The sequence below is a fragment of the Muricauda sp. MAR_2010_75 genome, assembly GCF_000745185.1.
Taxonomy (GTDB): Bacteria; Bacteroidota; Bacteroidia; order Flavobacteriales; family Flavobacteriaceae; genus Flagellimonas.
In genome coordinates this window covers 3,060,858-3,118,528 of sequence record NZ_JQNJ01000001.1, presented here as the reverse complement: position 1 = coordinate 3,118,528, position 57,671 = coordinate 3,060,858, and the positions used below count along the sequence as shown (strand labels likewise).

Sequence of the window (57,671 nt, the reverse complement as noted above, 5' to 3'; positions counted from 1 at the left end):
ATTTGAGCACAGCAATGGACTTGAGTTTCATTCTGATGTAGATACTCATACCGCTTGCGATACCCACACAGCCCAATAGGAGGGAAATGAAACCAACCAAATTCAAGAATTTTCCGAAGTTTTCGTACCGTCTGCCCATTCGCCGTGCCTCGGATACATGGGTATCAATATCTGCATCTTCATTATCAAGGATTGGATCAAGCGCATCATTGAGTACTTCCATATCCTGACCTTCCTGGGCCTTGAAATAATATTTATAGTCAATACGGCTTCCGGTTTGCACGAGGCCCGTAGCATCGATATAATTGAAGGGAATGAGTACCGGGGGTGCAATGGCCCCAAAAACCGAATTACTACCGGGCACGGTTTTTAAACCGCCTGCAATGGGAAGCGTAACCGCCCCCAACTTAATGCTATCCCCCACTTTAAGATTGAATTGGAGCATCGTAGTGGCATCGACCAATGCGCCATCCTTCCGAAAATCATCAATGGCCGTTTTGGGGTCTGTCTCTAGGCCTCCATAAAAAGGAAAATTGCCTTCAACGCCGCGCACTTCCACAAGCTTTGTGCCCTCATTTCCCGGAAAAGCACCCATGGAAAGAAAATTAATCTCCCTTGCATCAGCTCCGCCCAGGGAGTCCATGATGCCCATTACCCGATCATTGACCGGTTTGTCACTTTCAATTACAAAATCGGCGCCCAAAAGTTCTTTGGACTGCAGTGCAATGTTCTCTTTGAGGAGTCCACTGAACGAGTGAACACTAACAACCGCCGCTACTCCAAGGGTAATCGAGAAAATAAATAACAGTAATTTGCCATAGCTCGCTTTTCCATCACGCCATGCCATTTTGAACAACCACCCTATACCTGTTCTCTTTTTCAGCTCTCCGTCCATCAACTATAGCTTTCCTCTATTTTACCCGACCTCAACCGGATACTTTTATTCGTCTTTTGGGCCAATTCCAAATCGTGGGTAACTATCACCAAAGCGGTACCCTGTTCTTTATTGAGTTCAAAGAGCAATTTTTCAATTTTTGCTCCGGTTTCATCATCTAAATTTCCTGTAGGCTCATCGGCAAATAATACAGAGGGTTTATTGGCAAAGGCCCGGGCCAATGCCACACGTTGTTGTTCTCCACCGGATAGTTGGGAAGGGTAATGTCCGGCCCTGTCCTCCAATCCAACTTTTGCCAACAGCTCTTTTCCTTGTTCGGCGGCTTTTTTGATTCCCCGGAGTTCCAAGGGAACAATTACATTTTCCAAAGCCGTGAGCGTTGGCAATAACTGAAAGTCCTGAAACACAAATCCTACTTTTTCATTTCTTAACCTAGCCCTTCCATCCTCATCCAGACTTGCCAAATTTTGACCGCACAACCAAATATCGCCTTCATTGGTAATGTCTAAACCAGCACATAATCCCAACAATGTTGTCTTTCCACTTCCCGATGGCCCAACAATGGCAAAGGTTTCTCCACGGTCCACTTCAAAAGAAACATCATTTAATACGGTGAGGTCATGTTCTCCGCTTCGATAGGTTTTATGAAGATGTTGAACTTTTAATATCTTTGACATAAATGCTTTTGGTTAAAACTCTCAAAATACTAAAATTGACCCTCACCAAAAAAAATCCTCGCCTTTCCAAGCAGTTAATGTTTTGTTATTTTTTAACCTTCCTACTATTAGGGTGTGGTGGCAAGACCTCAGAAAAAAAAGCAACGGAAGAATCGGTAACGGAGGAGGAAACCGCTACAGTCACCAGTGACTCCAAAAAGAAGATTCTTTTTTTTGGCGATAGCCTAACGGCAGGGTATGGGCTTGAGTTGGGAGAGGCCTACCCATCTATCATTCAGCAAAAGATAGATTCATTGGGATTGGATTACCAAGTCATCAATGCTGGTCTGAGCGGTGAAACCACTGCGAGTGGTAAAAACAGGTTGGAATGGGTGTTGGAGGATAATATTTCCATTGTCATTATTGAATTGGGTGCGAATGATGGACTTAGGGGTGTTCCGCTCAAAGAAACCGAGTCCAACTTAAAATCCATGGTGGATATGGTTCAGGAAAAGTTACCCAATTCCGAAATTATTTTGGCCGGTATGAAGATTCCGCCGAATATGGGTCCAGAATACACGGCTACCTTTGAGGGTATTTTTCCCGAACTGGCAGAAGAGGAAAATGTATACCTTATTCCATTTCTTCTTGAAAATGTGGGAGGTATACCGGAGCTGAACCAAAGTGATGGCATACACCCAACCGTTGAAGGGCAAAAAATAGTTGCTCAAAATGTATGGGATATTTTGGGGCCAATTCTTTAATCTTTTCAAGTTTAATTCATGGGTTGCACTGTGGGCCAATCATTGACCCAAGTGATTTCCTTTACCACCAATTTGGGGGCACCATTATCATTTGCATCATAAGCATGACTGAAATAGTAATCTTTCCCATCAAAAGTATAGACACTGTTATGTCCTACGCCGGACCAGTTCTTATTGCCTTCAATCAATAAAGTTCCACCACCCTGGTTTAGGGCTTTTCCTTCGGAATCGACAAAAGGGCCTGTTGCAGATTTTGAACGGCCAACCACTGCTTTATAGGTACTATTCTCTCCACGGCAACAAAAATCCCAAGATAAGAACAGGTAGTAATAGTCTCCCTTTTTGAAAATAAAAGGGGCCTCCAGTGCGGCATCCCCTGGGTTATTATCCTCCAAATTAAAACTCCGCGGTCTTTTTGCGATGGTTCTCCATTCTTCAGGGTGAGATACAGACTTTAAATCCGTACTCAACTTTACCATTTTTAAACCATTCCAAAAAGAGCCAAATGACATCCAAGGGATACCGTTTTCATCAAAAACAATGTTGGGGTCAATGGCATTCCACATGTCTCTATTGGGTACGGATTGAACAATAATACCTTGATCTTCCCATTTATAGTCTTCGCTTTTGGGGTCCAAAGTTGTATTGATGACCAGCCCAATGGCTGAGGTGTTTTTTCCAAAAGCAGAAACCGAATAGTAGAGATAGTACATCCCATTCTTATGGATGATATCCGGAGCCCAGATATGATTCTTAAAATCTGGAACAACTTCATCGGTCCAAACAGGTTTCTCTTGGAAAACGGGCACTAGCTTCTCCCAATTTTTCAAATCTTGGGAAACCAAATGAGAAATCCCCCTTCCCGTACAGAAGAGATGGTAGGTATTATCTTCTTTGATGACCACAGGATCATGAACAACGGGCATTTGCTGTGCCCAAGAGAGGGTCATTAAACCAAACGCCAGTATGAGAACCAGTTTCTTTACCTTCATTATAATTTACTTTTGAATTCCTTCGGAGGTCATTACCACCCTTTTTAATGTCCCATCTTCATTATAATGTAGTTCATCAATGCAAACCGAACGTCTAAAACTGCCTCCATTGGGCTGAATGCCTCCGGTATGATAGATAAAATAATCCTTTCCTTTATATTCCAGGATGGCCTGATGATTGGTATTGGTGTTTCCTGCCAATTCGTTCAATATACCTTTGTATTCCCAAGGGCCTTCCAAAGATTTGCTCATGGCATAGGCTGTTTTTTCGGGAAATTGATATGCATAGGACAAATAGTACCAATCTCCTTTTTTGTGTATGTAGGGTGCCTCCGTGAAATTGGGTAAATCAATGGTCTTGATATCCCCATCCTATTCCACCATATTGTCCTTTAATTTTGCGTAATAACAAGCCGTGTTTCCCCAAAATAGATAGGCCTGGCCATCATCGTCCACAAAAACAGTGGGGTCAATATCATCCCAAGAAATATCAGTTTCCTTAGTCATATCATTGGTTATCAATGCTTTACCTAAAACATCTTTAAAAGGACTAACCGGGCTATCAGATACCGCAACACCGATTGACTTTCCGGGTATTGTTCCATGCTCTACGGTGACATACCAGTAAAATTTACCGTCTTTTTCTAACACTTGTGCAGCCCATGCATCGGCTTTGGCCCATTCAAAATCGGATACTTTTAAAGGCACAGGGTGTGATTCCCAGTCAACCATGTTGGTGGAGGAAAAGACCAGCCATTCGTTCATTCTATAAAAGTGGAAATTATTGGGAGCTTCATCATGCCCAGCATAGAGGTATACCGTGTCATTATGAACAATGGCAGCAGGATCGGCCGTAAAAACATCAGTTATGATTGGATTATTTATTTCCATTGGCTCATTTGTGACGCTTTGCGCCTGTTCCTCTTGCTTCAATGATTTTTTCTTTTGATTGCAAGCTATTAACAAAACCACTGCCCCAATTAAAATACCGTATCTCATTATTTTAAACGTGTTGTTTTTACATTTATAAAAATAGGGAAAGATTTTCTAAAAACCAGAACTATTGGTTTTAATCTTATTTGAAATTGATAAAACTATGGGGTTACTGCGTACAACTGAAGCTTTCCATTGCTGATCGCCACCAATAATCCTGTCTTGGAACCCAAACCAATGTGTCTAGCGGCATTGGCATCACCTATACTGTGCAAGCCTGATTGCTTTGTAGTGCTTGAGATAAATGCTCCGTTCCCATCACCCAACAACAATCCTCCCAAAGAGGCATTGATTCGACCTATGGATGGGGCAAAACCGGAAATGTTTCCTACATAAACGATGTCTTCCGTACCATTCTGGTCATAATCATACAATGAAAAATCATTAATTGGCGCAATTTGAGCAAAACTGGGCAGGGGCTTCATGGTAAACCCGCCTTTCTGGTTGCTGTATGCAATTTGTGACTTAAGTGTTTCGGCCTTTTTGATCACCGCATTTTCAAACACTTCTTCAGGAAAGATTTCATACGCACTTTTGTTGGCAAAGTTGGAGTATCTCCGAAAAATCCGAGACATGAAGGGCATTTGCTTTTTTAATTCATCCAAACTGGCGAATACTCTATCTTTTCCATCTTTATACTGTACCAAAATTGGGTCTATTTGTCCATTATCATCCCAATCCTTAACCCAAAGTTTCAAGGGATTTTCCGGTGAAGCGTCCAAGCCTAAATTTTCACCGACATTACCCAGTAACAAATCATTTTTTCCATCCGCATTAATATCCGCCAAGGTTATCGTGTTCCACCAACCACTGGACTCAGGAAGCTCACTTTTTTTCACCTTTCCTTTGGAAAATTGGATTTTTACAACGGGCATCCACTCCCCGACTACCCACAAGATTTGTTCTTGCTCGTCCCATGCCGCATCTGTGACCATTCCCAATTCTAAAAGTTCCTCCCCTTCTTCCAATTGGAATCCCCTTGCTCCCAGATTCCATACAACATTACTTTTGGGTGACAGGCCATAACTTCTGGGAACAGAGCGAGAACCCACAAAAAGGTCCACAAATCCGTTTTCATCAAAGTCTTTGGCAATTACCACCGAACCATTATCCGAAATTTTCGGAAAGGTTGCATCTCTTTGAAAGGTGCCGTCAGAATAACGGTATAATCTGTCCTGATTTTTTTCCTCAACTCCAGCTTCGCCACTTCCAGCCACAACATATAGGTCCAAATCTCCATCATTGTCCACATCAAAAAAGTGGGCATCAACATCTTCTGCCATTTTATCTTGCTCGAAAACCGGAACCTCCATCTTTTCAAAATGGATTTGGTCTCCCTCCGTTTGCTGCAAGTAGAGTTGCGAAGCTTGTCCACTGGCCCCACCCACAAAAATATCGTCCAAACCATCTTGATTCACATCACCAACGCACAAGGCTGGCCCCACAGTAGAAAGTTTATGGGGAATCAAAGTTTCGACATTAAAGTCGATGAACATGTTTTCCTGATGCTGAAAATCAAGTCCAATACTATCCAAGGAAGTAAAAAATGTTGGTTTCTCTGTATCAATGGGACTTGTACGAACGGCATCTTTATGGTTCAGCTGAAGTGTTTCATTACCCTTAACGTCATGTAACTCTTGAACTTTTCCATCCGGCCAATGCACTTGCACCGATTCTACTTGGGTATTATTTCCCAAACCAAAGTTCAGGTTGTAGTCCGAGGACGATAACCATCCCCGTACCGGGAATAATTCCTGAACCAATATTTTATCACCTAGTTCAACCTTCACTTTTGCACCTATCCCAAACGGATTGGAAACATCACCGTTCAGTCTTATCTTTAGATAATTCTGTCCTGTAATCTCCGCATTATTTCTGTATAAGGTGGCTGGCGCATTGAGATTGTTGACGGCCAAATCCAAATCACCATCGTTATCAAAATCTGCATACACCGCCCCCATAGAACATCCCTCCAAGTCCAATCCCCATGCTTTCGAAACATTGCTAAACTGAAGGTCTCCCGCATTCTTATACGCATAGTTGTGCACTTTGCCTTCCGGCATTTTTTGGGTGAGTTGCATGCTGGGCACCCTTCCAATTCCTATGGGGTAATCGTAATTGATATAGTCCAAATCATTGGGTCTTCGCAATATGCCATTAGTAACAAAAATATCCTTGTTGCCGTCGTTGTCATAATCTGCCAACAATACGGACCAACTCCAATCTGTTGCCTCTATGCCTGAATAGCGAGCCAATTCACTGAATGTGACCCCTTCAGAAAATTTCCCTCCTTGATTTAGCTGCAGCATGTTTCTTGGTCCTTGTTCTTCAAAGCCAAAACTTTTCTTGTACTCATAGATGTAGTAAGGGTCTTCCCCTGCACTACTCTTGCGTACGATTTCATCCTCCGGCTTCATGTCCAAAGTTATAATATCTATGAGACCATCATTGTTAATATCCGCCGCATCACTTCCCATTGAAAAATTACTACTCAAGTCCATACTGGCCTCAATCCCTTCCCTGAATGTTCCATTGCATTGGTTATAGTATAGGTAATCGTTATCATGAAAATCGTTTGATACATAGATGTCCGGGCATCCATTGTTATCCACATCGGTCACCATCACAGATAAACCGTATCCGGTAGCTCCGCCGTAGATTCCGGCTACCTCGCTAACATCTACAAAAGAACCTTGGTCATTCCTTAACATCCTGTCACCGGACAAGCTGTCCCGGACCGCTCGTTTCTCTGCTTTGACATACACATCCTGTTCGTGAACAGAATGATTTAACTGAAATAAATCCAGATCGCCATCCCCATCGTAATCAAAAAAGACACCTTGCTGACAGTACCCTTTTAAATCTAATCCGAATTCAGATGCTTTTTCGGAAAAGGTGCCATTTTTATTGTTGACAAAGAGCAAGTTATGTCCTTCAAAACGTTTTCCATCCGAAACCTGTGACACATAAATATCGTGCCAACCATCATTATTGATATCCACAACGGTAACCCCCGTTGTCCAATTTTTTGCACCCATCAATCCAGCAACCCCCGCTTTTTCGGTCTCATCCGCAAAAACAAAATTCCCTTGATTGATGTAGAGTTTGTTACTTACTTGGTTCCCGGTAAAATAGAGGTCAGGCAGTCCATCATTATTGAAATCCCCAACACCTATTCCACCACCATTGTAGGCGTACAAATATTCGTTGATGTTGATGGAGTCGGTTTCTTTTATTTGATTTGCAAACGTAATGGTTGATGTGGCGCTTGGAATTTCACTGAACAAGGTGCTGTTCTTCTTACCACAGCCTATAATCAGTAGTAAAAGAAAAAAACAAGTCCGAACACCCATTGTACGCATGCTGAAGAAATTACTTTTGATTCACGGACAATGCCTCTACCTTTTCATTGTTCTTGGCGATTAGAAGTACATTTTGTCCGTTTAGGTTGATTTGCTCTATATCCCTGACCTGTCCTTCCAACTTTAAACTGATTTCCCGATTGGGCACTGTTTTGAAGCCTTTGCCCTCTTGGTTAAGAAGACAAACCCCATAGCTTGCATCATAACGTCCTACCTCAGGTTTTACTTCAAATAGGTTTCCTCCCATAAGTATATCTATAAAGCCATCATTGTTGAAATCCATGAGATGTATAGCATACATGGGAGCTACTTGTGCCTCCACAGGAAGTGCCTCCAATTCAAATCCGTCTTCGGTATTCCAAAGAACAGCACTTTCCAAATAGGTTACTTGTTGATGCAGGGCATCCTTTAGTTGCTCTGGAGTGAAAATATCTTCTACGGTCTTGAGTTGGTAATCTTCATACTTCAAAAAGCGTTTGTTCAGAGAAGGCATTTGCTTGGTCAAATCATGGCGAAGGGCCAACGGATAGGATGTATCACCATTATAGGTGCAAATAATCTGGTCCTGGAGTCCATTATTATCGAAATCCTTGATATAACAACTTATGGGTTGTTCTGCACTTGCTTTAAAGCGACTATTCAATCCATGATTGCCCAAAACATAATCCATATCGCCGTCATTATCCAAATCTGCAGCCGCTATGGAGTTCCACCAACCTGATTGGTTTTCCAAATCATAATCTTCCGTAACGTTGCTAAATCTTCCATCATCATTCTTAAACATTTGAATGGGCATCCATTCCCCAACTACGATCAAATCCATCGCCCCATCTGAATTAAAATCGGTCCAAATGGCATCTTTTATCATTCCTATTTTTTCCAATCCTTTTGCCAAAGAGGGTGTTTGATTGGTAAATCGGCCTTTTCCATTGTTCACCAAAATGTATCCATTCTGTGGAATCCCGTAAGAGCGGTCTTTAAGTCTAACCCCCACAAAAAGATCTAAATCGCCATCAGCATCAAAGTCAGAGGCAGTTACACAAGAGGTACTTTCACCAATTTTAGTGGGAAGAGGGTCGAATGATTTGCTAAAATATCCTTTGCCATTATTAAAATACAATCGATCTCTTAGCATAGGCGAGTTATACTGATGTTCATTGCCCCCACTCACCACGTAAAGATCTTGGTCGCCATCCATATCGGCATCAAAGAACAAGGCGTCCACATCTTCAGAACCTTGGTCCAGACCAAAATCGGGCATGCCCACCATTGTCAACTCTCCATTGGTTTGTTGTACGAATAATTTTCCTGGGCTGCCAGCCGCACCACAGAGGTAAATGTCGTCCAATCCATCTCCATTGGTATCCCCAACAGCAATTTTAGGGCCTTCGGTGGAATTCATGTGAAACAGAAGGGCATCCTTATTAAAATCACTGAATGCGTTTTCCTTGTGGGCCATATATTGGGGCAGTAACTCTTCTTTTGTCTCAAAATCAAAGTCATACTCATTATTTTTGAACCATCTTATGCCAGACAATGTAACCGTGTCAGCCTCTTGTTCCCTAATTGTTAATTTTTGGTTGGGAACTACATTCTTCAAAATTGATTTTTTACCTGACGGCCACTGTACCAACAATGTGTCCAGTGGATTACTGCTGCGCAATCCAAAATTTAGGACATAGTCCATAGAAGATTGAAATCCCCGAGTTGGGATTTGTTCATGAACTTGCAAAAGGCCATCTTGCACCAGACTGACTTTTGCCCCAATGCCATGGGTGTTCTTTCCTTCGCCTTCCAAATTTATTTTGAGATAATTGCGGTTGGGATTCACAGTTTCAGATTTATTCTGATACACAAAGGCATCCATATTTACATTGCTGACCACCAAATCCAAATCCCCATCATTGTCCAAATCCCCATAAGCAACCCCATTTGAAAAACCGGGCTCAAAAAGTCCCCATTCCTTGGTTTTATCTTTAAAAGTAGTTTGGGCTCCTCCTTTGTAGGCAACATTGGAAATGGGGACAGAGGGAATAATGTCTATAAGTTTTTTGAAATTGACCCCATCTTCCGTGATTACGCTCCGCATCACCACCTCGTTGGAAATGTAGTTAAGATAATCCTGGTTTAAAATATCTTGATAGACGCCATTGGTAATATAAATGTCCTTATAGCCATCCAAGTCAAAGTCTGACATTAATACCGCCCAGCTCCAATCCGTGGCCTCCACCCCCTTTAGGCGCCCGTTTTCGGTAAAGCTGATTTCACCTTCCTTTATTTGCCCGTTGTTCATTTGTAGCATGTTACGGGTAAATTGGTTAAAGTAGCCATACCTACGATTGTGCTGGTACTTGTCCCAATTTTCAAAGGACATGGAGGTTTTGAGCCGTGATTCTTCCTTTGGAAGCATTTCGGTAACGAACATATCGGGATAGCCATCGTTGTTGAGATCGGTAGCATCCACACCCATGGACGCCATTCCAATGGAATTCATCTGTTGGGTAAGGGTCTCCCGAAAAGTCCCATCCCCATTGTTCATATAGATATAATCCCGTTCAAAAAAATCATTGCAGATATAGAGGTCTTCCCAACCATCCAAGTCCAAATCTGAAACCATGACTCCAAGGCCAAATCCAATAACACTGCCAAAAATCCCCGTTTCTTCGCTTGCATCTCGGAATACACCATTGTCATTCACGTAAAAGCGGTCACCATTTATTGAATCCCTTTGATCACGTTCATTCACCTGTAAATTAAAAGAACCTATGGCCCTGAAGGAATTGTTCAACACATAAGCGTCTAAATCACCATCGTGGTCATAGTCAAAAAAAGCGGCGTGAGTGGACAAGCCCTGATCCGCCAAACCCATAGATTCGGCTTTCTCCAAAAAAGTACCATCCTTTTGATTGATAAAGAGTTCGTTTTGTTTGTTATCGCCCTCTATGTCCCCGGAATTGCATACGTAAATGTCCAACCAACCATCACCATCCACATCAACCATGGTGACTCCGGTTGACCATGATTTTTCACCTCCAACTCCAGCTTTTTCTGTTATATCCTCAAAGGTAAAATTACCTGTATTCCTATATAATTTGTTCTGCCCTAGATTGGAGGTCATGTATACGTCGGGAAGTCCATCCTTATCAATGTCCCCAATGGCAACACCACCACCATTGTAATAGTTCCTATAGGTAAATACATTGAATTCTCGGTCATACGAAAGGGTGTTGGCAAAATCGATTCCCGTTTGCTCTGGCGTCATCTTTTCAAACAATGGGGGAGCTACTTCTTTTGGTTTCTGGCAAGAAACCCCAAAAAGTAAAAGAGTCAATATGTATAGGATATTCTTTTCCATGCTAACTTTTATGCTTTTCCGCTCTTTTTAGGTCATAATACCAAAGGTTTACCAATTGTCCGCCCAAGTCGGGAGAAATTGTTATTCTACAGTTGCCTTTGAGGTGAACGTGAACATCGTTTTTATAAAAAACGGGGCTTTTTACCTTAAAGGTTTCTCCCCCGTACCAATGGTCCATAAGTTGCAATACGTCCAAAAGAAGACTGTCGCTTTCAAAAATACCATCTTTGTACCTAGCTCCATCGTAATAGATTGATGCGTTCATTTCCGTGATGGTGTCATTGGTGAAAGACGGATAAAAATTTATGGCGGCCGGATATTCCATGCCTTTGATTTTAGACTCTACCCAACCCGTGTTTTTGCGTCCGCCCTGCCAAAATTTCTTTTCGATATTTTTCTCGAAACAATAGTCCCTGAATTCTTTTTTTGACATTCCAAAATACAGTCCCAAGAAAAGGGAATCCTGCACCACACCCTTTTGGAGCTGCTCCTTTTCATAGGCCACATAACGTTCGGCATCACTTTTCTTGCAGGAAGCCAAACAGACCATACCAATCAAAATCACCAATGCAAGTATCTTCCTAAATCTCATTCTACAGTATTCTTTTTTAACACTACCAAACTATCATTGAGGCGAGAAAGCACCAAAAACTCCCCAGTGCCCACTTGTAGTGGACGAATTTCCCGGATTTCGCCTTCAATCTGTAATCCCGATTGTGCCATTGACATTACTTTAAAATTGCCTTTACCCAAACCTTTCAACAATACGCCACGGGAGCCATCATTGATGCCCACTTCTGGCTTGGACCAATAGAAATTTCCTCCGGCCAATATATCGGGTATTCCATCATGGTCAAAATCTTCTATCCGTAATCCAAAAATCCTGGATAACTGCGCTTCTGGAGGAAGGTCTATTTTTTTGAAGGATTCCTTTTTATTCAAAAAAACAGAAGAGGCCGTGGTAAACACTTCCAGCTTTTGGGATTCATCGATGATGGCTTTTCCAAAAATATCCTCAACAGTCTGTTCTTTATAGGCATGATATTTTAAGTATTTTTTCTTTAGATAGGGCAATTGCTCCACCAGTTCTGAACGCCCCACCAAAGGATAGTCTTCTTCGCCATTATACACTGTAATGATATGTTCTGGTTTTCCATTTTTGTCAAAATCCTGAACGTACATTTTTACAGGCTTGTCCACTGTAGCACCCAAACGGGTGTTTTCCCCTAAATTTCCTGCAATAAGATCGGGCAACCCATCCTGATTTAAGTCCGAAACTTCCAAGGTGTTCCAAAACCCATTGGTCTTGGCCAATCCCAAGTCTGTTGTTCTGTTCACCAATTTTCCGCCTGTGTTTTCAAATAAGGTGAGGGGCATCCAATCGCCTACCAGAGCTAAATCTTGATCACCATCTTGATCGTAATCGAGCCATTTTGCATCAGTAATCATCCCCAAATTGCGTAATCCTGGTGCAACATCCTCACCAATTTCATTGAAGTTACCCGTACCATCATTTTGCAATAGATATCCGTTACAGGCTTCCCCATAATTGAACGGTTGGGATCTAATACCCACAAAAAGGTCAATATCCCCATCACCGTCATAGTCCGCTGGACTCACACAGGAACTGTTTTCGTAACGATTGATGGGCAGCCATTGTATGGACATTGAAAATTGCCCTTTTCCGTTGTTGATGTACAGACGGTCCTTGAGTGAAGATGAGCTATTGGGAAATTCATTTCCACCACTGCAGACATAAAGGTCTAAATCCCCATCATTATCGGCATCAAAAAAAGCAGAATTGGTATCCAGACTGGATTTATCATCCTCAAAAGCAAGCTGATCCATTTTGTTGAACTGTCCGTTTCTATCTTGCAGATAGCAAACCGCAGCTTCACCTTTGTTACCCCCTAAATATAAATCTACCCTGCCATCCCCATTAATATCCGCTGTATTGATGTGGGCAGAACCTGCTGAAATCATATCAAAAAGTAACAAATCCCTATCAAAATCATTGAAGGAGGATTTTTTATGGAGATAGGGTATACCCATGGAATTGGATACATCTTTAAACCAAGTTTGGCTCTTGGCTTCCACCCAATGCCTATTTTTTTCAACCATACCCTTATTTTGGGAATACGAAACCGTAAGAAATTGATCTACTTCAACATTATTCAAGGTATTGATACTCCCGTCAGACCATTGCACTCGAATGGAATCTATTTGGTCTGTATTGCCCAGACCAAAATGAAGTCGGTCATCCACAGTAGATTGATACCCTCGCATGGGGGCCAACTCCTGATAATACGTTTTTTCGTTGGAATAGACCGTGGCCTGTGTTCCCAAACCAGCAGTATTGATTTTGTTGGTAAGACCAACAAATTTGAGATTGATAAAGTGGTTATCCGACTTTTTTGATTCTGCATTGTTCCGATAAATAAAGGCGGGCATGTTCACATTGCTCAGCACCAAATCCAAATCTCCGTCATTGTCCAAATCCCCATAGGCCGAACCGTTGGAAAAGCTAGGGCAATTTAATCCCCATTCTGCGGAGGTGTTTGAAAACGTTAGATCCCCGTTGTTCATAAAGGCAAAATTGGGCATGGGGTTTGAGGGAATGCTGTCTATGAGTTGTTTTAAATAGCTTCCCTTTTCCCGAAACAGCCTTGCTGTGGTAATGGGATCTGCATAAAAATTTAGGTAATCCAAATCAATAAGATCCTTAAAAATCCCATTCGCTACAAACATATCCTTGTTCCCATCATTGTCGTAATCCGCAATTAGAGCTCCCCAACTCCAATCTGTAGCTTCCACACCTGCAAATCGTGAAATCTCAGACATGCTAATATGCCCCTCACTGCTGGGAGCGCCTTGGTTGAGCTGTAGCACATTTCTTGGAAATTGCCGGTGATAACCTGCATTCACATTGGCCTTATACTTGTTCCAATCCTCAAAAATAGCCTTGGTTTTTAATCGGGATTCTTCCTTGGGAAGCATTTCAGTAACAAATATCTCGGGCCATCCATCATTATTGATGTCTGCCATATCAGCCCCCATGGATCCCAAACTGATCTCTCCTATGACCTTTTCCAAAGATTCGGTAAAAGTACCATCACCATTATTGACATAGAGGTAGTCTTTTTCAAAAAAATCATTGGAGACAAAAATATCTTGCCAACCGTCACGATTGATATCCCCAATGGTAACCCCTAGACCAAATCCGATGGCGCTTCCGTAGATTCCGGCTGGTTCACTTACGTCAGTGAACGACTTACCATCATTTCTATACAATTTATTCCCTCCATTGGGATCCCGAATCAATCGTTGTCCTTTTTTAAGGGTATAGCCTCCTACGGAACGGATTGAATTGTTGAGCAAGTACATGTCCAGGTCACCATCTTTATCGTAATCAAAAAATGCGGCATGGGTGGAAAGGCCGTAATCTGCAATACCATATTCCTTGGCTTTTTCTTCAAACCTTAGATTACCGTCTTTATCTATTCCTTTATTGATGAAGAGTTCATTATGCCTGTTTTCACCTTCGGGTTTACCAGATTTACAGATATAAATATCCAACCAACCATCTCCATTTACATCAGCAAGACTTACTCCAGTGGACCATATTCCTTCTGAATTTAACCCGGCATCGTCCGTGACATCCTTGAAGGTAAGACTGCCTTGATTCAAATACAACCTATTACTGACCATGTTCCCCGTGAAAAAAATATCGGGAAGTCCATCTTTGTTCAGGTCGCCAATAGCCACACCTCCACCGTTGTAAAAATTGCGATAGGTATAGGTATTGAATTCTTCGGTGTATTTTAGGTCATTTCTAAAATCAATTCCGGTTTCTTCAGCAGATAATAAGGAAAAAAGGGTGTCATCTGCCGAGCCACAATCCAAAGGCTCTGAATGTTCTTGACATCCAGTCAATAGAATTGCCAAACAAATGAGCCCCCTTTTTATCATACTATCCATCTTCAATTTTAAAAAAACAAGAAAAGACACAAAAACTACTTGTGTCCTTTCTATAAAACTAACTAAAACAAACTAATTCTATGTTGAAAACATAAACCTCTAATAACCTGGATTCTGGGTCAGGTTGGGGTTACCATTCAACTGAGCGGTTGGAATAGGAAATACATTCTTGTTGGGATCTGTAATTGTTTTTTCCCACCATGTGTTGTTGAATCGATCAAAACGGATCATAATGGTACGAGCCTGTGCTTCAAAAGCCAATTCTCTTTGGATTTCATCATAGAGGGCATCTTCGGTCAATGGCGAAATTGCCTCTAAACCTGCTCTTTCCCTTACCTGACGAACCAATTCCTCAGCCTCGGTCATGTTTCCGCCAGAACGCCAAAGTGCTTCGGCACGCATCAACAATATTTCTGAGAAACGAATGATCGGGAAATCATTGTCCATGGCTAAAGCGATACCATTTTCAAATTCATATTTTCCTATCCGAGCTCCGGATTGGCTAAATGCGAAAGGAAACAGTTCGTTGATATAAGGTGTAAAAATCAGAGGTGTACCGTCTGGGTCTGGATTTCCTTGGGAATCAATCTCAATGGCTCCATTAGGGTCATTAATAGGTTCACCTGATGATGTGTACTGTTGCCCTGTTATAAACATTTCCTTTCTGGTATCCGCATCATCAAAAGAATTATAGAATTCTTCCAAGGCAGTATATCCGTTCCAGGGACCATCCGTGAAATTATAGGTAGCACGGTTCAATGGATGCAAGGTCCTCATGTGCATGTTAAATGCACCTCCACTGGTTTTGGATTGAACAACCACCATAATGTTTTCACTACTACCGGTATTATCAATGGTGAAATTATCCAAATAATTGGGCACCAATGAATACTGTCCGCCATCAATGATCTGTTGGGTCAAGTCCAGCACCTTTTGGTATTGGGGGGTTCCTGTGTACACCTCCGCATTAAGATATATCCTAGCCAAAATACCCATGGCAGCCCATCGATTCCATCTACCATAATATTGTCCTCCAACATCAGCAGGCAACTGGGTAATCAAGTCTTCCAATTCGCTAGTTATAAAATTATACACCTCTACTTTGGGTGTTCTTGAAGGGCTTGTCTCGGCTCCTAAAAATTGGGTAACCAATGGCACATCCCCCCAAAGATCCATGGCCGTAAAATAGTAAAACGCTCGTAGAGCTCTTAATTCATTTATAGCCTCAGTTGGATCATCCAATGTAGCCTCAAATTCCTCCATCAACCGGTTACAGGTTGCTATACCACTGAAACACATATTCCAGGCATTATTGATGAACCATGCGTTGTTTTCCCACTCATGTCTGTGGAGACGCGCCCAGATACCACCATCGTCCCATGGACCAAATTTGGCAGGAGCGGCACTGGTTTCGGTTGACAATTCCTGAACCTCAAAATATCCATTGTTTCCATAAAATTCGGCCATAGGAGCATAAGCTGTAAGAATAGCGGCTATCTGCGTATTTTCTGTGGTGAACTCCGTATCCGGAGAAAGTTCACTATATAAGGTGGTCTCCAAATCTGTGCAGGAATTGATACATCCCAGCAAGATGACCATCAAAGTCGATTTAATTATTATTTCTGTCCTTTTCATTACAATTGTTTTTTAGAATGTTACGTTAAGACCTAAACTCACGGTACGCGACCTGAAGTAAGAGGTTCGATCATCAATACCAGGAGCGAGTGGGTCACCAAACCAATCATAGTGTACCTCTGGATCCACTCCAGTATATCCCGTAATCACAAAGAGGTTCTGCCCTGAGGCATACACCCTAAAGTTTTTAATGACATCGCTCTTTAAATCAATATTGTAGCCTACGGTCACGTTATCCAATTTAAAGAAATCTGCTTTTTCTACATAATAGCTGTTCCAACTTTCTCCCTGGGTCAACTCTGGCAAATAGTATTTTGTACGTACCGGGTTGTAGTTCTGGGAAGCTAAGGGAGATTCGTAATAGGCTCTATTGATGTTTACCAAACTATGTCCAAAAGCTCCTCGGAATGTTGCACTCAAATCAAACTTTCCAACCGTTAAACTATTGTTCCAAGACAACTCAAAATCGGGAAGACCATTACCCACAACCACGGCATCATCCTCTTGGGAAATAGTACCATCGCCATTTTGATCGGTAATGATTCTGGAACCATCCTCGGCAAGCCCTTCAAAAATAGGAGCCACAATATCACCGATAACTCTTCCTTCCTCCAATAATATGGGCTGGATACCATTTAATCCGGGAGGGCCTAAATTTCCTCTAAATGTCCTTTGTGTTTCTCCATTGAACCTTACCAATTTGGTGTTAAAGGTTGAAAAAGTAATCCCTGTGGTATAGTTTACCTTACGGGATTGAACCAAAGCTCCATTTAGGGTCACCTCTACCCCTGTAGATTCCAATTCACCCACATTGACCAATGTTTCATCATAGAAATTGGGCGGTTGTGGAACTGATAAAACACTAAGAATGTCGGTAGAATTTCTACTATAGACATCTATAGATCCATACAATCTTGAATTGAGCATTCCAAAATCCAAACCAATGTTGGTCTCGGCTTTTTCTTCCCATTTTAGATCGGGATTTGGATTGGAAGCAAAATTCACACCTTGTATCCATTGATTGTTAAATTGAGATCTGCTTCCCCTGGACAACCGAACTCGATACTCATAGTTCTCTTCAGGTAGGTTACCTGTAACCCCATATCCTGCCCTCAATTTTAAGGAACTGAAAGGAATATCAAACAACTGGGCAAAATCCAAACCTCCACTCACAGCGTAAAAATTACCCCATTTCTCATTTTCACCAAATTTAGACGAACCTTCACGTCGGTAAGAGGCGCTCATAAAGAATTTGTCCTTCCAGTTGAGCATGGCCCTTCCAAAGTAAGAAATCAATCGTGACTCCTCTTTTTGGCTGTTGAGTCCTACCAAGGCATCATTACCCGTAGCAGATCCCAATCCAAGTTCTAGGGCGTTATACAATAAATCATCCGTAATGAAATTGGTATTGAACGCATCAAAGTTGGTGAAGGTAAATTCTTGCCAAGAATACCCTCCCAGCAATGAGAATTTTACATCGCCAAAATATTTTTCATAGTTGGCGGTCAACTCAAAAAGTTCATTTTCCCGATCTTCTGCCTCTTTTTCAGCTCTACCCCCTTGTCCAGCTGCTGAAGAAAATCGCATTTTGGAGCTATAATATTGTGACCGTTGGTCGCTTTCATGCTGCAATGAATAAAATCCGGCTACACTCAGATTATCCGTCAACTTATAGTCAGCCTTAATGGTACCCAAAAGCGTGGAAAATATCCCGTCATCGGTAGTTTCTTGTGAAATTGCATACGGGTTGTGATATTCTGGAGTGGTTGGCTCCCAATATCCATTGGCAGGATCTCCATCGATATAAATAGGCGCGGTAGGATCTGCAATGATAGCAAAACGTTGTGCCTCGTATGGAATAAAAGAAGCTTTACGCTTGGTAATGGCCCCATTGATAGTAAGGGTTAGTTTATCGTTGATGGCACGTTGCACTAAATTAAAACGTGCATTGAATTGATCAAAACCACTACCAACGGCCACCCCTTCCACATCTCTGTAGTTGACCGAAGCTCGGTAATGTCCACTTTTTATGCTATTGGACAACGCTAAGTTGTGTACATTGGTCACCCCTGTTCGGGTTACCAAATCCAGCCAATTGGTCTCATAACCTTGATCCTGACCTCCTGCTTCAATGAATTCTTGTGGAGTGGAGTTTTCTACAAACTGGGCCACACTTTCCATGGCAAAGTACGTATTGTACTCTACCCTGGCATTGTCAACCCCTGTAGCTCTTTTGGTCGTTACCAATATTACCCCTGAGGAACCCCGAGTACCATAAATGGCGGCTGCAGAAGCATCCTTTAAAACCTCAATGGATTTAATGTCATTGGGGTCTATACTTTGAAGCGATCCCCCTAATACTCCATCAATAACCACCAAAGGTTGGGCATTGGCTCCAAATGTTGATAGCCCCCTCAACCGGATATTATACCCTCCGTTTGGGTCTCCACCAGGTCTTGCTATGGAAAGACCGGCTACTTTACCTTGTAATAGTTGTGCGGGATCGTTGATGTTCCCTGTGTTGAACTCATCGGAGTCCACACTGGCTACGGCACTGGTTACCTCCCTTCGTTCTACAGTTCCATAACCAATTCCTGTAATGGTAACTTCATCCAATTGCGTGAAATCTTCTGTAAGAGAGACGTCAATTGTGGTCTGTGCCCCAACCTGAACTTCCTGTGTTCTGAAACCTACATAGGAGAAAACAAGAACATCTTGGTCACTGACCTCAATTTGATAAAGACCATCAAAATCTGTAACTGTTCCCGAAGTAGTTCCCCGAACAATGACATTGGCCCCTGGAATGGGTGTCCCCGTGGCCGCATCTGTTACGGTGCCGGAAACTGTTTTTTCATCTTGGGCTTGCACCTGCATCCCAAGAAAAAATGAGAAAATTGCCAGCACCCAAAGACTTTTAGGAACCCGCAACTTCACAAATGATAGTTGTGTGTTTTTCAGCATTTTGTTTAGTTTATGTTAAATAAGTGTGCGTTTTACACATGCAAGGAAGCGAAATAAATTGTGATTTGCAAACATTTCGTTAAAAAAATGTACTTTTAACACTTATGATATTTAACAATTGTTGCTTTGGAAAATTTTTAAGCTAAATTTTTCTATTCTGGTTTTGCCTCCATGAAGACAACATAGAGTGTTGAAATTGTAGAAAAAACAACATTCGCTTAACTAGTACCACCAAAAATTTGGACTATAAGGCAATGGATTATGGAATCTTTGGGTTTTATATAAAGTGTTTGAAGTTGTTGCTCATCAAAAGAGATTTTGAGATTGAAGAGGGCAAGTTGAATTCAACCCTAAACCATGGCAATTTCAACTTTCTGGAATTTTGATTTTTCCGCTCCGCAAACCAAACAGGTGTACTCTTTCGGTAAATCTTCAAACTTGGTGCTTGGATCGATATTGGACTGGGGCTCCCCAATTGCCTCATCATATACTGTTAAACAATTTTGGCATTGGTGAACAAGGTGCATGGTCTGCTCATTCTTCTCTGTCTTTTTCCCCTTTGCCGATCCTTCGTTTCCGAGTTGTAAAAAATACTGCTTGCTCAACTCGATCAATAAATTGGGCAGTTCCTTTTGATCCACATCTTGGGCATAGACCAAATACTGTCTGGTATTGGGGTCGAAATTCTTAAAATGGCACACATTATAGGTTGGCTTCACGTTGAACTTTTCCACCAATTGGGACAATGGGTTTATTTCAATCACAATAGAGGAAAAATGGGATTGTTTGCCCACATCTTTACTGATGCCAAAGGTAAGGCCATAGGTACTAATGTCGTTTTGGTCAAAGCTGTTCACCAAATATTTTTTAAGCTCCAACGCCTCTTGGTCATCAACGGGCAAGTGCCAATTCATTTCCAATTGCGAATGCCGTACATTGATTCCCCTTTGCCCTAAAAAACGTTCCAATTCGGGGCGACTTTCCTTGGGAATCCCTTTGATAATGAATGATTTCCAAGGGGTAATGCATATTTTCCCAATACTGTTGTCCAGACAAAACCCACAAAACTCCTTCAAGAATTTCAGGTCATACCGATTGTTTCTCCAATACAGTCCCAACCAAAATTGATCCAGTCCCATACGGTTCATCCCCTCATAATAAGGAAAGGTCAAAAAGGGGATGTGAAGTTCCTTGTTGATTGCCTTATTGTTGTGGGTCTGCATCCGTTGGTTCAATACAGTGAACAGTTGATCTACATTATCCATGGTATGGTACACCTCTTCAATGGCCCGGCATAAAGAAACCATATCCCAACTATAGATCAAAACTGGATAGTAGGCACTTTTCTTCCAATGGGGCAATTGTATGTTCAGGTACCAATAATCTTCCTGTTCCGATGCCACAAAGTTCAGGTTACCGCTAAAAATGGGCACCAGTCGTTGCTTGGGGTCGGTGATGTTTATTTTTAGTTTGGGAAGAAAATCAAACTGTTCCAATAAATACAAATAGGTTGATCCCTTCAACCAATATGTTGTGTCAAAAATATCCACCGAAACATAGGAACACACAATGTTTTGATAGGATCGATTGGCTATGATATCCGTATTGTACTTGGATATTTTTTCCAGATGATCCTTTTTTACATCATTTAAAGGGAAAAGTAGATCTTGGCGCGATCCAAAATAAACTTCGGACAATCCAGCGGCTTCCAGCATGGCTATACTGTCCTTGAGTTCCCCGGGTGACGTAATCCCTCCTTTGATCAATATTCTGTGCAAATCGTCGTTCATAAGCTACACTGGAACGGTTTTTAATTGTCTATTTAGGATGGCTTTGACCTCGGGTTTGCAGCTTCCGCATCCCAGTCCTGCCCCGGTTTGGGAGCACAATTGGGCGAAATCGGCGCAGCCTCCTGCTATGGCATCTTTAATGTTCCCATCCCCTACTTGGCTACAGGAACAAATCAGACTTCCTTTAAGAGGTTCTGAATTGGATGCACCCCGCAACAGTTCATTCCGTTTTTCGGAAAGTTCTATCTCATCTTCAATAAGTCGTTTAAATTCTGCGAATTCATTTTTGTCCCCCATCAAAATGGCTCCTTTTAAGGTATCATCCTTTACGATGCATTTCTTGTAGAACCTTTTGCTGACATCCATCAAGAGAATCTCCTCGTAGCTTGAATCGTTCTTAGGAGCATTCACCATTCCAATACTGCAAAGATCCAGATTTTCAAATTTTAGGATGTTCATCAACACAGAACCCCGGTAAATGCTTCCCAAATCGCCAAGGATATAATTTGCCGCTACATCTGCTTGTTGCTCTGCGGCAGATGTTATGCCATACAACGCGTTTTCAAACTCAGCAATTTCACCCAAAGCAAAAATGGAGGGGTCACTGGTTTTTAAATAGGGATCTACCAAAACACCCCTTCTTGTCTCCAGACCTGCATTTCTGGCCAAATCAATATTGGGTCGAGTTCCAATGGCATACACCACGGCATTGCTACGCAAAGTACGTCCGGTTTTAAGGTTGACCATAAGGGTATATTGGGATTCCTTTTCTTCAAAGATGGTGCTCACCTCATTATCAAAAAACAATTGGATCCCCCTTTCGGAAACATCTTCGGCCAATAACCTACTGGAGATGGGGTCCAATTGCCGCTCCATCAATCTTGGGGCCCGTTGAATAATGCTGATGTTGGTATCAATCTTTTTTAATGCAGCCGCCAACTCCAGACCCAAGAGACCACCTCCCACAATAACCACATGCTGTTCAACGGGCGGGAGTCCGGTCTCTGCCAAATATCTTTTGAGTCGGTCCGCATCGCCGCGTTCCCGCATAGTAAATCTGCCCGGAAGATCTATCCGAACATCCCCGGGCACAAATGCACTACTTCCTGTGGCCATGACCAATAGATCATAGGAATGCTCATTTCCTAAATCATCGGTGACCGTCTTTTTCTGAGGGTTGATGTTTTGGATGCCATTTTTGGGATATAGATCGACCTTGAGCTTTTCCAATTCCCCTTGCTTTAGTTTTTGAAGGGATTCCCACGGTAACTCTTCATTCACGTATTCTGGCAACAACACACGATTGTAGAACGGATGTTCTTCCTTTGAAAACACATGGAGTTCATCCACCCTGTTCTTTTCCCGATAGGTTTGGATAAAACGGTAAGCCGCGGCTCCAGCCCCAACGATAATTATTTTTTGCTTCGGTTTCTTGTATTTTTCTACCTGAACCGCGCAATATTTAAAATCAGGTTCTTTTGAAATGGGATCAACAATATCGTTGGTAAGGTTATTGGCCCTACTAAAATCATCATTTAAAATTTTTCCCCAGTGCATGGGCAAAAAAACCACCCGCTCCCGAATGTCATAATTTATCTTGACCTTGACCCTAACACTGCCCCGTCTACTTTTCACCAAAGCGATGTCACCTTCTTTGAGATTACGCAAATAGGCATCCACCCTGTTCATTTCAAGGTAAGGTGATGGGATATGGGTCAGAAGGCGCTTTACTTTCCCCGTCTTTGTACGGGTATGCCATTGATCCCGAACTCTTCCCGTATTCAGCACCAAAGGAAATTCCGGGGTGGTTTCCTCTGATTTGTTGTACAGATTTCTCGGGGCATTAAAATGGGCCTTCCCGTTTGCTGTAAAATAGCTGTGATCTTGAAAGAGACGGGGCGTACCCTTGTGGTCAGGGGATGGTACCGGCCATTGAAAACTCCCCTCTTTTTTGAGTCGATTATGGGACAATCCCGAAATATCGATATTGGTGCCCTTGGTCATCAAGCAATATTCGTCATAGACCTCGGCAGTGTTCTCGTAATCAAATCCACCATACCCCATTTCCTGTGCAAACCGCCATAGGATTTCCGCATCGGGCAAAGCCTCTCCTGGAGCATTGATAACCTTGGGCAAATAGCTGATTCGCCGTTCAGAATTGGTCATGGTGCCCTCCTTCTCCAACCATCCAGCAGCCGGCAACAACAAATCGGCATATTTAGTGGTCTCGGAATGATGGGAAATATCCTGGACAATAACAAAGTTGGCATTTTGGAGTGCTTTCTCAATTTTATTGGCATTGGGCATGCTTACTATGGGATTGGTGCAAATAATCCAAATGGCCTTCATTTTTCCGGATTCCAACGCATCAAACATTTCGGTTGCCGTGTAACCAGGGTCTCCATGTATTTCTTTTCCACCCCAAAATTCCTGCACTTCCTTTCTATGCACTGGGTTTCCCAAATCCCTGTGTGCAGCCAGTAGGCTGGCCATTCCACCAACTTCCCGTCCACCCATGGCGTTGGGCTGACCGGTCAATGAAAAAGGGCCTGAACCGGGCTTTCCAATATGTCCCGTTAAAAGCGAAAGGTTCAACAGGGAAACATTCTTGTCCACTCCAATCACACTTTGGTTCAATCCCATGGTCCACATGCTGATAAACCCTTTTGCATCTGCTATCATTTTGGCCGCCTTTCGGATTTCATCGGCTGTTATGCCACATTTTTCCGCTGCTTGGCGAATGCTGAGTTCAAAGGCCACCTGCTTACAGGCTTCAAAATTGGAGGTATGTTTTTGTATGAATGATTTGTCGATTTTCTTCTTTTCAATGAGCCATCTCGCCATGGCATTGAACAGAATGACATCGGTTCCCGGCAATATTTGTAAATGGAGGTCTGCCAAGGCACAGGTTTGAGTCTTCCTCGGGTCCACTACGATGATTTTTACCTTGGGATTCGCTTCTTTATGCTTTTCTATTCTTCTAAACAAAATGGGATGGCACCAAGCGGGATTGGCCCCGGCTATCAAAAAGCAGTCTGCCAACTCGATGTCTTCATAGGAAATGGGAACAGCATCATTTCCCACCGTCTTTTTATACCCGACCACAGCGGAGCTCATACAGAGTCGGGAGTTGGTATCAATGTTATTGGTCCCCAAAAAACCTTTGGTAAGCTTGTTCGCCAGATAGTATTCCTCGGTAAGGCACTGTCCAGAAACATAAAGGCCAACACTATCGGGACCATGCCTATCCATAATGCTCTTAAAAACCGCTGCGGCACGTTTTAGCGCAGTATCCCAACTGACCCGCTGCATGGGGTGGTTTCGGCTCCATCTCATTTCTGGGTGTAAAATCCGGTCTGTTGTATCTTGGGCAACATAGTTCAAGGTCTTTCCTTTTGTACACAACATGCCCTTGTTGACAGGGTAGTCCTCATCTCCTTTTACGGACAGTACACCTTTGGCATCTTTGGTTACCGTAATTCCACAACCCACTCCACAATACGAACAAATGGTATTATGTTTTTCTTTTTCCTGCATCGTATTCACACCGTGTTTTTTCGATGTCGAAAATTATAAATTTACGTACAAATACGTAGTAAGAATATGCTAAAAGTGATGCTCTAAATCGAGAGAATGATAAAAATTCCAGTAAAAGGTTGAAAAAATGAAACCTACACTAAATTATACTCGCTCGCTTTTTTGGAAAGATCGATCAGGTTCTTGACTTTCATCTTCTTCATCAAGTTGAAACGATGCGTCTCAATGGTGCGCTTACTGTTCTTTAATTTCTCGGAAATTTCTTTGTTGGTGTACCCGGCCAGAACAAGCTCCAATACCTTCAGTTCCTTATTGGTGAGGTCAAAAGGATTGCTTTTACGCTCTTTTGAAGTAGATTTGTCATTGATATTCTTTCCCGAGCTGAACAGATTGTTCACCAAAACATTGGATATATCCCCACTGAAATATTTTCCGCCTTCCTGCACCATGTGTATGGCCTTTACAAATTCAGTTTTGCCCGTATCCTTTAGAAGATACCCACTGGCCCCGGCCTGCACGGATTTTAGGATGTATTCCTCTGAATCATGCATGGAAAGTATGATGCACTTGGTCTTTAAATTGGGATTCTCATTCAACCGTTCCACGGTTTCAATACCTCCCAATTCAGGCATTCTGATATCGATGATCAAAATATCAGGTGCCAAGTCTTCAACCATTTGAATGGCTTCCAATCCGTTGGAAACTTCGCCAATAACATCCAAATCTGGCTCTTCCTCTAACAGGGCACCAATGCCATCCCTTACAAGCGAATGGTCATCGGCCAACACAATGGTAATGATCTGTTGAAGTACCGAATCTTGCATTACACAAAAATAATCGAATTATTGAAATACCCTAAGAACAAATGAAGGGCCGCTCCAATATAAAAAGGAACAGCCCCATCAAAGCAAAGCTAATCACTTAAACTATTCCGCCTTGGCCGTGGTAAAAAGTTTGGGTTTAATGATCAACATGGCCCATGCCCAGTTTTGAGAGCTGGCGGCATCTGCCTCGGCTACACCCTTAAGCTCATACATACCATCTGCGGGGAATAGGTGCGAGTAACCCACCTTTAAGGCGTAGCCTTTGAACTTTTGGGTGAATACCAAATCAACCTCGGTACCTAAAGCATTTTCTCCGCTGGGCAGGTCTTCCTCGCCCTTAAAGTTCCAGACCTTCGCCAATAAATCTGAGTTTTCGCCCAATTTGAAATTGGCACTGGCATGAATATCAAATATCCCAACAGAGTTGGCATGATTGCCAACATAGAAATAATCCATAAGGCCGTTGAACTTGTGATTGGTACCGTATAGTGGGAAGAAGGCACCGGTCTCCCCAGCAGTTTGTCCATCATTTCCACTTATAATTTCAATTCCAGCACCAAGACCTACTGTACTGGATGCCTTATAGCTTAGATCGAGACTCAACAAATAAGCTCCCTTTACGTCCAGTTCGCCTTGCCGTTCCCCAGTCTGAAGAAATGCATTGGCCGCAAGTCCAAAACTTCCTTTTTTAAAGGTTAGATGTGTGCCCAAGGTCTGTAAGCTACTCAACCCATCGGCATTGTCATTGTCATCAAAGTTTTGAAAGCCATTGTTGAGCAATACCAAGCTGGCCGCAAAACTTTCCCATTTTTGTTTTAGATAAAGCATTTGCATGGTCTTGTAGCTGAAAAAACCAGTGGTATTATATGCATTGCCAACGGATTGAAAACCACTTGGATTATCAAAATCCTGATTAAAGGCAAAGGCAAAATCGAGCAAAAAATTACCTTTGGAATATTTGATCATGGCAGCATCATGGTTACGGGCTTGCTGCGTCCAGTCCACTCCGCCCAAGATTCTCTGGTCGTCATAAGAAAGTACTTGTCTTCCCAGTTTTGTGGACCAGCCAGAGCCTAGATCGAGTTGGGCCCATGCTTCAAACACGGCAAAGGTGTCGTTCTCGTCATCAGGTCGTAACTGTCGATTTTCGCCCCAGACCATTACATCCTGAAGGCTAAGGTAAAATTTGTATTTTTCTGTTTGGTATGCGGCATTTAATCGTGCCCTGGTGGAGGTAGCCAAACCTGGATCGTCGTCCTCTGGGATTAAGCTGCCGAATCCGTTTCTGTATTCGGTTCTTGGCCTAAACTCCCCATCCAACGTAAATTGGGAAAAAGTGAATTGGGCCATCAAGATAGCCAAGGTGAGTAATACATATTGTTTTTTCATGATTGTTTTGAGTTTATTGGTTTAAATTCTTATTAGTTGTTCGTCAATGTTCCAAAAAGTCGATAAGGTGTTTGCGATACTTGTAGTAATGGCTGTGCTCCAACACTGCCTTTCTTGTTCTGGGACGTTCAAAATCTATATCTAGAACATCACCAATTTTGGCACGGGGACCACTGGTCATCATCACTACACGATCTGCCAAGAAAATGGCCTCATCCACATCGTGCGTGATCATAACCGCTGTGATTTTTTCTTTGTTCCAGATTTCTATTAGAATGTCCTGTAATTCACCCCGTGTTAGGGAATCCAACATCCCAAAGGGTTCATCCAAGAGCAAGACCTTGGGCTTGATGGCAAAGGCCCTTGCTATACCCACGCGTTGTTGCATGCCTTGGGACAGCTCGTTGGCTTTTTTGTTGAATGCCCCGTCAAGGCCCACTTTATGCAGGTAATATTTGGCGATGTCCTTTTGTTGGGATTTACTGGCATGTGGAAACACACGGTTCACCCCCAACAACACATTTTGCAAGGCCGTCATCCAAGGCATTAAACTTGGAGATTGAAATATGACCCCGCGATCGGGTCCTGGTCCTTTTATGGCGTTGCCCAATATTGCAATGTTCCCTCCTGAGATGGAGTTGAGACCCGCGATCATGGAGAGCATTGTGGTCTTGCCACAGCCTGAATGTCCGATGATGGTGACAAATTCTTCCTTTAGAATCTGTAGGTTCAAATGTTCAAGGACCACATAATCGCCCTTTGGAGTGGGATAGACCTTTTTAAGGTCTCTCAAATCCAACATAATCCTGTCCGATGGATAAATGATTCCATTCTCATGGGATATAGCACCGGTCTTGTTTTCTAGTTGTATTTCCATAATGGCTATTCTTTTAAATTATACTATGCCACAAAGCTTTTGGGGCTCAAATCGGGCAGCTCGTACGTTTTTTGCGATACCGCCCTGCGCTCTTCACCAATACCCATCAGGTACTCAATGATGGCATTTCTGGTCTTTTTGTACTCCGGGTCATCGTTCAATGCTGTTTTGTCCCTTGGGCGTTCAATATCTATTTTGAACTCAGGCCCTAAAGTGGCCTTGGGGCCTGGTCGTAACGGTATGATTCTGTCCGCCATATAGATACCCTCATCCACATCGTTGGTGATAAGCAATGCCGTACGTTTATCTTTACTCCAAATGTTTAGTATTTCGTCTTGAAGGTTTCCCCGCGTGAGGGCATCAAGAGCTCCCAAAGGTTCGTCCATAATGATCATTTCCGGATTCATGGCCAGAGCTCTTGCCACGGCAACACGCTGTCGCATTCCACCTGACAGTTCCTTCGGCCTTTTGTTACTGGCGGGTGTAAGGTTGACCATTTCTATATATTCCGCCACACGCTTTTTTATGGCTTTTTTATTCTTTTTTGGAAAGGCTTCCTTTACCGCCATGGCCACATTTTGCCATACGCTCAACCAAGGGAGCAGGGAGTAATTCTGAAAGATGACTCCTCTCTCATGGCTGGTATCCACAACGGGGTTTCCTTTAAAAAGTACTTCGCCACTGGTGGGTTGCAACAGTCCATTTATGAGGTTCACCAAGGTTGTTTTTCCGCTTCCGGTGAAACCGACAATGGCTACAAACTCACCTTCTTCAATTTTAAGGTTGATATTGCTCAACACCTCGGTACTGTTGCTGCCTTCGCCATAGGTCTTACAAACGTTGTTCAATTCTAAATATGCCATGATGTCTATGTTAAGCGGTTGCATTTTTATTGAATGATACCATGTTCTGAATCACCAACATGATTCTATCCAATAAGAATCCTATGATTCCTATAATGAACATGGCCACGATAATCTTTGAGTTTGAATCATTGGCCCCGTTTTGAAATTCTTCCCATACAAAGGAGCCCAAACCAGGACTTTGTGCCAAGAGTTCAATGGCGATTAATACCATCCATGCCACGGAAAGTGTAATCCGAAGTCCCGTAAAAATCAGGGGGAGGGATGATGGCAAAATCACTTTAAAGACCTTTTGAAATGGTCCAAGCTTTAACACCTTGGCAACATTGAGATAGTCCTTGTCCACGGAAGAAACCCCCATGGCCGTATTTACCAAGGTTGCCCACATGGAGCAAAGCCCTACACTGATGAACGAAATGATAAAGGCACTGTCTTGGTTGGAATCCTTGGTCATGGTCTTTACGATCATAAAGACCAACAACAACCAAACCACCGGAGACACCGGCTTAAAGACCTGAATCAACCAATTGAATGAATTCCGTAATGTTTCACTCAGACCAATGATGATACCAATGGGAACCGCAATGACCAAGGCCAACAGAAACCCGGCAAATACCGTCTCCAAACTGGTGAAAATTTGGTCCACAAAGGAAGGTCTTCCAGTATAGGTAATCGGGTCTTTGCCTTCAGCCTCACGCTTTTTGTTAATGGTCGCCGTTTTTGCCTTGAACGCCAACTTATCGGCGCTGATTTTCTTATGGTCCGCAATCAACGTATTGAAAGAATCCCACACTTGACCGGGAGATGGCAGCGTATTGGGCTGGCAACTAATATCGCCAGACAGAATGCAAGCCTCCATTTGATCGGCTGCGGCCTGACCTTGATCAGTCAAGGCTTTCTGGATTTTATAATCCGCCTCAATGTTATACAGTGCCTTGGCGCCCATGTGCCATAATCCAATAAAAAGTAGAATGGAAATTATAGGGATAATGAACTTTTTAAATACTGTCTTGAATTCCAGTTTTGGGGTCTTGACCTTTACTTTGGACAGGAGTGATTTTGCCACTCCCATCCATTTGATGTCATTCACTTTAGTTGCAGTTATGCTTTGCTTCATGATTTTTACTGTTTTTTAAAGTGCAGAATTGTCTTTGTTCCCAATTTCAAAGCTGTTGATATAGCCGATGGGATCTTTGGCGTCGTATGCGTTTCCATCGATAAAATCTGTGGTAGTTGGTTTATAACCATCAGTTTCAGGAATATCCGCAGCGGGAATATGTCCTTCAGCTACCAAAAGCTTGGCCGCTTTTTTCCAGATATCAGGGCGGTAGATGTCCTTAATGGTTTCTTCATACCACGTTGCCGGTTTTGGTTCGGGAATTTGTCCCCATCTTCTCATTTGGGTCAAGAACCAAATACCATCAGAATAAAAAGGATAGGTGGCATTGTACTTATAGAACACATTAAAGTCGGGCATAGACCGTTTGTCACCTTTTTCAAATTCAAAGGTTCCGGTCATGGAGTTGGCCAAAACAACCTCGTCTGCACCCACATATTGGGGCATGGACAAAATTTTAACGGCCTCTGCCCTATTGCCTGGCTCATCCAACCATTTTCCAGCACGAATTAGTGCCTTGGTCACAGCAACGGCTGTGTTGGGGTTTTCCTCAACAAACTTTTTGGTCATCACAAAGACCTTTTCAGGATTGTTTTTCCAGATGTCGTAATTGGTGGTTACGGGAACTCCTATTCCTTTGAATACAGCCTGTTGGTTCCAAGGTTCTCCAACACAATAGCCATAAATGGTCCCGGCCTCCAAAGTGGCTGGCATTTGTGGCGGAGGTGTGACCGATAGCAAAACTTCGGCATCAATTTGTCCCTGAACATTATCGGCTGTGTACATCCCTGGATGGATTCCGGCTGCGGCCAACCAGTATCTAATTTCGTAGTTGTGGGTGGACACTGGGAACACCATCCCCATTTTAAAAGGTTTTCCGCTATTTTTATAGGAAGAGATGACAGGTTTTAGGGCATCTGCTTTTATCGGATGAACAGGTTTGCCTTCCTCATCTTTCGGAACATTTGGTTTCATTTTGGACCATACATCATTAGACACGGTGATTCCATTCCCATTTAAATCCATTGAGAATGGGGTGACCAATTGTGCCTGTCGGCCAAATCCAGCTCCGGCAGCAATAGGTTGCCCAGCCAGCATGTGTGAACCGTCCAATTGTCCATCTATGACACGGTCCAATACATTTTTCCAATTGGATTGTGCTTCAACTGACACAAAAAGTCCTTCGTCTTCAAAAAAGCCTTTTTCCTTAGCAATGGCCAGAGGGGCCATATCGGTAAGTTTGATAAAGCCGAAAGTCAACTGGGGCTTCTCGATTTCCAGGGTAGTTTCAGGTATGCTGGCCTGAGCGGTTTCTGATGCTTTCTTCTCGGTTTTTCCTCCACATGCCATAAGAAATGCAGAGAGTAAACATGCGATTGATTTTAAAGTGATGTTTTTCATAATAGTAAGTTTTCTACGTATTAGTACTTATTTTTAACAAATGTATGCTGAATTATGGAACCATTTTATGAGAAAGAACATGGCCACACATCTTTTTAATACATGAGCCGTCATGTTTAAAGCCATGTCAAAACCTGTCAAAAAACATATTGTTACTTTAACTATCTGGTTTGTAGTTACATATATATTATTGCAGTAAGCTGAATCAGGGGTACGTAGTACTGAGAAGCTCTTCTAACATCACCCCCATTTAGTTAAGAGCACCATCATTTGAGCTTACTAAGAATAGTGGGGTGTAGAATGATTATGGTCTGAACCGTCCAGAAAGGCTCGGAATATCCAAATTGATAATGTAGTTGTTGGATAAAAATTGCTGTGAAAATGGGATAATTCGATATGCTATCCGGCCAGGTAGAAATTGTGCTCCAGGATTTCCCTTTTTAAGTAATCTACATCAACAATACCTATTCGCTTGCCTTTTGCGTTGATGAGGTTCTCCCTTTTGAGTGCAGAAAAAATTCTAATAACCTGCTCCTCAGTCGTTCCGGCATAATCGGCATAATCCCTTCGACTCAAGGGCAAATCAAGAAAACCATTGGATTGGCCAAATTTTCGGTTGATGTACAAAAGAGTATCAATGATTCGCTCCCTAACTGTCATTTGGGAAAGAGATTTTACTTTTGCCTCACTCTTGTTCAGTTCGTTGGCATAGAAGAGCATTAAATCGTATGCAAATGATGCATCGCTTTTCAGTACTTCTTGAAGCAAGTCCTTTGAGAAATAACATAGGGTTGATTCTTCCAAGGCGATTGCCCCAATGGGATAGAACTCTTCAGTACCGAACCCACGATGGCCAATGATTTCACCTGCTTTTGCAAAGCGAACAATTTGCTCCCTTCCATTTATACCGGTTCTAAAAACCTTCACCTTACCCTTTAGGATAAAGAAAAGTCCGTTTACCGGGGCCCCTTCAATAATAAACTGCTGCCCTTTTTTACATCGGATATCATTTTTCCGTTCAGTAAACTTGGCAACAACGGGAGAATCGATGTTTTTTTTCAGCAAGCAATTTTCATTGTTGCAGCGAACGCACGAGGTATCTGAAACTACTGGGTTTCTACGTCTTTCTTTAATTTGATGCTCGTATGTTCGGTACAATTGCATTTGTTGTGGTTTATTTATTTTGACTCAACATAAACAGGTTTGGGTTGACCAGCTTTTTGAATTTTTCCTTCTTTTTCATCTGCCGTTGAGAATTTAATGGCCAATGACAAAAACGCTGTCGCCACAACAAATACTCCTATAATAAAGTATCCACTGGAAACAGCTGAGGAAGCCGCTGTAGCTTGGGCCATTTTCACAGCTTCCTCTCCTAAAGAAGCAGAGGTTTTTATGGCAGCTGTTTCAGCCATGGCTGATTTTGATTTTAACAATAGGGCGGCCAGGAAAGCCCCAACATTGCCTCCGGCCCCCACAATGCCCGATATAGATCCGATAGCCTTTTTATTGATAAACGGAACTACTGAAAAAGTAGCTCCTTCCGCCATTTGCACGGTTAAACTGAAGGCAACCAAAAATACTATTCCCAATACTATACTGGTGGTTGTGGAAAAAATGGACAGCATAATACCTTCCAGACCTAAAATTAGGGCCAAAAAAAGTACACGGCCTCTCAGTCCTTTAAGTTTTCCAAAACGATCACCAAAAAAACCGCCCAAGGTTCTGGCAAAAATGTTCATCAAGGCAAATGACAGAACCAAGTTACCAGCGGTTGTTCTATTTAAGTGAAATGTGTTTTGAAGATAATCATCCATGGTTCCATAAACAGTAAGTTCCATACCAAATGAAGCCGCGTAGACTATGAACAAAATCCATACCCTGTAATCGGTAAGGGTTTTTAAAAATGGGATTTCATCTTTCTTTTTTATGTTCAACTCTCCCTTTTCCTTTAATTCGGAAAAGTTTCCTTCTGGTGTATCTTGAGTGAAGAAATAGTAAACTAGCCCCATTCCAAAACAAATAATACCTGCTATGATCATGGAATAACGCCAAGCTATTTCATCGGCCACACCAAAGCTCACCACTGCCGCTGCAATCAAAGGCATTCCCAAGCGGTTGGCACCACCACCAAGGTTTCCCCAGCCCGCTGAAGTAGCATTGGCCGTACCCACGATATTTGGGGCGAACATAATTGAGGTATGAAATTGGGTGATCACAAAGGAAGCCCCAATAAATCCAATAAAAAGGCGACATACCAAAAATTGCAGGGGAGTTTGCACAAATCCAATTAGAATAACCGGCAGCGCCCCGATGGTCAACAAAAAAGTATAGCACAATCTTGGACCATATTTATCACATAGTTTCCCTATAAGAAGCCTGGCAAAAACGGTACCCGTTACCGCTAAAATGACCGAATTCCATTTTTGGTTAGGTGTCAACCCCAAATCCTTTACTACATCCGGCATAAACGGAACAATCCCGAACCATGCAAAGAAGCAGGTAAAGAATGCAATTGAGGTAATCCAAAAGGTTCTTGTTGGAATACTTTTAAAGTTCAATAAGTTTAAAGCAGTGGCTTTTTGTGAAGTAATTGACATGATACTTAGCTTTCTTTGACGTAAAAATAAGTATTACTAAGTATTTATACGTATTTTTAATAGTCAAAATTTAGATAAAAGCTAATTTTTGAGAAGTTTCCAATCTTGGCTGAAAAAACAATGAAAATGAAAATAAATCTCCACTTATATTCAGAATATAGAAATATGAATGAGTGGGGTATATAACTAATAGGAAGAGTGCAAAACTCTCATGACCTCATCTTCAAAAAAGGAAGGATGGTCTGCAACCACATCTCCAACCACAATAATTCCGGGTTGCGTTGCATCTATTGATTCAAGTATAGTTTCTGCATTATTTAATGTGCCAGTACTACATGATTCGGTGGTCATAGTTCCATTTTGAATCACTGCTATTGGAGTCATTCCGTTTCGGTACTTCCGTATTTCTCCAGCAATTTCAGCAAGTTTACGTATGCCCATCAGTATAATGAGCGTTGCTGAAGATTGTGAGGCCAAGCTTAGGTCTTCTGAAAATCCACCGTCTTTTCTGGTGGCTGTTACCACCCAAAAACTATGGCTCACCCCTCTTTTGGTTACGGGAATGCCCTGGCTTGCGGGTACCGAAATAGCACTGCTCACCCCAGGAATCACATCAATGGGTATTCCAAAAGATTCAACATAATGTATTTCCTCGGATGCTCTTCCAAATACAAAAGGGTCCCCTCCTTTTAACCTAACGGCATGGCCATACCTAAATGCATTTTCCACAATCAACCGATTAATTTCATCCTGGGTATAACTATGCTTTGAACATCTTTTACCTACGTATATTTTCGGCACCCCGTCATTTACCTCGTTAAGAAGGTCTTTATTTGTCAAGGCATCATACAAAACAACATCTGCTGACTTCAACACCCTCAAACCCCTTACAGTTATAAGGTCCGCACTACCTGGCCCAGCACCTACCAAACTTACTTTAGTTTCCATCCTATCGTGTTTTATTGTTTTTCAATAAAAATTTTTATGAATCTGACAACAAGAATACGTAATTATTTTTAAATAATCAGTATTTAATTACGTAATTATACTTAGTTTTGGAATGTATTTTAAATTTCCTGTGTATGAAAACTGTAATTGTAATAGGTAATGGTATGGTAGGGTACAAGTTCTGTGAGAAATTCAGGGCTCATCCTGCAAATTCTTCATATAAGCTTCTTGTCTTTGGTGAAGAACCCAGACCTGCATACGACCGCGTGCATCTAAGCGAGTTTTTTGGAAATCAAGATGCGAAGGCATTGGAATTGGCTCCCGCTTCTTGGTATAAGGAAAATAACATTGAGCTCATTACAAATCAAAGGGTTACGGACATTAAAAGTGACTCCAAAGAAATACACACCATATCCGGTGGTTCCTATTCATATGACCATTTGGTGCTGGCTACGGGTTCCGTTCCTTTTGTACCTCCCATAAAAGGGGTGGAAAAGGAAGGGGTTTTTGTTTACAGAACCATTGAAGACCTTGAAGGCATGCTGGCCTATGCGGCCCAGATAAAAGCCATCAAACCAGACGGCAAGGCTGCCATATTGGGAGGTGGGCTCTTAGGGCTCGAAGCAGGAAAAGCCGTTTTGGATATGGGACTTGAACCACACGTAGTGGAATTTGCCCCAAAACTCATGCCGAGACAATTGGATACGCGCAGTAGTAATGTATTGCGCTTAAAACTGGAATCCATGGGTATACAGGTTCACTTGGGCAAAGCCACAAACCAAATTCTGGGAGATAAGGTCATTGAAGGGATGGATTTTGGCGAGGACGACCAATTGGATGTGGATATGCTCATTATTTCCGCAGGAATCCGCCCAAGGGATGAACTTGGTAAAACCTGCGGATTGGAAATGGGAACTCGCGGCGGAATTGTAGTGGACAACAAAATGGAAACCTCTGTAAAAGATATATATGCCATTGGAGAGGTAGCACTTTACAATCACATGATATATGGCTTGGTGGCCCCAGGTTACGAAATGGCCGATGTGGCCGTAAACCAGATTCTGGGAAACTCTGAAACCATTATGCCGGACGAAATAGACATGTCCACCAAACTAAAATTAATGGGTGTGGATGTGGCCAGTTTTGGAACGCCCTATATGCCAGCAGACAAAGGATTGTCCATCATTTTTGAAAACAAGACAAAATATCTTTACAAACGAATCAACGTAAGCCATGACGGGAAAACGCTCTTGGGTGGCATTCTCGTTGGAGACGCTTCAGACTATAATATTCTGCACCAAATGTATTTGAATGGGATGGCCTTGCCCGATAATGCAGAAGAATTGATCGTAGGTGCCCGAGGCGAGGGAGGTTCTGCCTTTGGCAGTGCAATGGACCTGCCCGATACAGCCCAAATATGTTCCTGCGAAAGTGTTTCCAAAGGAAACATTTGCTCATCCCTCCTAAACGGGGAGTCTGATTCACTTAAAGATATTATAAGCTGCACCAAAGCCACTACGGGTTGTGGCGGATGCAAACCCATGGTGGTGGAACTCGTCAACGAGACCCTTAAATCCATGGGGAAAGAGGTAAAAGATATTATTTGCGAGCATTTCGAATATACCCGACAAGAATTGTATGGCATTGTTAAGGTCAAAAAGATAACGACTTACGACGAAGCGCTTGATAAATGTGGAAAAGGAGATGGTTGTGAGGTCTGCAAACCAGCATTGGCGTCCATATTTGCCACCATATACAACGATACCGCCAACAAGGAAGATGTAATTCAGGATTCCAACGATAGGTTTTTGGCCAACATCCAAAGAAATGGGTCTTATTCGGTGGTTCCGCGAATACCTGGCGGAGAAATCACACCCGAAAAATTGATTGTCATTGGAGAAGTGGCCAAAGAATACAATCTGTATACCAAGATTACAGGTGGTCAGCGCATAGACCTTTTTGGAGCCGAACTGAACGACCTTCCGGCCATCTGGAAAAAATTGATCGATGCCGGTTTTGAAAGTGGCCACGCTTATGGGAAATCACTACGCACCGTAAAAAGCTGCGTGGGTTCCACTTGGTGCCGCTATGGAATGGATGAAAGTGTAAGCTTTGCCATTGAGCTTGAAGATCGCTACAAAGGACTACGATCACCCCATAAACTAAAAGGGGGCGTCTCCGGATGTATCCGCGAATGTGCTGAAGCCCGTGGTAAGGACTTTGGTGTGATTGCAGTGGAAGGCGGTTGGAACCTTTATGTCTGCGGAAATGGAGGTGCCACCCCCAAGCACGCACTCTTACTGGCCGAGCAAATAGATAACGAAACCGTCATAAAATATCTAGATCGTTTCTTGATGTACTATATCCGTACCGCAGCACCCCTGATGCGTACCGCCGCCTGGTTGGAGAAACTGGAGGGGGGAATTGAGCAGCTCAAAAAAATTGTGGTGGATGACAGCTTGAACATTGCCGAAGAGTTGGAAGTGGAAATGCAATCCTTGGTAGATAAGTACGAATGTGAATGGAAACAAGCCGTGGAAAATGAAGAAATCAAAAAACGCTTCTCTCACTTTGTAAATACTGATGAAAGGGACGACAATATAGTTTTTGTACCCATGCGAGAACAAAAAATGCCGGAACCATGGACCAACTAAACACAAATAAAATGGAAACACTGTTTCAACAGTACGCTCCCGTTGCTTTGGAAAAGGTAACCGTTTGGTTCAAAGCCTGCCATGAACGGGACATACCAGAAAATGGCGGAGCCTGCGTCAAATACAAGGACAAACAAATTGCCGTGTATCATTTTAAACGAAAGCAAAAATGGTATGCTTGTCAAAACTTATGTCCGCACAAAATGGAAATGGTCTTGAGCCGTGGCATGATCGGTGACGCGGACGGGATAGCAAAAGTAGCCTGCCCCATGCACAAAAAAACGTTCTCTTTGGAAACAGGCGAAAATCTCAACGGGAACCTGCCCTCAATTGCCACTTTTCCCGTAAAAGTTGAAAATGGCTTTGTTTATCTTGGTTTTTCTGAATAGCTTTAAAAAACCAATATATATGGGCATGTCCAAAAAACTTTCAGAAGCGTTCAAGTTGTTTGATGGGGCCAATGCACAAGACCCCAACAAGGAAGTTTTTGAAGGGAAAGAGTATCCCAAAGAGCTTTTGTACGCTGTGCGAATGACGGATATTCTGAACGAGTTTGAGCCCAATGCCTCTGAAGCACTGCGGCTTACCGCCCGTTGCCAGCACATATGCAGATGGGAAATACCGAGGGAATCCTATGAAATGAACCGGGTGGGGTACCTCAAATGGCGACAAGACCTGAAAAAGTTCCATGCCGAAAAGGCCACTGCCCTATTACAAAAAGTAGGCTACGACCAAGAAATTATAGATCGGGTCAGTTTTTTGCTCCTAAAAAAGCAATTGAAGAAAGATGAAGAAACCCAAACCTTGGAAGATGTGATATGCTTGGTTTTTTTAAAATATTACTACGAGCCCTTTCTCGCAAAACACGATGATGATAAAATAATCTCCATCATACAGAAAACATGGAAAAAAATGTCGCCAAAGGGCCATGCAGCTGCCTTGGCACTGTCTTTTTCCGATAGAGGCTCCGCCTTGGTCTCAAAAGCGCTGTCAGATTAGTGCACTACCTAATTTGGATATAAAACAATGAAAAGGAGCAATCAGCAGCAAGCATTGGATGTCTCAACATTTTTGAGAATCCGAAAATGGTACGTATTGGCCCTTTCCGCCATTGCCTTTACTGTTATCATTGCCCAAATCCTGATACAACAACACCTTAATTCCCAATTAAGTGATTCACGTGTGATCAATGTGGCAGGTCGCCAACGGGCCTATAGTCAAAAATTGGTCAAGGAAGCCTTGCTGCTCAATCAGGGGAATCTTGGAAAAGACGAGCAACAGGAGCTTCTGGATAAGCTAAAAAACACCCTTTATGTATGGAAGACATCCCATGAAGGGCTTCAAATGGGAAATGACAGTATTGGACTTCCCAAAGAGAAAAATGAAGCCATACTTCAGCATTTTAAGGAGCTCTCCATACACCACAGTGCCATGGTCACTGCCGTGGAGCTTATGCTATCGGAGCAGGACTCATTAGAAAATCAGGCTCAGTTGAGCATTTTATTGGCCAACGAGGCGCCCTTTCTTGAAAAAATGGATGCCATTGTGAACGAATATGACGCCATCAGCAAGGAACAGCTACAGAATTTGAAGGTGAAGGAGTATTTGTTGTTGGCCTTTTCACTACTGATTTTGGTCTTGGAAGTGCTCTTTATCTTTAGGCCGCTTTCCATCCAAATTAGGGAAACTATCCGGGATTTGGTAAAAAGTAAATTACGATCAGATCAAGATGCCAAGGAAATCAAGAAAATATTCGAAGAAAAGGAAAAATCCCTTCAAGAGTTAAAGGAACTCAACTTTGTGATTGACAATGCCGCTCTTTTTGCCAGTGCCCGTAGCGATGGTTCCGTTGTTTTCATCAGCAAAAAGTTCCTGACGCTTCTGGAAGAAACCAACATTCAGCCAAATGCACACTTATCCGAGATTTTAACGGTGGATGAGGGGCAACGACAGTACCTAAATGAAATTTTGACCAAGCCTCGTAAAAGTATTCGGACCGAGGAAATTGAGATAAATACCAAAGCTGGGAAAAAACTTTGGTTGGACATGTCCATAATTCCCATGCACCCATCCAGTTTAAAACAAAGCGTATTGTTGTTGTGCTCGGACATCACCGAGCGTATGAACAACCAGAAAAAAGTGGAACAACTCACGCTTCAGAATTATGAGGACCGAATGCGACAAAAGCAATTGCAGGCCAGTCTTATCGTTGAAGGCCAAGAAGAAGAGCGTAAGCGAATTGCCAAGGACATTCACGATGGCATTGGACAGATGCTTACGGCCTTGCGGTTCAACATAGAATCCATAAACCTAAAGAACAAGGAAAAGACCAAGGAGAAAATTGATTACCTAAAAAGTCTCACATCAGACCTCATCAAAGGGGTACGAACCGCTACTTTTAACCTTACACCACCTGAACTGGGCGATCACGGAATCTTTCCCGCTTTGCAAAAAATGACCTCAGAACTGAGTAAATTAACGGGAAAAAACATTTTATTTGAAAACAAGGCAGAGGAGAATATCCGTTTTGATTCATTGGCCGAGACCAATATTTATAGAGTTACCCAAGAGGCGGTGAACAATGCCATAAAATATGCGGATGCCAATTACATTTTGGTGACCATTAACCTTACGGGCAACTTGTTGAGCGTGGTGATTGATGATGATGGAAAGGGGTTTGATCCAACCATTCTGGACAAACCACCAAAAAACAGTAGTGAGGGTGGTATGGGCGTGTTTTTTATGAGGGAACGAATCAGTTATATTAACGGAAGGCTTTTCATCAATTCAACACCAGGAGAGGGAACCCGAGTTACCATAAATTACCATCTCGGTGAAACACTACAAGAAGTGGAACAGTAAATAAAAAGGGTATGAAAATTAGGATAAAAGGAAATTCAATCCGATATAGATTGACCAAGACCGAAGTAGAAACCTTTTGCAAAACAGGGTCTTACAAGGAAACCACGGATTTTGGCAATTCCGTGTTCACCTACATGCTAAAAGCAAAAAAAGGTATTGATGCTTTGGAGGCTTCTTTTGAGGAAAATACCATAACCTTATTCCTTTCTGATGTGGAACGGTCTGATTGGGCTACATCGGATAGGGTTGGTTTTAGTGGCACCATGGACCTACCCAATGGAAAGCAACTGTCACTGCTGCTGGAAAAAGATTTTGTATGCCTCGATGAGACCATTGAGGACCAATCGGACAATTATCCAAACCCCAGAACTGGCACCAACGCATGCTAATCCTTTAAGTCTAAAACAACCATCAAGTTTTTTTAAGGGAAATGAATATTGAGGAAAGGCACTACAATGGGAAAAACTCCTCGATATCCTGTTTTCCCTCGATCAAATCCAAAATGGTCGTGCTTTCAAGCACGGTAATAAACTTGGATTTGTTGGAGCCCACAAGTTTGTGAAGCACGCATGGATTGCTCATATCACAATCCTTGATACCCATGACACATGAATTCACGCGCTTTTCCCCATCAATGACCTTTACAATATCCATTAAGGTCCGTTTTCGATCATCCTCACTCAAATAAAACCCTCCCCGAGGTCCCCTAGTGGAGGAAATAATACCATGCCGGGAAAGTTCTTGTAGCAATTTGGCCAGATAGGCTTCCGGGACATGCACTACCTCAAAAATATCCCTGACCATGATCTTATGGTCGCTATCGGAGTTCAATGCTAAATAGAGGACTCCTTTTATGGCATATTTGGATGAATTGGAAAGCATGACAGTTTTATCATAACAAAGATTAAAAGACATTTTTATCCTTTTTATGACTTATATCATGTTATAGGTTTAGACCACTGCATACTTTTGAGGCATAATTTTTAACCAATTATGTCATGAAAACAATAATAAAAGGAATAGCCCTTCTCTTTGCCCTCATTATTATGGGTTGCGGAGGAAAGAAAGAGGAAAAAAAAGAGGAAGGCTTTAGTGTACAACGGAAAAAAGCCGAAACCGAACAGCCTGTGGAGACAAACACCTCCAATGAAGTAAAGGCTTCCGAACGTGTTGATATGACCACTAAGGGAGTCGGCCCCATCAAGTCCGTTGAATTGGCCCCTGAAATTGACCAAACTTTGGCGGCAAGCGGAAAAGGGGTTTATGACCAAATGTGCTTGGCCTGCCATAGAATTGGTAAAAAATTCATCGGCCCACCTCCCAATGGAATTTTAGAAAGAAGAACCCCGGAATGGGTCATGAACATGATCTTGAACCCACAGGAAATGGTACAACAGGATCCATTGGCCAAAGACCTGCTCCAAGAGTTCAACGGGTCGCCCATGTCCAATCAAGGGTTGACCGAAGATCAAGCACGAGCTATTCTCGAATATTTCAGAACCTTAAAATAACCGTTATGAGATCAACCATTAAACTCAGTATGACAGGGCTGTTTGCACTGCTTATGATTCTAAGCAGCTGTAAAAAAGGGCCTCAAAATGAAACAAATGACACAAGTCCGAGCGAATCTTCAATTTCCTCGGAGTATAGCAAGGGACAAGCCTTTATAGAGGACGATGAATCCACGCCCAATGTATTGCAGATAGCCATTGGATCGCCCGACCACAGTACGTTGGTCACTGCCGTACAAGCCGCAAAATTGGAAAATGTGTTGGTCAACGCTGGTCCATTAATGGTATTCGCTCCTACCAATGAAGCTTTTGATGCCTTACCTGAAGGTACCGTGGAAGATTTGTTGAAACCCGAAAATAAGGATGCCTTGGCAAACATCCTTAAATACCACGTAACCCCTGGAAAGTATACCAAGGAGTTTTTGAAAAACTTCAAAAAGCTGGGACAGGCCAATGATCAAAGCGTACCCGTGGAAGTGAAGGGTGATGATGTCTTCGTGGGCGGCGCTAAAATAATTGCCAGTGTACCAGCTGGGAACGGCATTGTCCATGTGGTGGATAAAGTCATCCTACCCCCTACGCAATAACTAATACTAAAAACGAATAAATCCTAAAACAATGAAAATCTATAACCATTTTATGATGTCCGTAGGAGCAGCGCTGATGCTGGTTTCCTGTGGCCAGCAAAACCAAAGTTCGAACGGGGCGCTGTCGTCCAGTGCCGCCGAAAAAGTGTATGTTGCCCCAGGGGAACAAGACGAATACTATGCCTTCTTATCCGGAGGTTATAGCGGAAACCTTACCGTTTACGGATTACCATCAGGAAGAATGTTCAAGGAAATACCTGTATTTTCCCAATTCCCTACCTCTGGGTATGGCTATTCCGAAGAAACCAAGCCCATGTTGAACACCTCCCACGGATTTGTGCCCTGGGACGATGCCCACCACCCCGATATTTCACAGACCAATGGAGAATTGGATGGACGGTGGATATTTATAAATGGTAACAACACGCCAAGGATTGCCCGTATCAATCTAAGCACTTTTGAAACCGAAGAAATCATCGAAGTGCCCAACAGTGCCGGTAACCACAGTTCCTCTTTCATTACGGAAAATACTGAGTATGTGGTGGCGGGTACCCGATTCTCCGTTCCCATCCCGCAAAGGGACATGCCCATAAATGAATACAAGAGCAACTTTAAGGGATCATTGTCATTCATTAGTGTAGATCCTGAACACGGGCACATGGATTTGAAATTCCAACTGTTGATGCCCGGATTTAACTATGATCTTTCACACCCGGGAAGGGGTAAATCCCATGGTTGGTTCTTCTTTACCACCTATAACACAGAGGAAGCGCACACCTTACAAGAAGTGAACGCATCACAAAACGACAAGGATTTTATTGCTGCGGTAAATTGGAAGAAAATTGAGGAGTATGTAAATAATGGTGGAGGCACCAAAATGCCCGCCAATTATGCACACAATGTGTATGATGAAGGGACACATACTGCAACCACCACTATGAAAAAAGAAGTATTGACCGTAGATCCTTTAAAGGTTCCCGGTGCTGTATATTTTTTACCAACGCCAAAATCACCACACGGTTGTGATGTGGACCCCACTGGGCAGTATATTATTGGAAATGGTAAACTTTCCGCTGACTTGACCGTACATTCCTTTGATAAAATGATTGCGGCCATCGAAGGTGAAAAATTTGACGGCGAAGCCTACGGCATTCCCATTCTTAAATTTGAAGATGTTCTGGCCGGACAGGTTAAAAGTGGAGGCCTAGGCCCCCTTCATACCGAGTTTGACGGTAAAGGAAATGCCTACACTACTTTCTTTATCTCTTCGGAGGTTGTAAAATGGGAGTTGGGCACATGGGAAGTTATCGATAGAAAGCCCACCTACTATTCCGTAGGACACTTGATGATTCCTGGAGGAAACTCCAGAAAACCATTCGGTAAGTATGTGGTGGCCATGAACAAGATCACCAAGGACCGTTATTTGCCCACCGGACCCGAAATGGAGCACTCCGCACAGATCTATGACATCTCTGGGGACAAAATGGAACTGATCTATGATTTCCCAACCCATGGTGAACCACACTATGCCGCAGGTTGCCCTGCCGAACTGTTGGCACCAAAATCACAGAAAATCTATCGGTTGGACGAGAACAAGCACCCCTATGCCGTAACCTCACCTACTGGCTCCAAAGTGGTACGCGAAGGAAACGAGGTGCATGTGTATATGTCCACCATCCGAAGCCACTTTACCCCAGATAACATTGAGGGTATTAAAGTCGGCGACAAGGTGTATTTCCATATCACCAACCATGAACAGGATTTTGATGTACCACACGGTTTTGCAATGATAGGACAGAATACCTCCGAGCTTTTAATCATGCCTGGACAGACCAAGACCTCGGTTTGGGAACCCAAGCAAGTGGGTGTATGGCCATTCTATTGTACTGATTTCTGTTCTGCACTGCACCAAGAAATGCAGGGATATGTGAGGGTCTCCCCTGCCAATTCCAATATAGAGCTTAGTTGGTCACTTGGTGAGTAATTCGGATTGAACCACCATTACCAAAGCGGGCCGTCTTCATGACCTGCCCGCTTTTCTTTTACAAATTGAAGTATATCAACCCTTCTAAAAAACCGCTTTCAGTTTGTAACCTTTAAATCTAAAAAAATGAAAAAGGCTAGTATTTTAATGATCGTTGGCCCCCTCTTCTTAATGGGATTGTACATCTTTCCGCTTTGGAAGATCATGTTGGGAGCACCACAATATCCTGATCCTTTGGGTTTGAACATCCATATCAGTGGTCTTAAAGGTGTCAGCGAGTTTGACATTCAAAACATTGACGGCCTAAACCACTACATTGGGATGCAAACGCTTCCAAAAGTTGAAGACATGTGGGAGTTTGGCACATTCCCCATGATCATTGGAATTATGGTGACCATTGGCGTATGCATTGGAGTATTGGGGTACTTTAACAAAGTAAGCTATAAGTGGTTTATAGGTTGGTTTGCACTTATGTCCTTTATGGGCATATTGGGTATGTACGATTTCAATCAATGGTTGATGGACTATGGTACCAATCTAGATCCAAATGCCATTATGAAATTGACCAACGCCGATGGAACACCAATGACCTATAAACCTCCATTATTGGGCCATGTAAAAATGCTGAACTTTGATGTTACCTCTTTACCGGCATCTGGAGCTTGGCTCATGTTTGTGGGGATGATGCTCACCTTGACCGCTGGCTTTTTGGGTTGGAAAAATGCTAAAAAACAAAAAAACATCGCCTTATGAAACTTCCTTTTCTCCTACTGTTTGCCAGCTTATGTTTAACCATCGGATGCACCGTAGGTCCCAAACCCATTGATTATGGCCATGTGGGCTGTCACTTTTGCAGCATGACCATTGTGGACAAACAACATGCCGCACAATTGGTCACCCAAAAGGGCAAGGTCTTTAATTTTGACGCCATTGAGTGCATGATGAACCATTTGAAAGATGAGGACGAATCCACTATAGCCCTGTTCTTGGTCAATGATTTTAACCAACCCGGTGCCTTGGCGGATGCCACAAAGGTCACCTACTTGATAAGCGAAAACATCCCAAGTCCCATGGGTGAATATCTAAGTGCTTTTGCAACTAAAGATGCTGCTGAAAAAACGATGAGCAAGCATGGTGGCGAACTTTTTACATGGGCAGAAATTAATAACCGATTTAAACCTTAAACATGAGCATGATCGCAGATTTGGAACCGGTGAAATGCACCGGACTTTTAGTAGACAATTATGTGGGGCACTTAGCCTACATTGCGGACAATGAACCGCATGTGGTACCGTCGACCTATTTTTTTGATGAAGACCGGAAGTGTATTCTGTGTTTCGCATCCAATGGACATCGGATAAACGCTCTCAGAAAAAGCAATAAAGTTTCTTTTCAAGTCGATAGTATCGAGTCGTTTCGCCATTGGCAATCAGTTCAGGTACATGGTACTTTTGAAGAACTTACTGGAGATTTCGCTAAACAATGTTTAAAACGCTTTGCAGACGGCGTACAGCGAACCATAGACCATAAAAATGCTGAACGCCCCCATTTTTTAAGTCATTTTTCCGGTAAGTTGCAAGAAGCGGAAATGCCAGTGGTATATCGTATTGCAGTGACCAAAATAATAGGAAAGTCCGTAGAGGATTTCACATAAATTAAAAAGAAATTTTGGCTCTTGGCATAGGATTCTGTGCTTGAAGTAGAGGTAGATTATGAAATTGGATGTACAACATATAAAACGTATTCTGGGATTTGCTCTTTTGATGGGCTTTCAAATAGGTTTGGCAAACACTTGGACCGTTTGTAGCACCTGCGAGAACAGTTCCATCAAGGAAACCATTTTACGTGCCGCTCCCCACGACACCCTTTTGATCGAAAAAGGCACCTACAAAGAATTTGAAATTTTGGTGGACAAACCTTTGGTCATCAAGGGAATCGGTTACCCCATTGTGGATGGTGAAAAGAAAGGGGAAATTTTCAGGGTAACCGCGGACAATGTTACCTTGGACGGGCTGTTCGTCATCAATGTAGGGGTAAGCTATACCAAGGACAATGCGGCAATCAGAATTGTACAGAGTAAAAACTTTCGCATTCAAAATATGGTGTTGGAACAATTGTTCTTTGGTATCTACTTGGAAAAATCATCCCATGGCAAAGTATATCACAATCGCATTATTGGAGAGGCCGTGGACGAATACAATTCTGGAAATGGCATCCAACTTTGGTATTCTTCTGATGTGGAAGTGGCCAAAAACCATGTGCAAGGTACCCGTGATGGAATCTATTTGGAATTTTCAGACCAAATCACCATTACCGATAATGTGAGCATGGACAATCTTCGTTATGGACTCCACTTTATGTTTTCGAATAATGATGTCTATTCCAACAATACCTTTGAAAATAATGGGGCCGGGGTTGCGGTCATGTTTTCTAAGTTCATCACCATGAAAAATAATACGTTTCGAAAGAATTGGGGAACTGCTGCCTATGGTATGTTGTTAAAGGAAATCAACGATGCGGAAATCAGTGGGAACACCTTTGAGGAAAATACCATCGGCATCAACATTGAGGGCTCCAACCGGATTGAATATATAAATAATGACTTTATTGGCAACGGCTGGGCCATTCGAGTAATCGGAGCCTGTTATACGAACAGTTTTAAAGGCAATAATTTCTTGTACAATTCCTTTGACATTTCCTATAACAGCAAATTGAACGACAATGTATTTGAAGGTAATTTTTGGAGCAGCTATACAGGTTACGATCTGGATAAGGATGGCATCGGCGATGTACCCTATCGACCTGTGAAATTATTTTCCTACGTGGTGAATCGTACGCCAGAAACTATTGTGCTGTTGCGAAGCCTGTTCATGGATATCATCGATTTCTCGGAACGGGTTTCCCCCGTGTTCACACCCGATAATTTAAAAGATGCCCAACCTTTAATGAAAATACGATCATGATTATTGAAATCAACAATCTTTATAAACAATTTGGAAAAAATCAAGTGCTGAAAGGGGTAGACCTTACCATTGATGAAGGCCATATTTATGCCATACTTGGTCCCAACGGTTCAGGAAAGACCACCTTGATCAAGAGCATTCTGGGCATGGTGATTCCAAATAAGGGTCAGATTTCGGTGTTGGGGGAACCCATAAAAAAAGGGTGGAAATACCGCAAAAAAATCGATTATCTTCCCCAAATCGCCAACTTTCCGCCCAACATTAAAGTCAAGGAATTGATCCACATGATCAAAGACCTCAGGAACAGTCCCAGCGAAGAGGAAGAACTGATCAAGCTATTCGGGTTGGAACCTTTTCTGAACAAGAAATTATCCACGCTATCCGGAGGTACCAAACAAAAAGTGAACATTGTATTGACCTTTATGTTCGACAGTCCCTTAATCATTCTTGATGAGCCCACAACAGGTTTGGACCCAAAGGCACTTATCCGATTAAAAGAGCTGATCCAAAAAGAAAAAGCACAAGGCAAGACTATTTTGATCACCTCGCACATTATGCAGTTTGTGGAAGAAACGGCCGATGAAATTGTATATCTTTTGGAAGGGGAAATTTATTTCAAGGGCAGTATCGCCAAATTATTGGAACAGACCGAACAGACCAATTTTGAACACGCCATTGCGGCCATAACAACGGGTAGCCATGCTTAAAATATTGAAATACAGTTTTTACGATCTGATACGCAGCCGTTGGAGCTACGTTTATTTTTTCTTTTATCTGGCTCTTGGGTTTGTTTTGTTGTTCCTGAACAATGATGTTTCCAAAGCTGTGATTACTTTAATGAATGTGATCATTGTGTTGATTCCGTTGATTGGAACTATATTTGGCGTGATGTACTACTACAATTCCCGGGAATTTACCGAGCTATTATTGGCTCAGCCCATTAAACGCAGTTCCATATTTATGGGCCAGTATTTTGGCGTAGCAGGTTCTCTTACGTTAAGTTTGGTATTGGGATTAGGAATTCCATTTGTGTTATACGGGCTGTTACGGAGCAATGCCATTTTTGATTTTTCCCTATTGCTGGTTACTGGGGCTTTCCTGACTTTCATCTTTGTGGGACTGTCCTTCGTCATTGCCATATCCAACGAAAACAAGATCAAAGGATTTGGTTACGCGGTGCTGTTATGGCTCTTTTTGGCCGTAGTCTATGATGGCCTGTTCCTAATGTCCCTGATTGTGTTTGAGGAGTATCCGTTGGACACCTTTTCCTTGGTGGCCACTGCGCTAAACCCTATAGATCTTTCCCGTATATTGATTCTACTCAAACTGGACATCTCTGCCCTATTGGGGTATACCGGTGCCATATTCAAAAAATTCTTTGGTACGGATTTAGGCTTCGTTATTTCTATGGCCATTCTATTACTTTGGACTATTTTGCCCATTCTAGGATTGCAATACAAAGCAAAAAGAAAAGATTTCTAATCGAGACGTAGCGTAATTTGCCAAAGCAACCATATGACGGCCAACCTGCACCGACAACATCTTAGAATTGCGGTAATCTATTTTAGTATTGCTGCCCTCCTGGGCCTATTGCTTCGCTTCTATCCCATTTTCACTTTCGATTTCAACTATAGGTATATAGTCCACGCCCATTCGCATATCGCCCTTTTGGGTTGGGTGTATGTGGCGTTAACCACGCTGCTCCATTATTGCTTTCTGGATAAGAAGACATCCAGCAAAAGATACAGGCACATCTTTTGGGGTACCCAAGGCACTTTGGTTGGAATGTTGCTCACCTTTCCATTTCAAGGATATGCGCTGTTTTCCATTATCTTTTCCACCTTGTTTTTGATTGCATCCTATATCTACACTTATCATTTCTGGAAAAACATTGAGTCTGAACATAGAGAAAGTAAAGGTCTGAAATGTGTGAAAACAGCTCTTGTTTATATGGTACTCTCCAGTTTGGGGCCTTGGGCGTTGGGAGTTATTATGAGTACTTTGGGAGCCCAATCTATTTGGTACCGTTTGTCCATCTACTTTTATTTGCACTTTCAGTATAACGGTTGGATGCTATTGGCCTTGCTTGGTCTGTTTCTGTATGTTTTGGAACAACGGAACCTTATCATTCCCCAAAAAAGCTTTGTTCGCTTTTTCCAAACGATCAACATCGGCATTATTCTTACTTTTTTCCTATCCACACTGTGGACAGAACCGCCATTGGGGTTGTACATTCTAGGGGGGATTGGAGTAACCATACAGTTTTATTCCTTGGTATATTTGTGGACACTCACCAAGAAGAAGGTTATCACATTAAATCTTTCAAATTTACAAAACCGGTTACTACGGATAGTTGTTATCCTTATCAGCATAAAAATGCTGTTGCAACTGATGACCACCCTCCCTTATTTTGCCCAAATGGCTGCCGTGTATCTTGATTTTACCATTGGTTATCTGCATTTAACTTTCTTGGGCGTCATCAGTTTTGGGCTATTCTTTTTTACGGACTATTTTGGTTTGCTTTTGATGTCAAAGAAATCCTGCCTATTGTATTTTTTGGGTTTCATACTTACCGAATGCCTTATTTTTTATAAAGGCTTTGCGGCTTGGCAGGAATGGGGCATTTTTAGTGGGTATACGTCATTTTTGGCCACTTTTTCCTTTTTGATTTTGTTTGGTTTACTCCTCTTTTTGATTCAAAATTTAGGCAAAAACTAAAATTCAAGAATCAATCAATATAACGCCACTGTACAATTAATTAAAAAAATAATAAAGGACATTTTTATCTTATTTATTTTAACCTTATCTTTGTCCTGATATTAATCATTTATGATGTTTTCAAAAGCCTGTGAGTATGGCATACGTTCAGCGGTATATGTTGCGTTGCAATCTTTGGACGGAAGACGGGTGAGCGTAACAGAAATTGCTGAGGAAATAGACTCCCCCATTGCCTTCACGGCAAAAATATTGCAACAGCTTACAAGAAATGGCATAATTAATTCAGTGAAAGGGCCTACAGGAGGTTTTGAAATTCAAAGAGAAGATATGGATGCCGTAAAATTGAGCAAAATTGTCAAAGCTATTGATGGAGATAAGATTTATGTGGGCTGTGGATTGGGACTCAAGGAATGTAATGCGGATAAGCCCTGTCCCCTTCACGATAAATTTGTCGACATCCGTACCGATTTAAGCAAAATGTTGAAAAGTACAAGCTTATATGAACTTGCCACAGGCTTGGAAGTAGGGTTGACCTATTTGAAGCGGTAAAAAAAATTTGAATCAATAAAGGACAATTTTGTCCGAATTATAAAATCATTTATCATGAACGATACCATGGAAAAAACAGTCGGGCAAATGGTAACAGAAGACTACCGAACTGCCCAAGTCTTTAAAGCACACAAAATAGATTTTTGTTGCAAAGGCAACCGTACACTTCAAGAAGTTGCAGAGAAAAAAGGGCTGGATTTGGAAACCTTGGTCCAAGAGCTTGGTGCCATCCAAAACAACACTATAGGGGATCAACCCGATTTTAAAACCTGGCCTCTGGATTTGTTGATCGATTATATCGAAAAAAAACACCACCGTTATGTGGAACAGCAAATTCCCATTTTAAAACAGTATCTCAACAAGTTATGCCATGTACATGGTAACAAACATCCCGAACTGTACGGAATTTTTGAACATTTCAGTGCTTCTGCCGGAGAGTTGGCCAAGCACATGAAAAAGGAAGAGTTGGTGCTATTTCCCTGGATCCGTAAAATGGTCAATGCAACAAAAGATGATACGACTTTGGGAGACTCCAAATTTGGTACCGTTAAGAATCCCATTCAAATGATGATGGAAGAGCACGACAATGAAGGGGAACGGTTCCGGAAAATTGCTGCTCTTAGCAGTGACTACACACCGCCGCCAGATGCTTGCAATACGTATCGCGTTGCTTTCTCCCTCCTCCAAGAGTTTGAAGAAGACCTCCACAGGCACATCCACTTGGAGAACAACATTCTGTTCCCAAAAGCTGAGATTTTGGAAAAGAAAGTATTAGACAACTTATTTTAATATGGGAGGCAGCCCCTTTAGGGGATAAGCCATAAACATTATAAAAACGTAACAACAATGAAACATTCAACGACAATACCAATGACCCATTCTGGAGTAGAGCACAAATCAAGTGTATTAAAAAACATGTACAAACGGTTGTTCAAAGAATTTAAAAAAAGTCAACTTGGCTATTCAACCATAGCAATAATTGGGCAGAGTTGCCTCGGCTCTGCTGCAGCTATGGTGCTTTTGATGGGAACAATGGACATCATCTTAAAAATGATACTCCTCTTTTTTGTCACCATCTTCTGCATGGCCTTTAACGGAGCTGTACTGGCGCAACTAAAACCTTTGACCACTTTTAATCTACTTATTTTAAGTGTTATTTTCAATACTTTGGTCATTTTCGGGCATCTTATCTAATTTTATGGGGCAGTGTCTTTCTCTGGAAAACGCTTTAAGGCAAAACAGAAATGGTAGAAAAAAGTGAAATTTTAAGTCTGGAAGACATCAAGCGAATGGTAAACCTTTTTTATGGCAAAGTCCGAAAAGATGATTTACTTGGCGGTATTTTTAATGAAGTGATACAGGACAATTGGCCTGCTCATTTGGAAAAAATGTATCGGTTTTGGCAAACAGTTTTATTGGAGGAGCATACATACAATGGAAGCCCCTTTGCGCCGCATGTTAAACTTCCAGTGCAAGGCAAGCACTTTGATCGTTGGAAACAATTGTTTTTTGACACTGTAAATGAAAATTTCTCAGGTGATAAAGCGGAAGAGGCCAAATTCAGGGCCACTAAAATGGCAGAAATGTTTCAACTGAAAATTGACTATTTTCAAAATCAAAAAAGAAATTAATCGCTTTCTATGTTGATAAAGCTGTCAGACATTTTTACACCGAATTCCAGCAAAAAGAGGTATTCCAAAGAAACCTTGTTGCAGTTGGAAATCAAAACGGAATTTGTAGAAGGTTTGGCGAAAAGTCTAAAGTTGCTCCATTTGGAAGAAACAAGTACAGAAAACAACTTGTGCTATGCTTTTAATGGGGATATAAACCTCAATTACAAACTCGGATTATCCCAATCGGATATTAGAAATCACCTCAAAGCTACCTTACAACCCATCGAATACAACATTGAAACGGACACTATCCAATTCACGCTTCCCTTTGTATAATTCCAGTACCCTTGTTTACTGGATTGGTGTGCCTCGTAGTCTTTTAAAAGTATCGTAGGTTTTATCCACTTTTTCCTTTGGAGTGGTTTCAAACTCTTTTTCAGTTACTTTGTAATAGGATTGTAAACTATCCAATTTTTTGTGCATTGAGGTTACGACATCTTTATACGCTTCATCATTGATGGCATTATAGAGTTCCCGTGGATCTTTCTCCAAATCATAAAACTCCCACTCGTCTATATCATCATAAAAATGGATGAGTTTATATCTATCTGTTCTAACACCATATTGTCTTTTGACCATGTGAAAAGCTGGAAAATCATAATAATGGTAATACACAGCATCCTTGAAATCTTCCTGTGTGCCATCCAAAAGTCCTTTGAAGGATGCCCCTTGCATATCAGCGGCATACTCTTGTCCTCCAGCTAAATCCAAAAAGGTGGGGGCAAAATCCAGATTTTGAACCATTGCATCAATAGTGCTATTGGGCTCAATTACACCAGGCAATTGCATCAACAAGGGCATTTTCATAGATTCCTCGTACATAAAACGCTTATCGAACCAGCCGTGTTCGCCCAAATAAAATCCCTGATCGGAAGTATAGACCACCAAGGTGTTTTCATCCAGTCCCGTTTCCTCCAAATAGTCCAAAATCTTACCCACGCTCTCATCCACAGCCTTTACTGTGGCCAAATATTCATGCAAATACCGCTGTCCTTTCCATTCCGCCAATTCTTTTCCATGTAAATTGGCTTCGTAAAAGGCATTGTTCTTTGGTAAATAGGCCTCATTCCAAATTTTTCGTTGTTCAGGGGTCATGCGATCAAAATCCGTGGTCCACGGATTGTGTGCCAAATCTGTGCTTCCGTAACCGTCACTCATTTTCAGGTCATGCCCTTCATACATATCCTTATAAATGGTCTGCTGTTGTTCCACTGAAGCCCTCTGGTTCTCAAATTCTGGAAAATAAGTGTCCGGCAAGGGAAAAGTGATGGAATCGTAAACGTTCAGATGGCGTAAAGCGGGCATCCAATTTCGATGGGGGGCTTTATGATGTACCATCATGTAAAAAGGTTTTTGGTCACTATCCCTTTGTTTTAACCATTTCAAACTCTTGTCCGTTATCAAGTCTGTGGCATATCCCTCTACCACGGTGGTATCCTCTCCTTGGATAAATTCGGGATTATAATAGTTCCCTTGATCGTTGAGAATATCCCAATAATCGAACCCTGCAGGTTTTCCGTGCAAGTGCCATTTCCCAACAATGGCCGTTTCGTAGCCCAACTTTTTTAAATGTTTTGGTAAGGTCGGCTGACTATTATCAAATCGTTCCCCATTCATCCGAAACCCGTTAATGTGACTGTGTTTTCCTGTAAGGATGACCGCCCTACTGGGGCCACAAATGGAGTTGGTGCAAAAGTTGTTCTGAAAAATGGCTCCATTTTGGGCAATTCGATCAATATTTGGCGTTGGTGCCAGTTTTCCCAATTCATGGCCGTAAGCACTAATAGCTTGAAAAGCATGGTCGTCCGACATAATAAAAATGATGTTCGGAGGACTTTGGGTCACTTCTTCCTTGGGTTTCTCTTCCTGTTTGCACGAAACAATAAACAATAATCCAAGAAGTGTTAATCCTATGCGCATGATATTCTATTTTAGGGTAAATGTTTCTGATAGATCAGCATCGGAATTGGTTCCAACAAAAATTTCAAACTCCCCTGGTTCTGAAACAAATTCCAGCTGGGTATTGTAGAATTTTAAATCGTCTGGAGATAGGGTGATGGTCACTTCTTTACGCTCCCCTTTCTTGAGCATGATTTTTTGAAATCCTTTTAATTGACGTTTTGGCGGCGTAATGCTTCTTACCACATCCCTTAAGTACAATTGCACCACTTCTTCTCCATCATAATCACCTGTATTAGTAACAGTAACAGTAGCAGAAACAGCCTCCCCTTGACCAATAGATTTCTTATCCAATCTAAGATTGGAATAGTCAAAGGTGGTATAACTCAACCCATAACCAAAAGGCAATAAAGGGGTGTTGGGTGCATCCAAATAATTAGATCTAAACTTTTGAAATTCGCCGTTCCCAGGAGCAGGTCTACCCGTAATTTTAGCACTATGGTAAATGGGTATTTGCCCTACATTTATTGGCCAAGTAGCGGTTAATTTACCAGATGGATTATAATCCCCAAAAACAACATCGGCAATGGCGTTACCGGCTTCCACACCGGGGTGCCATACCTGTAGAATGGATATCGGCAAATCAAATTCCTCAGGGGTGGTCAGCGGTCTGCCGCTCATCAAAACTAGTGCAACCGGCTTTCCGGTATCCACCAATGCTCTGACCAATTTCTTTTGGCTCTCAGGAATTGAAATATCAGTTCTACTTGCTGCTTCCCCACTCATTTCGGTGGCTTCCCCCACAACGACGACGACCACATCAGAAGTCTTGGCCAATTCCACGGCTTCGTTCAGCATAACCGCTGGAGAACGTTCATCAATTTCAATTCGAGGACCAAATACGTTAACATGCTTGGCAAATTCGGTATCATCTGAAATATTGGCTCCTTTCGCATATTTTATGGAAGCATTTGGCGCTACATTTTTGAAGCCTTCTTTGATGGTCACTGCCAAGTTAAAATCGCCCGTGGGTGCCCAGGTTCCCAACATGTTTTCCCTGCTATCGGCCAAGGGACCAATTAAAGCAATCTTTCCCTGCTTTTTCAAAGGAAGTGTGTTATTGTGATTTTTGAGCAGCACAAAGGAGTGGGCTGCCAATTTCCGGGCTAAAGTCCTATTTTCCTTGGTCAAAATATCCTTTTCTGGACGTTTAGAATCCAGATATTTGTAGGGATCATCAAAAAGTCCAGAGATATATTTGGCTTCCAAGACATGTCGACAAGCATTGGTAATTTCCGCTTCAGTGATTTTGCCTTCATCCAATGATTTTTTTAAAGTAGTCAAAAAACCCTCGCCCACCATATCCATATCCAAACCAGCTTTTAAGGCCAGTACCGATACCGCTTGAAGGTCTCCCAATCCGTGGGCGATCATTTCATTGAGGGATGTATAATCCGAAACCACAAAACCATCAAAACCCCATTGTGTACGGAGCAAATCCGTAAGCAACCATTTGTTCCCGGTTGCCGGTACGCCATCCACATCATTAAAGGAAGTCATCACACTGGCAGCACCTGCATCAATGGCTGCTTTATATGGTTGAACATATTGGTTGAACATTTTAATCTTGCTCATATCCACTGAGTGATAATCACGACCTGCTTCAGCCGCTCCATACAATGCAAAGTGCTTTACGCAAGCCAACATGGTGTGGTTAGCAGCCAAATTATCACCTTGATAGCCTTTTACCATGGCCTCCGCAATTTTGGAACCTAAATAGGGATCCTCTCCTGCTCCTTCAGAAATACGCCCCCAACGAGGGTCCCGGGCGATATCCACCATTGGGGAAAAATTCCAATTAATTCCATCTGCAGTGGCTTCTTTTGCAGCCATTTGAGCGGCTTGTTTTATCAAATCCATATCCCAACTGGAAGATAGTCCCAAAGGGATTGGATAGGTGGTCTTATAGCCATGTATGACATCAGAACCAATCAACAATGGAATACCTAGGCGGCTTTGTTCTACGGCCATTTCTTGAGCCACTCTAACTTTGTCTGGCCCAGTTACACCAAAGAGACCGCCAACCTGTCCAGCCTTGATCTTGGCTTCTACATTTTCACTGACCACAGATCCTGTGGCCACTCCCCCACCCGGGGTCAGTAAATTCAACTGACCTATTTTTTCTTCCAAGGTCATTTTATCAAGTAATTCCTCCACTTTGGGAATGCTCTGCTGGGCATTGGCTCCAAAAAGGGAAAGAGCTATAAAGCTGTAAAAAATGTTTTTTAACTTCATGATAAGCTATTTGTTTTATTCTGATTTTACAATGGCCGTCCGCTCGGAAATACCATTGGCATTGAAGGCTTCAATCTGAAAATAGTAGGCATCTGCGCGGTCCATTCCGGAAAAATAGTATTCGTTGGTGCCGTATACCATGATGCTGCCGTACAGTTTATCTTCTGATTTTCCAAAATAGACAACATACCCATCAGCCAAATCGTTCTGCTTCCAGCGAAGCCATGAATTTCGACGCTCTCCAAACTTTTCGGGCCTGTTCCTGAGCACTATGAAATCTTCCACAGGTTCTGGTTTTTCTCCTGCTCCCTTTCCAAACACGCGAAAACCGCTCAAGGCAAATTTTCCTGTCGGCATTTTGATGTTTTCCAGTTTTAAAAACCGTGCGCTTGCCGGTTTTTCCAATTCAATGTAATCGTGTGGTACATCCGTTTTGTTATTGCTTTTGTCCACCAAAACAGTCCACTTTTTACCATCATTGGAGCCATAAATTTTGTATTGGTGGTATACTCCTGATGATTTTCCCAAAAACTCGGCATCTTGGTCAGCATAATTGATTTGAATGGCATTAATGGTGGAAACTTCACCCAAATCGGTCTGGAACCACTCCCCTTTATCGCCTGTTTTGGCAGTCCAATAGGTACGCATATCCTCATCCACGGCAAAATTGGGTTTGTACCCTCCAAGTGTAGAGGAAACTTGAACAGGCTTGTTGTAATTCAACAGCATCCAGCCTGCAAAAAGTCCTCTGATGTGATTGGCATTTTCTTTGGGCAGATAGGTCGGGTAATCCCCATAGGCCGTATTGGAATATAGTACATCGTCTTGATCAAAACCTGCTGGCCAAATCCCAATCCGGCGCTCAAAATTGTTTTTTTGGTTCAAAATAATTGTCGAAACATGCCACCAATTGCCAAAAGTATCTTGGTACGTGGCTCCATGTCCGGCCCCTCGGGCAAAACCTCCAGGCTTATAGGAAAATGGATTGTGCTTCTGGTAGGAAAATAAGTCCAAAGGTTTTTCACTTACATACACACCATCA

General features: G+C 42.3%; 45 protein-coding genes and 1 pseudogene (2 of these 46 cut by a window edge). 21 read left to right on the top strand and 25 right to left on the bottom strand.

From position 1 onward, the window contains the following. Together FG28_RS14020 and FG28_RS14015 are read right to left on the bottom strand one after the other, a co-directional pair. Positions 1-895, bottom strand: partial view of an ABC transporter permease gene (locus FG28_RS14020; RefSeq protein WP_036383777.1) — the 5' end (the start) only. It extends 1,649 nt beyond the left edge of the window; only the first 895 of its 2,544 coding nucleotides appear in the window; it begins with the start codon at positions 893-895; the stop codon falls past the left edge of the window. Continuing rightward, positions 895-1,572, bottom strand: a complete 678-nt coding sequence (locus tag FG28_RS14015) for an ABC transporter ATP-binding protein (RefSeq protein WP_036383774.1) — start codon at positions 1,570-1,572, stop codon at positions 895-897. The genes FG28_RS14020 and FG28_RS14015 overlap by 1 nt, the downstream gene beginning before the upstream one ends. 77 nt (positions 1,573-1,649) lie before the next feature. Between FG28_RS14015 and FG28_RS14010 the strand changes: the two genes are divergently transcribed. Continuing rightward, positions 1,650-2,315 carry an arylesterase gene (locus FG28_RS14010; RefSeq protein WP_036386658.1) on the top strand — a complete coding sequence of 222 codons (666 nt, stop codon included), beginning with the start codon at positions 1,650-1,652 and terminating at the stop codon, positions 2,313-2,315. 11 nt (positions 2,316-2,326) lie between these two features. Here the strand turns inward: FG28_RS14010 and FG28_RS14005 are convergent, their stop codons facing one another. The 19 genes and pseudogenes from FG28_RS14005 to cobA form a co-directional block, all read right to left on the bottom strand. Further along, a complete protein-coding gene (locus FG28_RS14005; RefSeq protein WP_036383773.1) occupies positions 2,327-3,307 on the bottom strand; it encodes an arabinan endo-1,5-alpha-L-arabinosidase in 981 nt (326 codons plus the stop codon). A 6-nt stretch (positions 3,308-3,313) separates the two neighbouring features. Further along, positions 3,314-4,198 (bottom strand): annotated as a pseudogene (locus FG28_RS14000) (glycoside hydrolase family 43 protein). Positions 4,199-4,401: 203 nt separating this feature from the next. Continuing rightward, positions 4,402-7,662, bottom strand: a complete 3,261-nt coding sequence (locus FG28_RS13995) for a VCBS repeat-containing protein (RefSeq protein ID WP_036383770.1) — start codon at positions 7,660-7,662, stop codon at positions 4,402-4,404. Positions 7,663-7,672: 10 nt separating this feature from the next. Beyond that, positions 7,673-11,017 (bottom strand): VCBS repeat-containing protein, encoded by a 3,345-nt coding sequence (locus FG28_RS13990; RefSeq protein WP_051947345.1) that lies wholly within the window; start codon positions 11,015-11,017, stop codon positions 7,673-7,675. A gap of 1 nt (position 11,018) precedes the next feature. Further along, complete coding sequence (locus FG28_RS13985; RefSeq protein WP_036383768.1) at positions 11,019-11,609, bottom strand: hypothetical protein; 591 nt, start codon at positions 11,607-11,609, stop codon at positions 11,019-11,021. Continuing rightward, positions 11,606-14,995, bottom strand: coding sequence for a VCBS repeat-containing protein (locus FG28_RS13980; RefSeq protein WP_051947344.1), 3,390 nt, complete (start codon positions 14,993-14,995; stop codon positions 11,606-11,608). Before FG28_RS13980 ends, FG28_RS13985 begins: the two co-directional genes overlap by 4 nt. A 99-nt stretch (positions 14,996-15,094) precedes the next feature. Further along, on the bottom strand, positions 15,095-16,630 hold the full coding sequence (locus tag FG28_RS13975; protein ID WP_036383765.1) for a RagB/SusD family nutrient uptake outer membrane protein: 1,536 nt from the start codon (positions 16,628-16,630) through the stop codon (positions 15,095-15,097). 12 nt (positions 16,631-16,642) lie between these two features. Next, positions 16,643-19,591, bottom strand: a complete 2,949-nt coding sequence (locus tag FG28_RS13970; RefSeq protein WP_051947340.1) for a SusC/RagA family TonB-linked outer membrane protein — start codon at positions 19,589-19,591, stop codon at positions 16,643-16,645. Positions 19,592-19,941: 350 nt separating this feature from the next. Next, positions 19,942-21,381: a rubredoxin gene (locus FG28_RS13965; protein ID WP_036383763.1), complete on the bottom strand. Its 1,440-nt coding sequence runs from the start codon at positions 21,379-21,381 to the stop codon at positions 19,942-19,944. Between the two features lie 3 nt (positions 21,382-21,384). Further along, complete coding sequence (locus FG28_RS13960; RefSeq protein WP_036383760.1) at positions 21,385-24,918, bottom strand: nitrate reductase; 3,534 nt, start codon at positions 24,916-24,918, stop codon at positions 21,385-21,387. Positions 24,919-25,052: 134 nt separating this feature from the next. Beyond that, entirely contained in the window at positions 25,053-25,742 is a 690-nt protein-coding gene (locus FG28_RS13955) for a response regulator transcription factor (RefSeq protein WP_036383757.1), read from the bottom strand. A 102-nt stretch (positions 25,743-25,844) separates the two neighbouring features. After that, positions 25,845-27,131, bottom strand: coding sequence for an alginate export family protein (locus FG28_RS13950; protein ID WP_036383755.1), 1,287 nt, complete (start codon positions 27,129-27,131; stop codon positions 25,845-25,847). A 43-nt stretch (positions 27,132-27,174) separates the two neighbouring features. Next, positions 27,175-28,008, bottom strand: a complete 834-nt coding sequence (locus FG28_RS13945) for an ABC transporter ATP-binding protein (RefSeq protein WP_036383752.1) — start codon at positions 28,006-28,008, stop codon at positions 27,175-27,177. 23 nt (positions 28,009-28,031) lie between these two features. After that, on the bottom strand, positions 28,032-28,871 hold the full coding sequence (locus tag FG28_RS13940; RefSeq protein ID WP_197062603.1) for an ABC transporter ATP-binding protein: 840 nt from the start codon (positions 28,869-28,871) through the stop codon (positions 28,032-28,034). A gap of 10 nt (positions 28,872-28,881) precedes the next feature. Next, positions 28,882-29,988 (bottom strand): ABC transporter permease, encoded by a 1,107-nt coding sequence (locus tag FG28_RS13935; protein WP_036383751.1) that lies wholly within the window; start codon positions 29,986-29,988, stop codon positions 28,882-28,884. A gap of 15 nt (positions 29,989-30,003) precedes the next feature. Beyond that, positions 30,004-31,389, bottom strand: a complete 1,386-nt coding sequence (locus FG28_RS13930; protein WP_036383749.1) for a CmpA/NrtA family ABC transporter substrate-binding protein — start codon at positions 31,387-31,389, stop codon at positions 30,004-30,006. A 399-nt stretch (positions 31,390-31,788) separates the two neighbouring features. Continuing rightward, positions 31,789-32,553, bottom strand: coding sequence for a Crp/Fnr family transcriptional regulator (locus FG28_RS13925; RefSeq protein ID WP_081894391.1), 765 nt, complete (start codon positions 32,551-32,553; stop codon positions 31,789-31,791). Positions 32,554-32,567: 14 nt separating this feature from the next. Continuing rightward, on the bottom strand, positions 32,568-33,986 hold the full coding sequence (locus FG28_RS13920; protein WP_036383748.1) for an MFS transporter: 1,419 nt from the start codon (positions 33,984-33,986) through the stop codon (positions 32,568-32,570). Positions 33,987-34,172: 186 nt separating this feature from the next. Continuing rightward, the gene (gene cobA / locus FG28_RS13915; protein WP_036383745.1) at positions 34,173-34,934 is read right to left on the bottom strand and encodes a uroporphyrinogen-III C-methyltransferase; all 762 of its coding nucleotides are present in this window, start codon (positions 34,932-34,934) and stop codon (positions 34,173-34,175) included. Between the two features lie 134 nt (positions 34,935-35,068). Between cobA and nirB the strand changes: the two genes are divergently transcribed. Genes nirB through FG28_RS13890 form a run of 5 tightly spaced genes read left to right on the top strand, consistent with a single transcriptional unit; the run spans position 35,069 to position 40,839 of the window. Next, complete coding sequence (gene nirB, locus FG28_RS13910; RefSeq protein WP_036383743.1) at positions 35,069-37,588, top strand: nitrite reductase large subunit NirB; 2,520 nt, start codon at positions 35,069-35,071, stop codon at positions 37,586-37,588. Positions 37,589-37,599: 11 nt separating this feature from the next. Continuing rightward, a complete protein-coding gene (gene nirD, locus FG28_RS13905) occupies positions 37,600-37,977 on the top strand; it encodes a nitrite reductase small subunit NirD (RefSeq protein ID WP_036386647.1) in 378 nt (125 codons plus the stop codon). A 19-nt stretch (positions 37,978-37,996) separates the two neighbouring features. Then, positions 37,997-38,587 carry a DUF4202 domain-containing protein gene (locus FG28_RS13900; protein ID WP_156102279.1) on the top strand — a complete coding sequence of 197 codons (591 nt, stop codon included), beginning with the start codon at positions 37,997-37,999 and terminating at the stop codon, positions 38,585-38,587. A 27-nt stretch (positions 38,588-38,614) separates the two neighbouring features. After that, a complete protein-coding gene (locus FG28_RS13895) occupies positions 38,615-40,450 on the top strand; it encodes a type IV pili methyl-accepting chemotaxis transducer N-terminal domain-containing protein (protein ID WP_036383740.1) in 1,836 nt (611 codons plus the stop codon). Positions 40,451-40,461: 11 nt separating this feature from the next. Beyond that, positions 40,462-40,839, top strand: a complete 378-nt coding sequence (locus FG28_RS13890) for a DUF7009 family protein (protein ID WP_036383737.1) — start codon at positions 40,462-40,464, stop codon at positions 40,837-40,839. A 61-nt stretch (positions 40,840-40,900) separates the two neighbouring features. Here FG28_RS13890 and FG28_RS13885 read toward each other — a convergent pair whose 3' ends face one another. Further along, on the bottom strand, positions 40,901-41,365 hold the full coding sequence (locus tag FG28_RS13885) for an Rrf2 family transcriptional regulator (RefSeq protein ID WP_231562632.1): 465 nt from the start codon (positions 41,363-41,365) through the stop codon (positions 40,901-40,903). Between the two features lie 83 nt (positions 41,366-41,448). Between FG28_RS13885 and FG28_RS13880 the strand changes: the two genes are divergently transcribed. The 15 genes from FG28_RS13880 (at position 41,449) to FG28_RS13810 (ending at position 52,711) form a co-directional block, all read left to right on the top strand. Next, complete coding sequence (locus tag FG28_RS13880; RefSeq protein WP_036383734.1) at positions 41,449-41,961, top strand: cytochrome c; 513 nt, start codon at positions 41,449-41,451, stop codon at positions 41,959-41,961. 5 nt (positions 41,962-41,966) lie between these two features. Then, positions 41,967-42,548 carry a fasciclin domain-containing protein gene (locus tag FG28_RS13875; RefSeq protein ID WP_036383731.1) on the top strand — a complete coding sequence of 194 codons (582 nt, stop codon included), beginning with the start codon at positions 41,967-41,969 and terminating at the stop codon, positions 42,546-42,548. A 76-nt stretch (positions 42,549-42,624) separates the two neighbouring features. Then, positions 42,625-44,532: a Sec-dependent nitrous-oxide reductase gene (gene nosZ, locus FG28_RS13870; RefSeq protein ID WP_394297393.1), complete on the top strand. Its 1,908-nt coding sequence runs from the start codon at positions 42,625-42,627 to the stop codon at positions 44,530-44,532. Positions 44,533-44,658: 126 nt separating this feature from the next. Then, positions 44,659-45,285 (top strand): hypothetical protein, encoded by a 627-nt coding sequence (locus tag FG28_RS13865; RefSeq protein ID WP_036383724.1) that lies wholly within the window; start codon positions 44,659-44,661, stop codon positions 45,283-45,285. Continuing rightward, positions 45,282-45,716 (top strand): nitrous oxide reductase accessory protein NosL, encoded by a 435-nt coding sequence (locus FG28_RS13860; RefSeq protein WP_036383722.1) that lies wholly within the window; start codon positions 45,282-45,284, stop codon positions 45,714-45,716. The genes FG28_RS13865 and FG28_RS13860 overlap by 4 nt, the downstream gene beginning before the upstream one ends. Positions 45,717-45,718: 2 nt before the next feature. After that, complete coding sequence (locus tag FG28_RS13855) at positions 45,719-46,186, top strand: pyridoxamine 5'-phosphate oxidase family protein (protein WP_051947337.1); 468 nt, start codon at positions 45,719-45,721, stop codon at positions 46,184-46,186. A gap of 109 nt (positions 46,187-46,295) precedes the next feature. Beyond that, a complete protein-coding gene (locus tag FG28_RS13850) occupies positions 46,296-47,495 on the top strand; it encodes a nitrous oxide reductase family maturation protein NosD (protein WP_036386641.1) in 1,200 nt (399 codons plus the stop codon). Further along, the gene (locus FG28_RS13845; RefSeq protein ID WP_036386639.1) at positions 47,495-48,202 is read left to right on the top strand and encodes an ABC transporter ATP-binding protein; all 708 of its coding nucleotides are present in this window, start codon (positions 47,495-47,497) and stop codon (positions 48,200-48,202) included. Before FG28_RS13850 ends, FG28_RS13845 begins: the two co-directional genes overlap by 1 nt. Next, the gene (locus FG28_RS13840; RefSeq protein ID WP_036383721.1) at positions 48,195-48,977 is read left to right on the top strand and encodes an ABC transporter permease; all 783 of its coding nucleotides are present in this window, start codon (positions 48,195-48,197) and stop codon (positions 48,975-48,977) included. Before FG28_RS13845 ends, FG28_RS13840 begins: the two co-directional genes overlap by 8 nt. A 33-nt stretch (positions 48,978-49,010) precedes the next feature. Continuing rightward, positions 49,011-50,213: a hypothetical protein gene (locus FG28_RS13835; RefSeq protein WP_036383718.1), complete on the top strand. Its 1,203-nt coding sequence runs from the start codon at positions 49,011-49,013 to the stop codon at positions 50,211-50,213. Positions 50,214-50,327: 114 nt separating this feature from the next. Then, positions 50,328-50,762 (top strand): Rrf2 family transcriptional regulator, encoded by a 435-nt coding sequence (locus tag FG28_RS13830; RefSeq protein WP_036383715.1) that lies wholly within the window; start codon positions 50,328-50,330, stop codon positions 50,760-50,762. A gap of 54 nt (positions 50,763-50,816) precedes the next feature. Beyond that, a complete protein-coding gene (ric, locus tag FG28_RS13825; protein ID WP_036383712.1) occupies positions 50,817-51,551 on the top strand; it encodes an iron-sulfur cluster repair di-iron protein in 735 nt (244 codons plus the stop codon). Between the two features lie 57 nt (positions 51,552-51,608). Then, the gene (locus FG28_RS13820) at positions 51,609-51,956 is read left to right on the top strand and encodes a hypothetical protein (RefSeq protein ID WP_036383710.1); all 348 of its coding nucleotides are present in this window, start codon (positions 51,609-51,611) and stop codon (positions 51,954-51,956) included. A 50-nt stretch (positions 51,957-52,006) separates the two neighbouring features. Continuing rightward, complete coding sequence (locus FG28_RS13815) at positions 52,007-52,393, top strand: group III truncated hemoglobin (protein WP_036383707.1); 387 nt, start codon at positions 52,007-52,009, stop codon at positions 52,391-52,393. Positions 52,394-52,402: 9 nt separating this feature from the next. Beyond that, positions 52,403-52,711 (top strand): hypothetical protein, encoded by a 309-nt coding sequence (locus tag FG28_RS13810; RefSeq protein ID WP_036383704.1) that lies wholly within the window; start codon positions 52,403-52,405, stop codon positions 52,709-52,711. A gap of 15 nt (positions 52,712-52,726) precedes the next feature. Here FG28_RS13810 and FG28_RS13805 read toward each other — a convergent pair whose 3' ends face one another. The 3 genes in view from FG28_RS13805 to FG28_RS13795 are tightly spaced (at most 15 nt apart) and all read right to left on the bottom strand, a layout consistent with a single transcriptional unit that may run on beyond the window. Beyond that, positions 52,727-54,355 carry a sulfatase gene (locus FG28_RS13805; RefSeq protein ID WP_036383702.1) on the bottom strand — a complete coding sequence of 543 codons (1,629 nt, stop codon included), beginning with the start codon at positions 54,353-54,355 and terminating at the stop codon, positions 52,727-52,729. A gap of 6 nt (positions 54,356-54,361) precedes the next feature. Continuing rightward, the gene (gene bglX / locus FG28_RS13800) at positions 54,362-56,629 is read right to left on the bottom strand and encodes a beta-glucosidase BglX (RefSeq protein WP_036383699.1); all 2,268 of its coding nucleotides are present in this window, start codon (positions 56,627-56,629) and stop codon (positions 54,362-54,364) included. A 15-nt stretch (positions 56,630-56,644) separates the two neighbouring features. Continuing rightward, on the bottom strand, positions 56,645-57,671 hold the 3' portion of the coding sequence (locus tag FG28_RS13795) for a discoidin domain-containing protein (protein ID WP_036383697.1). Its footprint extends 695 nt past the window's final position; the window shows 1,027 of its 1,722 coding nt (coding positions 696-1,722); the start codon falls outside the window, past its right edge — the gene reads right to left on this strand; its stop codon occupies positions 56,645-56,647.

What these genes read in the sequence shown, in the direction of transcription:
- FG28_RS14015 (WP_036383774.1), bottom strand. Translation starts at nt 1,572, where the DNA reads ATGTCAAAGATATTAAAAGTTCAACATCTTCATAAAACCTATCGAAGC.
- FG28_RS14010 (WP_036386658.1), top strand. Translation starts at nt 1,650, where the DNA reads ATGTTTTGTTATTTTTTAACCTTCCTACTATTAGGGTGTGGTGGCAAG.
- FG28_RS14005 (WP_036383773.1), bottom strand. Translation starts at nt 3,307, where the DNA reads ATGAAGGTAAAGAAACTGGTTCTCATACTGGCGTTTGGTTTAATGACC.
- FG28_RS13995 (WP_036383770.1), bottom strand. Translation starts at nt 7,662, where the DNA reads ATGCGTACAATGGGTGTTCGGACTTGTTTTTTTCTTTTACTACTGATT.
- FG28_RS13990 (WP_051947345.1), bottom strand. Translation starts at nt 11,017, where the DNA reads ATGGAAAAGAATATCCTATACATATTGACTCTTTTACTTTTTGGGGTT.
- FG28_RS13985 (WP_036383768.1), bottom strand. Translation starts at nt 11,609, where the DNA reads ATGAGATTTAGGAAGATACTTGCATTGGTGATTTTGATTGGTATGGTC.
- FG28_RS13980 (WP_051947344.1), bottom strand. Translation starts at nt 14,995, where the DNA reads ATGGATAGTATGATAAAAAGGGGGCTCATTTGTTTGGCAATTCTATTG.
- FG28_RS13975 (WP_036383765.1), bottom strand. Translation starts at nt 16,630, where the DNA reads ATGAAAAGGACAGAAATAATAATTAAATCGACTTTGATGGTCATCTTG.
- FG28_RS13970 (WP_051947340.1), bottom strand. Translation starts at nt 19,591, where the DNA reads ATGCTGAAAAACACACAACTATCATTTGTGAAGTTGCGGGTTCCTAAA.
- FG28_RS13965 (WP_036383763.1), bottom strand. Translation starts at nt 21,381, where the DNA reads ATGAACGACGATTTGCACAGAATATTGATCAAAGGAGGGATTACGTCA.
- FG28_RS13960 (WP_036383760.1), bottom strand. Translation starts at nt 24,918, where the DNA reads ATGCAGGAAAAAGAAAAACATAATACCATTTGTTCGTATTGTGGAGTG.
- FG28_RS13955 (WP_036383757.1), bottom strand. Translation starts at nt 25,742, where the DNA reads ATGCAAGATTCGGTACTTCAACAGATCATTACCATTGTGTTGGCCGAT.
- FG28_RS13950 (WP_036383755.1), bottom strand. Translation starts at nt 27,131, where the DNA reads ATGAAAAAACAATATGTATTACTCACCTTGGCTATCTTGATGGCCCAA.
- FG28_RS13945 (WP_036383752.1), bottom strand. Translation starts at nt 28,008, where the DNA reads ATGGAAATACAACTAGAAAACAAGACCGGTGCTATATCCCATGAGAAT.
- FG28_RS13940 (WP_197062603.1), bottom strand. Translation starts at nt 28,871, where the DNA reads ATGGCATATTTAGAATTGAACAACGTTTGTAAGACCTATGGCGAAGGC.
- FG28_RS13935 (WP_036383751.1), bottom strand. Translation starts at nt 29,988, where the DNA reads ATGAAGCAAAGCATAACTGCAACTAAAGTGAATGACATCAAATGGATG.
- FG28_RS13930 (WP_036383749.1), bottom strand. Translation starts at nt 31,389, where the DNA reads ATGAAAAACATCACTTTAAAATCAATCGCATGTTTACTCTCTGCATTT.
- FG28_RS13925 (WP_081894391.1), bottom strand. Translation starts at nt 32,553, where the DNA reads ATGCAATTGTACCGAACATACGAGCATCAAATTAAAGAAAGACGTAGA.
- FG28_RS13920 (WP_036383748.1), bottom strand. Translation starts at nt 33,986, where the DNA reads ATGTCAATTACTTCACAAAAAGCCACTGCTTTAAACTTATTGAACTTT.
- cobA (WP_036383745.1), bottom strand. Translation starts at nt 34,934, where the DNA reads ATGGAAACTAAAGTAAGTTTGGTAGGTGCTGGGCCAGGTAGTGCGGAC.
- nirB (WP_036383743.1), top strand. Translation starts at nt 35,069, where the DNA reads ATGAAAACTGTAATTGTAATAGGTAATGGTATGGTAGGGTACAAGTTC.
- nirD (WP_036386647.1), top strand. Translation starts at nt 37,600, where the DNA reads ATGGAAACACTGTTTCAACAGTACGCTCCCGTTGCTTTGGAAAAGGTA.
- FG28_RS13900 (WP_156102279.1), top strand. Translation starts at nt 37,997, where the DNA reads ATGGGCATGTCCAAAAAACTTTCAGAAGCGTTCAAGTTGTTTGATGGG.
- FG28_RS13895 (WP_036383740.1), top strand. Translation starts at nt 38,615, where the DNA reads ATGAAAAGGAGCAATCAGCAGCAAGCATTGGATGTCTCAACATTTTTG.
- FG28_RS13890 (WP_036383737.1), top strand. Translation starts at nt 40,462, where the DNA reads ATGAAAATTAGGATAAAAGGAAATTCAATCCGATATAGATTGACCAAG.
- FG28_RS13885 (WP_231562632.1), bottom strand. Translation starts at nt 41,365, where the DNA reads ATGTCTTTTAATCTTTGTTATGATAAAACTGTCATGCTTTCCAATTCA.
- FG28_RS13880 (WP_036383734.1), top strand. Translation starts at nt 41,449, where the DNA reads ATGAAAACAATAATAAAAGGAATAGCCCTTCTCTTTGCCCTCATTATT.
- FG28_RS13875 (WP_036383731.1), top strand. Translation starts at nt 41,967, where the DNA reads ATGAGATCAACCATTAAACTCAGTATGACAGGGCTGTTTGCACTGCTT.
- nosZ (WP_394297393.1), top strand. Translation starts at nt 42,625, where the DNA reads ATGCTGGTTTCCTGTGGCCAGCAAAACCAAAGTTCGAACGGGGCGCTG.
- FG28_RS13865 (WP_036383724.1), top strand. Translation starts at nt 44,659, where the DNA reads ATGAAAAAGGCTAGTATTTTAATGATCGTTGGCCCCCTCTTCTTAATG.
- FG28_RS13860 (WP_036383722.1), top strand. Translation starts at nt 45,282, where the DNA reads ATGAAACTTCCTTTTCTCCTACTGTTTGCCAGCTTATGTTTAACCATC.
- FG28_RS13855 (WP_051947337.1), top strand. Translation starts at nt 45,719, where the DNA reads ATGAGCATGATCGCAGATTTGGAACCGGTGAAATGCACCGGACTTTTA.
- FG28_RS13850 (WP_036386641.1), top strand. Translation starts at nt 46,296, where the DNA reads ATGGGCTTTCAAATAGGTTTGGCAAACACTTGGACCGTTTGTAGCACC.
- FG28_RS13840 (WP_036383721.1), top strand. Translation starts at nt 48,195, where the DNA reads ATGCTTAAAATATTGAAATACAGTTTTTACGATCTGATACGCAGCCGT.
- FG28_RS13835 (WP_036383718.1), top strand. Translation starts at nt 49,011, where the DNA reads ATGACGGCCAACCTGCACCGACAACATCTTAGAATTGCGGTAATCTAT.
- FG28_RS13830 (WP_036383715.1), top strand. Translation starts at nt 50,328, where the DNA reads ATGTTTTCAAAAGCCTGTGAGTATGGCATACGTTCAGCGGTATATGTT.
- ric (WP_036383712.1), top strand. Translation starts at nt 50,817, where the DNA reads ATGAACGATACCATGGAAAAAACAGTCGGGCAAATGGTAACAGAAGAC.
- FG28_RS13820 (WP_036383710.1), top strand. Translation starts at nt 51,609, where the DNA reads ATGAAACATTCAACGACAATACCAATGACCCATTCTGGAGTAGAGCAC.
- FG28_RS13815 (WP_036383707.1), top strand. Translation starts at nt 52,007, where the DNA reads ATGGTAGAAAAAAGTGAAATTTTAAGTCTGGAAGACATCAAGCGAATG.
- FG28_RS13810 (WP_036383704.1), top strand. Translation starts at nt 52,403, where the DNA reads ATGTTGATAAAGCTGTCAGACATTTTTACACCGAATTCCAGCAAAAAG.
- FG28_RS13805 (WP_036383702.1), bottom strand. Translation starts at nt 54,355, where the DNA reads ATGCGCATAGGATTAACACTTCTTGGATTATTGTTTATTGTTTCGTGC.
- bglX (WP_036383699.1), bottom strand. Translation starts at nt 56,629, where the DNA reads ATGAAGTTAAAAAACATTTTTTACAGCTTTATAGCTCTTTCCCTTTTT.